At 44.4% G+C, this 57,671-nt stretch carries 47 protein-coding genes (2 of these 47 cut by a window edge); 24 read left to right on the top strand and 23 right to left on the bottom strand.

The features are described from left to right. The 9 genes from GJS45_RS21560 to GJS45_RS21520 all read right to left on the bottom strand — a co-directional run. On the bottom strand, positions 1-3,958 hold part of the coding region annotated (locus tag GJS45_RS21560; RefSeq protein WP_317165117.1) for an MBG domain-containing protein (this coding region is incomplete at its 3' end). 1,545 nt of the annotated region lie to the left of the window's left edge; 3,958 of 5,503 annotated nt are visible. A gap of 593 nt (positions 3,959-4,551) precedes the next feature. Beyond that, the gene (locus GJS45_RS21555; RefSeq protein WP_162343955.1) at positions 4,552-5,688 is read right to left on the bottom strand and encodes a helix-turn-helix domain-containing protein; all 1,137 of its coding nucleotides are present in this window, start codon (positions 5,686-5,688) and stop codon (positions 4,552-4,554) included. Between the two features lie 468 nt (positions 5,689-6,156). Further along, complete coding sequence (locus GJS45_RS21550) at positions 6,157-7,200, bottom strand: App1 family protein (RefSeq protein WP_162343954.1); 1,044 nt, start codon at positions 7,198-7,200, stop codon at positions 6,157-6,159. 2 nt (positions 7,201-7,202) lie between these two features. Next, positions 7,203-8,597 (bottom strand): TolC family protein, encoded by a 1,395-nt coding sequence (locus tag GJS45_RS21545; protein WP_162343953.1) that lies wholly within the window; start codon positions 8,595-8,597, stop codon positions 7,203-7,205. Then, positions 8,594-9,949 (bottom strand): HlyD family secretion protein, encoded by a 1,356-nt coding sequence (locus tag GJS45_RS21540; protein WP_162343952.1) that lies wholly within the window; start codon positions 9,947-9,949, stop codon positions 8,594-8,596. Before GJS45_RS21540 ends, GJS45_RS21545 begins: the two co-directional genes overlap by 4 nt. A gap of 5 nt (positions 9,950-9,954) precedes the next feature. Continuing rightward, positions 9,955-11,667, bottom strand: coding sequence for a peptidase domain-containing ABC transporter (locus GJS45_RS21535; protein ID WP_162343951.1), 1,713 nt, complete (start codon positions 11,665-11,667; stop codon positions 9,955-9,957). Beyond that, positions 11,660-12,337 (bottom strand): TetR/AcrR family transcriptional regulator, encoded by a 678-nt coding sequence (locus GJS45_RS21530; RefSeq protein ID WP_162343950.1) that lies wholly within the window; start codon positions 12,335-12,337, stop codon positions 11,660-11,662. Before GJS45_RS21530 ends, GJS45_RS21535 begins: the two co-directional genes overlap by 8 nt. Positions 12,338-12,478: 141 nt before the next feature. After that, entirely contained in the window at positions 12,479-12,859 is a 381-nt protein-coding gene (locus GJS45_RS21525) for a DUF983 domain-containing protein (protein WP_162343949.1), read from the bottom strand. Between the two features lie 12 nt (positions 12,860-12,871). Further along, complete coding sequence (locus GJS45_RS21520; RefSeq protein ID WP_162343948.1) at positions 12,872-13,075, bottom strand: hypothetical protein; 204 nt, start codon at positions 13,073-13,075, stop codon at positions 12,872-12,874. Positions 13,076-13,339: 264 nt separating this feature from the next. On the opposite strand from GJS45_RS21520, the gene serA reads away from it, so the two are divergent. From serA to GJS45_RS21470, 10 genes are all read left to right on the top strand, one after another. Next, positions 13,340-15,232, top strand: a complete 1,893-nt coding sequence (gene serA, locus GJS45_RS21515) for a phosphoglycerate dehydrogenase (protein WP_162343947.1) — start codon at positions 13,340-13,342, stop codon at positions 15,230-15,232. A gap of 146 nt (positions 15,233-15,378) precedes the next feature. Further along, positions 15,379-15,822 (top strand): DinB family protein, encoded by a 444-nt coding sequence (locus GJS45_RS21510; protein ID WP_162343946.1) that lies wholly within the window; start codon positions 15,379-15,381, stop codon positions 15,820-15,822. 379 nt (positions 15,823-16,201) lie between these two features. After that, entirely contained in the window at positions 16,202-16,591 is a 390-nt protein-coding gene (locus tag GJS45_RS21505) for an RNA polymerase sigma factor (RefSeq protein WP_162343945.1), read from the top strand. 2 nt (positions 16,592-16,593) lie between these two features. Beyond that, positions 16,594-16,956 (top strand): porin family protein, encoded by a 363-nt coding sequence (locus GJS45_RS21500; RefSeq protein WP_162343944.1) that lies wholly within the window; start codon positions 16,594-16,596, stop codon positions 16,954-16,956. 301 nt (positions 16,957-17,257) lie between these two features. Next, on the top strand, positions 17,258-17,470 hold the full coding sequence (locus tag GJS45_RS21495) for a hypothetical protein (protein ID WP_162343943.1): 213 nt from the start codon (positions 17,258-17,260) through the stop codon (positions 17,468-17,470). 688 nt (positions 17,471-18,158) lie between these two features. Then, complete coding sequence (locus tag GJS45_RS21490; RefSeq protein WP_162343942.1) at positions 18,159-19,082, top strand: universal stress protein; 924 nt, start codon at positions 18,159-18,161, stop codon at positions 19,080-19,082. Between the two features lie 84 nt (positions 19,083-19,166). Continuing rightward, positions 19,167-20,129, top strand: coding sequence for a DUF4412 domain-containing protein (locus GJS45_RS21485; RefSeq protein WP_162343941.1), 963 nt, complete (start codon positions 19,167-19,169; stop codon positions 20,127-20,129). 11 nt (positions 20,130-20,140) lie between these two features. After that, on the top strand, positions 20,141-20,644 hold the full coding sequence (locus tag GJS45_RS21480) for a dihydrofolate reductase (RefSeq protein WP_162343940.1): 504 nt from the start codon (positions 20,141-20,143) through the stop codon (positions 20,642-20,644). Between the two features lie 105 nt (positions 20,645-20,749). After that, positions 20,750-22,009, top strand: a complete 1,260-nt coding sequence (locus GJS45_RS21475) for a competence/damage-inducible protein A (protein ID WP_162343939.1) — start codon at positions 20,750-20,752, stop codon at positions 22,007-22,009. An 87-nt stretch (positions 22,010-22,096) separates the two neighbouring features. Next, the gene (locus tag GJS45_RS21470) at positions 22,097-23,401 is read left to right on the top strand and encodes a dihydrolipoamide acetyltransferase family protein (RefSeq protein WP_162343938.1); all 1,305 of its coding nucleotides are present in this window, start codon (positions 22,097-22,099) and stop codon (positions 23,399-23,401) included. Here GJS45_RS21470 and GJS45_RS21465 read toward each other — a convergent pair. The 4 genes from GJS45_RS21465 to GJS45_RS21450 are packed head-to-tail and all read right to left on the bottom strand — an operon-like array spanning position 23,394 to position 27,961. Continuing rightward, the gene (locus GJS45_RS21465; RefSeq protein WP_162343937.1) at positions 23,394-26,288 is read right to left on the bottom strand and encodes a PAS domain-containing hybrid sensor histidine kinase/response regulator; all 2,895 of its coding nucleotides are present in this window, start codon (positions 26,286-26,288) and stop codon (positions 23,394-23,396) included. The two genes, GJS45_RS21470 and GJS45_RS21465, sit on opposite strands and share 8 nt — an antisense overlap. Beyond that, positions 26,281-27,282 carry a PDC sensor domain-containing protein gene (locus GJS45_RS21460; RefSeq protein ID WP_162343936.1) on the bottom strand — a complete coding sequence of 334 codons (1,002 nt, stop codon included), beginning with the start codon at positions 27,280-27,282 and terminating at the stop codon, positions 26,281-26,283. The genes GJS45_RS21465 and GJS45_RS21460 overlap by 8 nt, the downstream gene beginning before the upstream one ends. Positions 27,283-27,308: 26 nt before the next feature. Beyond that, positions 27,309-27,548, bottom strand: a complete 240-nt coding sequence (locus GJS45_RS21455) for a hypothetical protein (RefSeq protein WP_162343935.1) — start codon at positions 27,546-27,548, stop codon at positions 27,309-27,311. Next, a complete protein-coding gene (locus tag GJS45_RS21450) occupies positions 27,545-27,961 on the bottom strand; it encodes an OsmC family protein (RefSeq protein WP_162343934.1) in 417 nt (138 codons plus the stop codon). The genes GJS45_RS21455 and GJS45_RS21450 overlap by 4 nt, the downstream gene beginning before the upstream one ends. Before the next feature lie 485 nt (positions 27,962-28,446). Between GJS45_RS21450 and GJS45_RS21445 the strand changes: the two genes are divergently transcribed. Together GJS45_RS21445 and GJS45_RS21440 are read left to right on the top strand one after the other, a co-directional pair. Further along, complete coding sequence (locus tag GJS45_RS21445) at positions 28,447-29,526, top strand: site-2 protease family protein (protein ID WP_162343933.1); 1,080 nt, start codon at positions 28,447-28,449, stop codon at positions 29,524-29,526. Between the two features lie 242 nt (positions 29,527-29,768). After that, entirely contained in the window at positions 29,769-31,070 is a 1,302-nt protein-coding gene (locus GJS45_RS21440; protein ID WP_162343932.1) for an acetyl-CoA hydrolase/transferase family protein, read from the top strand. A gap of 47 nt (positions 31,071-31,117) precedes the next feature. Here the strand turns inward: GJS45_RS21440 and GJS45_RS21435 are convergent, their stop codons facing one another. The 3 genes from GJS45_RS21435 to GJS45_RS21425 form a co-directional block, all read right to left on the bottom strand. Further along, entirely contained in the window at positions 31,118-33,004 is a 1,887-nt protein-coding gene (locus GJS45_RS21435) for a tetratricopeptide repeat-containing sensor histidine kinase (protein ID WP_162343931.1), read from the bottom strand. A gap of 134 nt (positions 33,005-33,138) precedes the next feature. Continuing rightward, entirely contained in the window at positions 33,139-34,560 is a 1,422-nt protein-coding gene (locus GJS45_RS21430) for a phytoene desaturase family protein (protein ID WP_162343930.1), read from the bottom strand. Next, entirely contained in the window at positions 34,560-35,894 is a 1,335-nt protein-coding gene (locus GJS45_RS21425) for an aminotransferase class V-fold PLP-dependent enzyme (RefSeq protein WP_162343929.1), read from the bottom strand. Before GJS45_RS21425 ends, GJS45_RS21430 begins: the two co-directional genes overlap by 1 nt. A 514-nt stretch (positions 35,895-36,408) precedes the next feature. Here GJS45_RS21425 and rocF point away from each other — a divergent pair. Next, the gene (gene rocF, locus GJS45_RS21420) at positions 36,409-37,359 is read left to right on the top strand and encodes an arginase (protein ID WP_162343928.1); all 951 of its coding nucleotides are present in this window, start codon (positions 36,409-36,411) and stop codon (positions 37,357-37,359) included. 15 nt (positions 37,360-37,374) lie between these two features. Here the strand turns inward: rocF and GJS45_RS21415 are convergent, their stop codons facing one another. From GJS45_RS21415 to GJS45_RS21400, 4 genes are all read right to left on the bottom strand, one after another. Beyond that, on the bottom strand, positions 37,375-37,797 hold the full coding sequence (locus GJS45_RS21415) for an NUDIX domain-containing protein (RefSeq protein WP_235954915.1): 423 nt from the start codon (positions 37,795-37,797) through the stop codon (positions 37,375-37,377). 7 nt (positions 37,798-37,804) lie between these two features. Then, entirely contained in the window at positions 37,805-38,770 is a 966-nt protein-coding gene (locus tag GJS45_RS21410) for a nitrilase family protein (protein WP_162343926.1), read from the bottom strand. A 103-nt stretch (positions 38,771-38,873) separates the two neighbouring features. Next, positions 38,874-39,878 carry a glycoside hydrolase family 43 protein gene (locus GJS45_RS21405; protein WP_162343925.1) on the bottom strand — a complete coding sequence of 335 codons (1,005 nt, stop codon included), beginning with the start codon at positions 39,876-39,878 and terminating at the stop codon, positions 38,874-38,876. Positions 39,879-40,010: 132 nt separating this feature from the next. Further along, positions 40,011-40,808, bottom strand: a complete 798-nt coding sequence (locus GJS45_RS21400) for an endonuclease/exonuclease/phosphatase family protein (RefSeq protein WP_235954913.1) — start codon at positions 40,806-40,808, stop codon at positions 40,011-40,013. Positions 40,809-40,908: 100 nt separating this feature from the next. Between GJS45_RS21400 and GJS45_RS21395 the strand changes: the two genes are divergently transcribed. The 7 genes from GJS45_RS21395 (at position 40,909) to GJS45_RS21365 (ending at position 49,844) form a co-directional block, all read left to right on the top strand. Continuing rightward, positions 40,909-41,247 carry a n-acetylglutamate synthase gene (locus GJS45_RS21395; protein WP_162343924.1) on the top strand — a complete coding sequence of 113 codons (339 nt, stop codon included), beginning with the start codon at positions 40,909-40,911 and terminating at the stop codon, positions 41,245-41,247. A 174-nt stretch (positions 41,248-41,421) separates the two neighbouring features. Next, positions 41,422-45,444 carry a response regulator gene (locus tag GJS45_RS21390; RefSeq protein ID WP_162343923.1) on the top strand — a complete coding sequence of 1,341 codons (4,023 nt, stop codon included), beginning with the start codon at positions 41,422-41,424 and terminating at the stop codon, positions 45,442-45,444. Between the two features lie 119 nt (positions 45,445-45,563). Then, a complete protein-coding gene (locus GJS45_RS21385; protein WP_162343922.1) occupies positions 45,564-46,490 on the top strand; it encodes a ribose-phosphate pyrophosphokinase in 927 nt (308 codons plus the stop codon). Positions 46,491-46,520: 30 nt separating this feature from the next. Further along, the gene (locus tag GJS45_RS21380; RefSeq protein WP_162343921.1) at positions 46,521-47,111 is read left to right on the top strand and encodes a 50S ribosomal protein L25/general stress protein Ctc; all 591 of its coding nucleotides are present in this window, start codon (positions 46,521-46,523) and stop codon (positions 47,109-47,111) included. A 140-nt stretch (positions 47,112-47,251) separates the two neighbouring features. Then, complete coding sequence (pth, locus tag GJS45_RS21375) at positions 47,252-47,812, top strand: aminoacyl-tRNA hydrolase (RefSeq protein ID WP_162343920.1); 561 nt, start codon at positions 47,252-47,254, stop codon at positions 47,810-47,812. 3 nt (positions 47,813-47,815) lie between these two features. Continuing rightward, positions 47,816-48,106: a thiamine-binding protein gene (locus GJS45_RS21370; RefSeq protein WP_162343919.1), complete on the top strand. Its 291-nt coding sequence runs from the start codon at positions 47,816-47,818 to the stop codon at positions 48,104-48,106. Then, positions 48,081-49,844, top strand: coding sequence for a capsule assembly Wzi family protein (locus tag GJS45_RS21365; protein ID WP_162343918.1), 1,764 nt, complete (start codon positions 48,081-48,083; stop codon positions 49,842-49,844). Before GJS45_RS21370 ends, GJS45_RS21365 begins: the two co-directional genes overlap by 26 nt. 10 nt (positions 49,845-49,854) lie before the next feature. On the opposite strand, the gene GJS45_RS21360 is transcribed toward GJS45_RS21365, so the two are convergent. After that, a complete protein-coding gene (locus GJS45_RS21360) occupies positions 49,855-50,277 on the bottom strand; it encodes a Dabb family protein (RefSeq protein WP_162343917.1) in 423 nt (140 codons plus the stop codon). Between the two features lie 313 nt (positions 50,278-50,590). Between GJS45_RS21360 and GJS45_RS21355 the strand changes: the two genes are divergently transcribed. Then, positions 50,591-50,992 (top strand): response regulator, encoded by a 402-nt coding sequence (locus tag GJS45_RS21355; RefSeq protein WP_162343916.1) that lies wholly within the window; start codon positions 50,591-50,593, stop codon positions 50,990-50,992. 22 nt (positions 50,993-51,014) lie between these two features. On the opposite strand, the gene GJS45_RS21350 is transcribed toward GJS45_RS21355, so the two are convergent. Continuing rightward, positions 51,015-54,005, bottom strand: a complete 2,991-nt coding sequence (locus GJS45_RS21350; RefSeq protein ID WP_162343915.1) for a glycoside hydrolase family 3 N-terminal domain-containing protein — start codon at positions 54,003-54,005, stop codon at positions 51,015-51,017. Between the two features lie 130 nt (positions 54,006-54,135). Between GJS45_RS21350 and GJS45_RS21345 the strand changes: the two genes are divergently transcribed. Beyond that, positions 54,136-55,590: a sodium:solute symporter gene (locus GJS45_RS21345; RefSeq protein WP_162343914.1), complete on the top strand. Its 1,455-nt coding sequence runs from the start codon at positions 54,136-54,138 to the stop codon at positions 55,588-55,590. Here the strand turns inward: GJS45_RS21345 and GJS45_RS21340 are convergent. Further along, positions 55,574-55,768, bottom strand: coding sequence for a hypothetical protein (locus tag GJS45_RS21340; RefSeq protein WP_162343913.1), 195 nt, complete (start codon positions 55,766-55,768; stop codon positions 55,574-55,576). The two genes, GJS45_RS21345 and GJS45_RS21340, sit on opposite strands and share 17 nt — an antisense overlap. A gap of 444 nt (positions 55,769-56,212) precedes the next feature. Between GJS45_RS21340 and GJS45_RS21335 the strand changes: the two genes are divergently transcribed. Together GJS45_RS21335 and GJS45_RS21330 are read left to right on the top strand one after the other, a co-directional pair. Then, positions 56,213-56,626: a hypothetical protein gene (locus tag GJS45_RS21335; protein WP_162343912.1), complete on the top strand. Its 414-nt coding sequence runs from the start codon at positions 56,213-56,215 to the stop codon at positions 56,624-56,626. Between the two features lie 654 nt (positions 56,627-57,280). Then, positions 57,281-57,671: the 5' portion of an alpha/beta hydrolase gene (locus GJS45_RS21330; RefSeq protein ID WP_202928151.1), read on the top strand. It continues 482 nt past the right edge of the window; only the first 391 of its 873 coding nucleotides appear in the window; the start codon lies at positions 57,281-57,283; its stop codon lies off the right edge, out of view.

Genomic DNA, 57,671 nt, shown 5'->3' with positions numbered 1-57,671 from the left:
TCTCAAAAGAGATTTCAGATCCATAAGCTGTACCCTCACTATTCGTGGCAAAAGATCTCACATAAAGGGTTGTATTGGGAGGCAGACTACCTACAGTTTGAGAAAATGCTCCCTCTCCGGACCCTATCGGTACTTTGTTGTCTGATGTCAGGGGATTACTGGTTGTATCCCAGACAATCCCTCGTTCGGTAACGGCAGTACCTCCATCATTGGTTACATTTCCACCCAAAGTAGCGGCGTTCGCAGTGATGCTACCGGGAGAATCAGTAGTCACTGATGGAGGATATAAAGGAGCAACCAACGTGATTGAAGCTGGCTGGAAGGCCTCATCAATCGCATGCCCGGATGGATGGGAGGTTCTAATCCAAGTCCAACTATGGGATCCAATATTTTTATTGGTGACATTGTCAATTATAACCTGAACCTGCGCACCCGAGGAAATGCTTGGATCGGTTAAACTTACTTCCATTAATCCTGTACTCCAATTCCGCACTTCGAAAGCCCGGTCAACACCATTTACCTTTACGTTTACATTTTCTTTTTCAACTTCGGTGATATAATAACCATTAGCACTTGATCCCAAAAACGGCAGTTCCCAGCCATTGTTATTAATGGCATAAAGAATTCTGTCAGGGTTGGGAGTTACAATTTCGTAGTTAAATGTATAGGTTACTCCAGTGGCATTGGCAAAATTATTGGATGAATTCCACGAAAAGTTTACAAAATCATATGCTACATTAAAGGTGAAAATCTTCTCGAATGTATCCGTTCCATCACTGGTCTGAACCCTAATACTATTAACTCCTTCAGGAACCAATTCATTACTCACATTAAATCGCAAATAAGAGTCTGCACCAGATGTTACAATTTTGTAAATTTCATTGTTATCATCTCCGTCACCAGCCACTAAGGTATAGGTAAAGGTATCTTCTGAATCCGCATCAGTTGTCGTAAGCTTTGTATACAGGTTACTATTCCTGGAAATACTTCCAATAGGCAAACTGATATTAGTAGGAGGATTGTTTGCCGCAAGGGTGGTAAAACTCTCCTCACTGCCATAACTCGTGCCCACTCCATTAATGGCATAAGCACGAACATAATAGGTAGTGGAAGCCGTAAGCCCTGTGATTTCGTCAGAAAAAATACCATCACCATCGCCGATTTGAACTTTGGTGTCTGATGTAGTAGGTGTACCTGTGGTGTTGTACACAATACCGCGATCGGTTACGGTTACGCCGCCGTTATCGGTTACGTTGCCACCAAGGGTTGCTGTAGTAGCATCAAAAGTGGAAATGGCTGTAGTAGTGACTGTGGGGGAGGCGGAAACGGCAATTCCTGTCACCTGATAATTAATCCTTTGAAGCTGATTCACGTAATTATTACCTGAACCTGTGGCGTAAATTGCGTTGTTGGGATTAGAAAAGTCATTTCCTACTTCAAACCCATCTGTATCTGTTAGTACCCAGTAAGTGGTATTGGCATCCAAATTCAATCCACCACTGAAACCGTAAACACTTCCATTCCAAGTATCACTGATACCCAGAAGGTCCTCTGTGTAGGTTGGAAGGTCTGATGGGGTCAATAGACCACTCGGTGATGAGGTAAAAACATATACTTTACCGGCACCTGTGGGAGTAGAACCAGTGTTATCGAGAAAAGTGAATCCTGTCATACTGTAGGCAGGATCAGTATTGGGCGTAGTAAACTGAACACCAAAGAACCGAGTATCAGGTAAAGTGTTAGTGCCAGAGGAATATTCACTTATCGGATTATTTACTGTACTGAACTGCTCGACCGATCCGTAGCTAGTACCAACGGAATTGATAGCGTAAGCAGCAAAGCTGTATTGGCTAGAAGCCGATAAACCGGAAATAGTTTCATTAAAGACTCCTGTAGTACCGGAAACGATCACTTTAGTCACATCCGAACCTGATGATTCTGCTAGTGTAGGTGTTGGATCATCGGCAGTTAAAGAATAAACAAAACCTCGTTCGGTTACTGTTGCACCACCATCGTCGGTTACGTTGCCGCCGAGGGTGGCTCCGGTGGCTGTTATAGAACTAACCAAAGAAGTGGCCACTGTTGGGAGAGTATTGGCTGGCAGCTCCCAGGGAATACTGAGAGTAGTAGCATAACCGGGATCGGAGATAAATTCTTCACTGCCAGATCCATCCAGGTTACCTCTGTATATGCTCCCGTTAGTCTGATCATACCAATAGACTTTCGAACCACTCACATCAACGCTTATACCTATTGGATCCGTTGCACTGATAACATCTTCTCGTCCGGTTCCATCCAGTTTGATCCGTTCAATTTTCGAACTTTCGTTATTTGGCCAGTACAAATGACTATTTTTTTGATCGATGTAGACGGTAGTAGCATAACCGGGATTGGAGATGAATTCTTCACTGCCAGATCCATCCAGGTTACCTCTATATATGCTCGCGTTCGTCTGATCATACCAGTAAACTTTCGAACCACTCACATCTACGCTGATGCCTATTGGATCTGTTGCACTGATGACATCTTCTCGTCCTGTTCCGTCAAGCTTGATCCTCTCGATCTTAGAACCCTCATAATTGGGCCAATACAGGTATTCATTCACATGGTCCACAAAAATAGTGGTTGCATAACCAGGATTTGACACAAACGCTTCAATACTAGTTCCGTCAAGATTGGATCTATAAATTTTTGAATCAGTTTGATCAAACCAATAGGCTTTTTCATTGACCTGATCAATGTCTATAGCAATAATCGACCCAGCGCTTGCAATGGCTACAATATCTTGACGGCTTGAACCGGTCAAAGAAATCCCTTCTATTTTGTCGATATTTTCGTTTGGCCAGTACAGTGACTGGAGGGGGGCAAGTGCTGGTGCACTCGTCGTAAAACTCTCATCATTCCCATAGCTCGTACCCTCTCCATTAATGGCATATGCACTAATATAGTAAGTGGTTTCTGCGGAAAGGCCGGTTATAGCTTCCGAAAACGAACCCGTACCACTTCCAACCTGTACTTTGGTATCGGAGGTGGTTGGGCTTGCACTTGTGGCATACACAAATCCACGTTCGGTTACAGGATCTCCGCCGTCATCAGTTACGTTGCCGCTGAGGGTGGCCCCAGTAGCGGTGATGGAGGATGCGGCTGAGGTGGTGACAGTAGGTTGAGCAACTGATTGAAAGGCTCCATCCCTGCCGTATAAAATACTACTACTTGTCCCATTTAGGGCTGTTGCATTGGTTTGGCTGTCCGAAACCGTCGTTCCACTGCTTTCATTTAGTTTCCAGTAGCCAATGAGACCTGCTTCATTTCCTGCGATTTCCTTACTACGGTTATTTTGTATCTCTGTTTGGGTTCGAGAAGAACTCCATAAGCGGATGTCATCAATTTTTCCTGCAAAATCATTCACCGCACTATGATTTTGAAATCCAAACACCATATCCGTTACCCCAAAACCCGTATAATTTGGAACCGATGTTACCCCTCCCTGATCAGCTATATTTGTTCCTTTGGCAGCTCCATCTACATAAAAATCCCATGCCCCATTATGAAACACAATAGCGATATGGTACCACTCCCCTGTAGTTATTGAGATAGGGTCACTGTTGGTAAGGCATCCAAAATCACAGGAAATATCAACTGTTAGTTTTCCATCCATAACAATTAGACCTCCTGCATCTGTTCCGCCGGTAAAATCCACCAGGTTTACAATACCAGATGTCGTACTAAAGTTTGCCCAAAATTCCAGACTAAAACTGCTCCTGTTTGATAATTCCGCTGCAGCTCCATTCAACGTAATCTTGCTTCCGGTTGGAAATTCGTATGAAGTATTTCCCTGAGCCATTAGAGCAGGTGCGCCAAAAATCAACAACAGTATTATTCCAACTGTAATCCTGAGCAGTTTGACTTCACCAAGTAAAAGATTTTGAAGGTTTAAAAAGGGTATTGATTTTCTCATTGCTATAGTGTTTACTAAAAAGGATACTATTTTATAAAAAGTCCAAAATCATGTGTTCTACCTGAATGAAAAAGGAAAAACCAATAGAAATTGGAAAGGTATTTTTATGCTAAAATCCAGCTATTGACTGGGCTTGGTAACTGGCTTTTTGGAAAGAGTGCTGTTCATTGCTATCTGGTAAAATTTTTAAAAATTACTTAGGATTCAGGTCGGAAAGATAGAGGGGTTTGGAGAAATATTCTTTGAAAAAGTACGGCAAAAGCAGTTTTCTTAACACCTAGTCAAAAAAGTCCATTTTACAGAACAGGAAATACAAATATCACTTCAGGAAAGTTGTGTGTTAATTTTTTGGAAAAGATAAAGTTTTGTGAAATACTCAAAATTGGGTGATCTTCGTATCAAAAATGGGTAAAATTCCGGCAAGGAATCCTGTTCATTTAATCCCATAGCGGGTGAAAATTTTCATTTACATCCATCCTTCCAGGGTAAATAAATTGAGCTTTCATGTGTTTATAATTGTTTCTTAATGGTCACAGGGAATCTCGCATGTTGGATAATCATTCCTCCGTGTGTCGCCTCCGACATGCTCGATTTCAGGAGTTGTTTTCCCCGGACTGAAAATGGGACCAATATTCACTGGGACTTACGCCCATCTCCTTTTTGAACGCGTTAAAAAAAGTCACCCTGCTGTTGAAGCCGCTATCCCTGCTTAAAGCGTCGAGGGTACGGTTGTCCAGATAGCCCTCCTTCAATTTATCAATGGCATATTCAATCCTATAGTGATTAACCAGTTCCCTGAAGCCTTTCTGATAAACCTTCTGAAGCAAAATACTCAGGTCTCTGCTATTCACACCTGCCATCTCAGCAAATTCCCCCACTTTCAAATCCTGCCTGAGAAATACTTGTTTTTGGGTCAATAAATCCGCTATCCGCTTAATCGTTCCCAGCTGTTCAACTTGAAATTCTCCTTTATCTTCCATTCCGGAACCTGAATGGATTTCCAGGTTTACAAATTTCTCCGAAATCTTTTCTTGCTGCAAATCATGCAACTTTTCCGGATTTAGGTGAAGGTAAATGCTCAAAACGGCAATGGCCGCCAGGGTTACCCAGGTAAAAAAAGCTAACAAACCAGGCAATTGAAATCCTGCCAGGGTCTCAATCATCCAAAAGGTGTGATAAGAAAAGTATCCAAATGTGATCAGGACAAACAAAAAGGCAACAACCGAAAGGGGATGTTTGAGTGTCTTTTCCCGCAATGGGTTTATCCAACTTGGATTACACCGATACAGCAGCCAAAGAGAGTATCCCAAATAGGCTGACATCAAAAAAATCCTGAAACTATCGACTATATAGGTGGGAATAATACCATTGGCATATAGATTGAGTGTTTTGGGATCTTCCACAAACAGTTTTGCCAGTTCCAGTTTGCGCTCATAACTCAGCAAATAAAAGGGCAAAAGATCCAGCACATGAAGGAGTGCAGGAACAAAGTGGAGCGTATCCTTAAGGTTTAAACCCGTCTTGTCAAAAAGGGAATTTCGGATATAAAAATAAAAAAATGGAGCAGTCAAAAACATCAGTGGATTTACGGTCCGTATAAAATGGGGAAACCGTAAAATCCATCCCGCATGAAACCATAAAAAATAAACAAGAAAGAACAAGCTGTAGCAAAGCAAGGACCAGCCTAAAAGATAGGTTTTGGTACCCATTCTGTAACTTATAGCTATCAAAACAATGGCATTTACAGTGGCCAAAAACAGAATATTGATACATAAAAGTAAGCTTGCCTCCATACTTACCTGAAATCTTCCTGAACCAAATTCAATGAATGATAAAAAGACCTTGAGTGTAGTATATTGGACCATATCCCCAAGCAGGAGCCGCTGTATATGGCGAATTGTCCCTTCGTAGAAAGCTCATGAATTGCTGAATTCACGCTACTCCCTTTCCCTTTTAACACCAAAGCCGTCCCTACAGCAATGGAAAAAACAAGCAACTTATTAATCAATACTTCGGACATGGGTTCGTTTCCATTAAAAAAAAACTACTATTCAGAGTCTAGATCTAACCAAATCTCCGATAGCGCAAATTAATTTTTTTTAGTTAGAAACCCAATCCCGATTTATTCAAGCGGAGACTTTAAAACAACAATTATACATGAATAACGACATTTGGAACCCGAAAAATAGCATTTTAACTTATGAAACGGAAAAATACTCCTTTGCATGATCTAGTGCTTCCCGGGTGGTTTTAACCCAGGCCACCTTATTGGGAGGCAGTAAACGGTTCAGCTTTTCTTCTCTGGCGACATCTTCTTTCCTTACCCTGCGGATAACGACCGCCTCGATTCTTCCGGGAAAGTCCCGAATAACCTCTGCATACAGCTCCGGGTCATGCTGTCCACTGTCTCCTATCAACAGGAATTGCTGCTCGGGAAAAAACTCCATTAGAAAACGAATCTTTTCCAATTTATGATCGTGGTTTCCTCCTCCGGATTTCCAGATATTCCGTAGGTTCACATGCCTGTCTTTAAGTAAAATAGGGCCAAGGGGAATGCTTCGGAAGGTTAAAAAATCCCTAATGAGATCAAAAAGGTTCCAATCGCTGCTGGAAACATAAAAGACCGGATATTCCCCATCATGGGTAAGTAACTGGTAGAATTCGCTCACACCGGGAAAGGGTCTTCGGGTATACGCGTTTTTTGATACCGAAAGCCACAGCTTTTCCCCCAGATTGGTCGCCTTGGATATGATCACGGTGTCATCAATATCTGAAATTAAGGCCCTTGGAGAAGGTTTTACGATCTGCTGGATTTTCCTATCCACCCAGGGTTTTTCAGGAACAAGCCCTTCTTCGGGTACCAATGACAAGCGAATGGTCTTAGGATGGGGTTCCTCTAAATCAGACCGATGCAAAAAGGACTCGAATATTCCCTCCGAATCCGCCGTCAATTGCACTCCATAATTCCCCCATTGAACTTTTACGTTGGCATCTGGCACACTGCTACCGGCATACCTGCGGATGGTCGCTAATATATTCTGCAGGGCACTCTTCTTTTCCGAAGGACGACTTTGACGGTAAGCTTCCATCACCCTGCCCTTCAGAAAAACCTGCGATCCATTTCCAATAACGAGAAAGACCTCAAGTCGTAACCGGTCCAGCTTTCCAATCTTTTTTTTGATTTTTGAAAAAGCATACCGGAAAGGAAAGGTTAGCCACCTGAAAACAAACAAATGCTTCATGGCTATAAGCCTTCAAATCCCAGGCCAGCCGAAGTCCTGACCTTGGAGAAGGCAATGTTTTTGTCCACAAAAAGGGAATTATTGACCAAAAGCGCATCAAACAGGCTTGTTTCCCGGGCATTGATCAAGAATAAAGAGCTTTCGCCCAACTCAAATTTGACTCGCTCCCCCTCCACCAGACGCTCCAATCCACTGATATTGTTTCGGAAGGTGGCAATTTGCTGATTTAATACCTGATAATCCGTTATTCCTTGTTCCAGTTTTGCCCGAAGTTGTTGTGATTTCAGTTCTCTTTTGTTTGACACCATGGCAATCTTGGTTTTGGTTAGGCCCAGCCCTCCTCTCTCTTTTCGTAAAAACAAGGGACTGGATACTTGTATACCGAATTTATAGTTATTTTCCATAAAGCCGATTCCTTCAAGCCCTCCAAAATTTTCTGTAAGAAAATTGTACTTAAGTTTCACGACCGGCTTAAGCTGCTCCGCCTTATACCTGCGCTCGATCTCAAGGTGATCCAGATCGTAATCCAACAACTGCAGCTCAGGGTGCCGGGCAATTAACTCCCGGAATGCCTGCTCATCGATCAGTCCCGGAACATACCCTTCCAATTGCTGAGGGACAATTTCCGGATCGATCACCAAGGGATTTTGGTCCATGTCCCACAAATAGACATTCAAGGTCTGGGTACGGTTAAAATAGTCATTTTGGGCTTTTTGAAGCTGTATTTCCCGACTCAGCACCTGAGTGTAGGCTTCCACCGTGTCAATGGCAGGCAGGTCTCCCTGCTCAAAACTGGATTTGATCCCCTCAAACCGTATCGAGGCCAGTCGCAGCCCTTCCTCTCTTACCAACAGGTTGGCATGGGCACCGGCCCACTTCCAGTAGACTTCGACGGCCTGTAAGTACAAGTCATTCAAAACCTGAATGCGTTCCGCTTCGGTGGCCTGTGCATAAATTTTCGCTTGCTGTAAGCTGGCTCTCCGCTGATCAATCAATAAACCCTTACCAAGGTTAACTGCTGCTCCTACAGCAAAAAGCCCATTATCGGGAACCTGGTTTTCTGAACTTAGGAATGTTCCCGTATTTCGTTCCACCAATCCTAACAGTTCTACACCCGCCAGCGTAGGAACGGAGATACCTGCCTCCTGTTTGTTGTAATACTCCGTATTTTTAAATTGCTTTTGGTCCAGATTTCCAAAAACAAAAGGATCAAACCCTCCCCGGGCCATTCTTAGCTCCTGTTCTCCCAAATCAAGCGTAAGTTCTGCTTGTCTCGCTACCGGGTGGTAATCCTGAACCCATGCCATGAAGTCATTATAGGTGAGTACTTCCTGAGCATGTCCTATACCGCAGCCCGCAACGAAGAAACAACTGAAAAATAGCGATAGAAGTCTCATTTCTTCTGATTTTTCATTTCTCTAACTTCTTTAAGCGTATAATAATCTGGTGGGAACCCGTTCATCTGACGCCAGATCTCATACCAAATCGGGACATCATTCAAGAGGGCGATGCCATCCGCCCCCGAGCCGATACGCAATGCATCCGGCCATGGTTCCTCATCCGGGTCCGGTACAATCAATAGCCGGTATTGATTATTGGAACTGGTGAAGTTATCGATGGCATATACCCTGCCTCCAAAGGTTCCGTTAGATAACTGCGGCCAGCCGGAGAAAACGATGGCTGGCCAGCCATCAAAAATAAAACGAATCTTATCGCCCACATCTACCAGAGGTAAATCAATGGGGTCAATGTACATTTCTACCGCAAGCGAATAATTTTGAGGCATGATACTGACTATTTCAGCGCCTTCTTTAATGGTTTCCCCGAGTCCAACCTGGATCGCCTTGGTCACATATCCCGATTGTGGTGCCAGCACGTAATACATTCCCGATCGTACCGTATAATTGGATAGTTCGTTTTGCAATTTGGTGACGGTAGCCTCCGCATCAAACTGACTGGACATAGCGGTAAATTTTTCCGAATTCACTTTCGCCAGTTTGTCGCTAAAATCATTATCGATGGCATTGAGCTCCAGGGTGGCTGAAATTACTCCATTCCTACTGCTCAGCAGTTTGTTTTCCGCACTGATCTTTTTCGCTTGTGATTCCTGCAGCTTAATCCTACGGGTCTCCAGGTCGGTCAGGGATTTCAGCCCTTCCTCGTAGAGTTTTTCCATTCGTAAATACTGCCGCTCAGCCACGGTCAGATTTACCTTTTCCGCCTCCAGCATGATACTATCAGATTGCACACTCAGACGGGCTTGTTGCAGTTTATTTTGCGCCTGCTCTTTTCTCAAAACGTTATTTTTTTCCAACGCCCGTAACTGCTGTTCCTGGGCTTTAATCTTCTCTTCATAGGATTGGACAGAAAGCTCTTTGGCACTCACCTGCATACGAGTTCTCTCCAATAGGGCGGGATCCATGTACTGATCCTTTATTTCTGATAAATACATGATTGTATCTCCTTTTTGCACAAAATCTCCTTCCTGCACATACCATTTCTCAATTCGCCCCGGGATGACTGAATGCACCGTCTGCGGTCGATGTTCCGGCTTAAGTGCTGTTACCATTCCCTGGGACCGGAAATTCTGCGTCCAGGGCAGGAATAAAAACACAAAAACCGCTAACAACATGTACAAGAGAATTCTAACCCGCTTTCTACTTTGATCACTGGGTATAGTCATGCGATAACTATCAAATAGAAAGGGGTTTATATACCCTTTTACCGAGTTTTTTGAAATATTAAGCATGGCTGTTAGTTTTTAATATTCTTTTTATATTGTTGAAAGGCTTCAAAACTTCCATCAAATGCTACTTTTCCTGCATCAAGTACTACAATTCTTTCTGCTCTTCGCAGCATTCTATCCTCCGTTGAAACTGCCACCAAGGTCCAGGGTCCCGAAAAGATGTAATCCAGAAGGGTATTGGACTCCAGCCCGTTCAGATAATTCAACTCTTCCTCCAACAACAGAAGTTTCGGCTCGAAACATAAACTTCGGGCAAGGATGATCTTACTGATGTTGGCATTACTCAAATGCTTCCCTTCGGGTAACAAATGGGTTTCCAAATCATCTTTAAGGCCATAAATGTAATCACTCAAACCCACCAGTTGAAGGACTTCTCGAAGTTTGGATTCCGGAATGGTTTCATTTCCTACCGTAATATTTTCCCGAATCGTTCCATGAAAAATGGACTGTCTGGAAAGGCTATCCCCTATCATGGACCGAAGCTTTTCAAGTGCCAAGGTTTCCATTGGTAATTTATTAACAATGATATTGCCCTGGTAATCCTCAATCAAGCCTGCCATCAATTGAAGAAAAGTGCTTTTGCCTGCTCCGCTTTCGCCAGTAACGACGATTTTCTCTCCGGAACCAATTTTCAAATTAACATCCTGAATATTGGGAAATTTTTTGTCCCTAGGATGATAAGTCAACTCTCTAAACTCGTAGGCTAACCCGGACTTTGTCAGATCAAAACCCTTATCAATACCTTCCGAACGCTCCAGATCCATGTCCATGACCAATCCCAGCTTTTCGGTAGCGGTGAGGGTATCGTATACGGTTTCCAGACTTAAAATCAATTTCTCTACGGAATTGATAATCAAAACAATGATAATCTCTGCTGCTACAAACTGGCCGATACTAATTTCATTGTTCATCAGTAATAAACTGCCCGCAACCAGCAGGGTAACCACGATCAAGGTCTTGAAAGCGATCATGATTTTGTATTGAAAAATCAGTACGGAGAAATGCGTGTTCCTAAATTCCAGGTACTTCCCCACCAATTTGTCTACCCGCTTAAACGGCAAGGGTGAAAAACCGGAAAGTTTAAATGTTCCCAACGTTCGGGCTATCTCCTCCAGCCAAAAAGCTACTTCATATTTAGCAGATGATTCTTTCAGACTGGTGGCCATTCCCTTTGGGCTGGTATACTTAAAAATCAAGTACAATATCAACACCAGCATCACGGAAAATAGGATGAAGAACGGATGGTAGATGGCCAATAGAATCAAGCCAAAAAACACCTGAAGCGAAGCGGTACTGAAATCAATTAATATTTTAGAAAGTCCCTTTTGTAAATTAATCGTATCAAAAAAGCGGTTTACCAGTTCCGGAGCGTATTTCCCTCTAAACGCTTCCGTTTTTATCCGGGGCAGCCGATAGGAAAACTCCATCGCTGATTTACCAAAAACCCGCTGCTGAAGTTTTTCCGTCAAATACAGCTGACTGATCTGCAGATACCCCCCAAAAATCACCCCGAGCGCTACAATAATGACCAACAAGACCCAGGAAGTAGTAAGCCTCCCTCCCAGAATGAAATTTAAAATTGCCTGAATCCCAAGAGGCAGAGAGAGGGAGACCAATCCATTCAACACCGCATAAAAATAAATGGCGTAAATTTCCTTTTTCTCATCCCTAAGAAGGCTGATAAACCTCTTTAAAGGGGTATTAATCAGATTTTCATTCATCTTTTAACGTTTTAAATACCATATCAACATAAAATCCCATTTTCTGATCCCCCTTAAGCCCGGCCTCTGTCATTTTAGGCATGTGCCGCAGAAAAAAAGCATGTAATAAGGTTGATTCCACCAGGGTGCTAACCAGTGTTTTGGGGTAGGCATAATTTGGGTTGATCTCGCTAATAATGGTGGCTATTCTTTCCGTAAACCGATAAAATTGAGTAAATAACCCATTGCTGTTTTCCGTGTCTATTTCCTTGGTTAAAAAAGCTTTGTAAGACTCTTCCGTAACCAGGACCCGTAACTTCTGGATGTCAAGATACAAGTTATTCTGATATACTGGCCCCTCCACCAACAAGCGAATCGCCATTTTCATCTTATCCATCGGATCGTGCAAATTGGCGGTGGCAAACACAAGGTAATGCTCCAACCAACCCCAATACCAACTGGTAAGGTAAAGTAGGAGTTTGTGTTTATTCTCAAAATACCGGTAGATAGCCGCTTCGGTACTCCCTACCTTTTCGGACAGTTTTTTGAAATTAAAGCCTTCCATACCCAGCGTTTCAATTAGCTCCGGACTCTCTCGTAGAATCCGTTTCCCCAAATCCGAACTTAAGGGGTCTTTCAGGTAAATATCCTGATTGACAGGAACAACAATACGCGTTAAAATCTGCTCCATATTAAATTGTAAAGTAAAGCTATACTTGTCCTTATACGAACCAACAAAAAGTAAGTTTTACTTACTAGAATAAAAAGTAAAAAAATTTAAGTGTAAAAATTTGAAGGAGGATATTGAATTTAGTAATGAATATCCAACTGGTTAGGCCTCCGGTTCATAACTTATTTTACCCAAACCATAGAGGTATAGTACTTTAGAAAACCGAAGCATCAACGGCAATAACAAGATATTGAAAAAAACCACCGATACGATATACACCGTCAGTGCGGGATCATCAAAGAAGAAATTGAGCACGATCATGATGGTAACAAACAGCGCCACGGATAAGGCGTAACTGATGTACATTGCTCCATAAAAAAAATCGGGTTCTGGCACCAGGTCTACTCCACAATGTGGGCAGGTTTGATGGACCTCGGTCAGCTTATTGAAACTGAAAAGAGATACCGGAAAAATGCCACCCGTTCGGCATTTAGGACATCTGGCGGTTAAAATCGCCTCCGTAAGGCTTGTTTGCTTTTTCATCGGTCAATTGAATTATCGGATTTCATCCAAATCGTAATCTTTCCCCTTTCCCCATCGTAATAGTTCCTCCAATTCATAATACTCGAGCGTGTCCAGGTCTTTAACCCGGAAATTTTCTCTACCTGTTCGTTCCATAATCTCCAAAAAACGAATTTCCCCGTAATTTACAAGCCGGTAGACCCGACCCACTCTGATATTATCAATTGCTAGTGGCATGTTTACTGGATTTTATCACCTCATTGTGTTGGTCATTTCATTCGTCCGCTTTAAGCATCTTAAGACCAACTTCTTCGAAGGGAATTTGTTTTTTCCCCTCCGAAAAGGCACCCTCCCTGCCTGGGAAAGTATCCTATGAGGTGCAAAGGTATAATCATTCCCGAATTTTTACCATCAAGGTTTCCCGAAAGTTATTTTGGAACATAACCTTCAATTTCCCTGATAATCTATTAATTTTGCAACTCATTAAAAATTCGCTGGAAAATGACCGTCACAAAAAAATTCATCATTGATTTTGACAGTACTTTTACAAAGGTAGAAGCCCTGGATATTTTGGGGGAGATCAGCCTAAAAGAAGACCCTGAAAAAGCAAAAAAACTCCAGGCTATCAAAGACATTACCGATCAGGGCATGGAAGGCAAGCTCACTTTTCGCGAAAGCCTGGTGCAACGGTTAGACATTTTAAACGCCAACAAAGACCAAATAAAGGACCTGGTGATCGCGTTGAAAAAAAAGGTCTCCGATTCTTTTCAAAGAAATAAGGAGTTTTTACAGGAAAATGCGGCCGATATTTATATAATTTCCAATGGATTTAAGGACTTTGTGGTTCCCATCGTGACCGACTATGGTATCAAGCCCGAAAATGTATTTGCCAACGAATTTGTTTACGATGAATCGGGAAAAATTTCCGGCTTTAATAAAGATAACCCGCTTTCCAAAAACAATGGAAAGCCCGAAACCATACGCAAACTTAATCTGGAAGGAGATATATATGTAATTGGAGACGGCTATACCGACTACGAAATAAAAGCCTCCGGAGTAGCTAATAAATTTTATGCCTTCACCGAGAATGTCCACCGTCCGGCGGTATCTTCGAAGGCGGATCATATAGCCCCAAGTCTGGATGAAATCCTCTATGTAAACAAAATGAATAAAAAATTCTCTTACCCTAAAAGCAGGATCAATGTATTGCTATTGGAAAATGTGCACCCCATAGGGGTGGAACTTATGAAAGCGGAGGGCTATAATGTGGAAGTAATAAGCTCTGCCCTTTCGGAGGAGGAACTGGCCGAAAAGATAAAGAAAGTTTCTGTTTTAGGGATCCGGTCCAAAACCCAGGTTACGTCCAAGGTGCTGGAAAATGCGAACCGGCTGATCGCTATCGGAGCTTTTTGTATTGGCACCAATCAGATAGATCTGGAAACCTGTCAGGAAAAAGGCATCGCCGTATTCAACGCCCCCTTTAGCAACACCCGGTCGGTGGTGGAATTAGCCATTGCTGAAATCATCTTTTTAATGCGTGGCCTGACCGATAAGACCCGCAGCATGCATGTGGGAAAATGGGATAAGAGTGCCACCGGAAGTTTCGAAATCCGGGGTAAAAAGCTCGGCATCATCGGCTATGGAAATATTGGTTCTCAACTATCGGTATTGGCTGAAAATATGGGGCTTGATGTCTATTATTACGATGTGGTCGAAAGGCTGGCCCTTGGTAATGCCACCAAAATCGAATCACTGGATGAACTGTTAAGCACCTGTGATGTGATCAGTTTACATGTAGATGGCAGGAAAGAAAACGAAATGCTTATCAATCAGGAAAAGCTCGCCTTGATGAAAAAGGGAGCTTACCTTATAAACCTGAGCCGCGGACATGTGGTGGACGTGCCTGCATTGAAAGATGCGCTGGAAAGTGGACATCTGGCAGGAGCAAGTATCGATGTGTTTCCAAGCGAGCCCAAAAACAATTCCGAACCGTTTGTCTCGGAATTAATAGGCCTTCCAAATACCATTCTGACCCCCCATATAGGTGGCAGTACCCTGGAAGCACAGCAAAACATCGCCCGGTTTGTACCTGGTAAAATCATTGAATATATCAATACAGGCAACACCTACAATAGCGTCAACTTTCCTAATATTCAACTGCCCTTTCTACAGGATGCCCACCGTCTGATTCACATTCATCTTAATGAACCGGGGATCATGGCCCGAATTAATCGTGTCCTTGCTGACTTTTCGATTAATATCGTGGGACAGTACCTAAAAACCAATGAAAAGATAGGATACGTGATTACAGATATAGACAAGGCTTACAGCTCAAAAGTAATTGATGAATTAAAGGCAATAGAAGGTACGATACGGTTTCGGGTTTTGTACTGATACAACCGACTCGTCAAAGATGGGAGGCTGCTCAGCGGTTTCCCTTTTTTTTGTGTTTTTTCCAAAAAATAGGCTATTTTAGTCGGTAACCCTACTTTCCTCATTGAAGGGAAGAACCAAAAGCCAGAAACCAAAACCAGTGTACCATGAAAGCGTTTTTTGAGGAACTATTTGCATACGGGCATGACTGTAATCAACGATTGTGGGAAGCGATGATGGCCGACCGGGAAAAAATCCCGGAAAAATCCATTAAACTGTATCATCACATTCTCAATGCCCATCAAATATGGAACAACCGGATTGATCCCAAAGCGCCTCCCGTTGGGGTATGGGACGAACGGCAGCTTCAGGATGAGAGGGAAGTTGACCAATCTAATCACAGACATACCCTCAGCATTTTGGATACCTATTCCTTAGATGCCACCATTAATTATGGTAATTCAAAAGGCCAGGTTTTCGCTAACAGCGTAAAGAATATTCTTTTTCACCTGATCAACCACTCCACCTATCATCGGGGACAGATCGCCGCCGACTTCCGGCAGAATGGTCTGAAACCACTGGTTTCCGATTACATTTGGTACAAGCGGTAAGGGATACTATTTTGATGACAATTCGCTTGTTTTTCGATGAGTAGGTAGATCGCCATCAAACTTGCCAATCGGAGTAAGATCTCCTAAAGGATCATCCCCCGTTTCACAAGGAAAAGTGGGATTTTGGTTCTATCCGGATGAAAATCCGAGCCTTCTGTCAGCATGGTATTTTTCCCTTACTCCAAATTATCAATGGTAAAAAAACGTAACTTAAAATAAAAGCAATTTGGGAAAAAAATATTACTCTTATATTTCTGTAATTTTCTAAGCGATGCAGAAGTATACTTTTTAACATTTTACCCTAGAGGAATTGCTGGAGGGGGTAAAGAATAATGATAGCAAAATCCTGCGTTGGATTTATCAGGATCAGTTTCCAAAATTGGAAAAATACGTTCTTGCCAATAATGGAGATGAACAGCAAGCTAAAGATGTTTTCCAGGAGGCCTTTGTCTCTCTCTGTAAAAATGCCAAAACTGGTAAATTCAAACCTGAAAACGGAACCGCCATTCAGGGATATCTCTACCAAATCGCCAAGAACAAATGGCTCGATACGCTTCGATCTTCGAAAAACAAAAAAACAGTACCCCTCGAAAATATTCCTGAAAGCTGGAACGAAGAAACAGAGAACAAGGAGTCTAATTTTGAACAAATGGAAATTTCTTTCAAAAATCTTGGTGGCAATTGTAAAGAACTCCTTACTCGGTTTTATTATAAAAAAGAAAGCATGGCCATCATCGCCCGAGCTTTTGACTGGACAGAAGCCACCTAACCTTGGATGGAATAGACAATGCATTTTATAACCCGGAAAGTATAGGCCTCACCAACGCAAAAATTACCACTCACCTTAATTATGCGAATGGGGGGCAGGTTTACCCTAATTCCCATTACCCTTTTTTGGGAATTACCTACCGGATCAATGACCGATTAAATCTGGGAATCAGTGGATTTAAATGGGTAGACCGTAATACCGTATGGACAACCGATATAGCCGGAGAATCCTTTTCCGTAGACAAAAATGAACAAAGCGTGGTTTCATTGGCTGCCGTATACGAGGTAATAGGCGATCTCTATGTAGGAGCATCCGGAGTTTACCTCTATGGAGAGGGCGAGGGCATCCCGGGACATATCACCTAAAGGGATTTTATTAACAACGCTGGTGCGCTGTATGAAAAGGAAGTGGACTGGGTTAAAATTGGAAACCTGAACAACCAAAAATTCAGGGCTGCTGCCAGCCTGATAAACTCCGGAATGGATAATCGAACAGAACAGACGCATGAGGACTTGCAAAATTACCGTTCTATGATTATATTCTTATCGGCCGGTGCTTCCTATCATTTTTCCATTCCCCTACAAATGAACTCGTAGGGGGAAAGTAATTTTTGATCAAAATGCTCAAAAGGTAGATCTCGATGTACACCTACAGTTCAGGGATGAATTGCCAGGTAAGGACCCTTACGATGACCAAGGATACAACAGTGCCTTCGGTGCTGGGGCTGAAGCCTGCTTTTTCAATACCATCGCCTTGAGAATGGGATACTATTTTGAAAAAAGACCAAAGGATATCCGGCCCGAGGGAGGGGCTTGGGTAACCACCGATAAATCCGGTTTTACCTGGGGCTATGGTGCCAGGTTTCCCTTACACCAGTGAACGGAAGGTCAGTTTCCATTTAATGCAGAAGTTAATTTTGTAACCGGAAGAATCCTGTATGAAATCAGAAAAGACTTTACCCACCGTTCTCCTATTGGCGAAAACAATTTTCTTTTCTCCGCCGGAGTGAACTTACAATGGGTGAAATAACGTCTTACAAAGAATATAAAAAGAGGCGTTTCACATTTTTTGAGCCCACAAAAAATCAAAAGGGAGGCTGCAAAGCAGTCTCCCTTTAAAGTAGGTCCGATCCCTGGAGTGTTACAAACCTCCGATATAACAGGATTTGAGCTGCACCCTCATCGCAACCTTCCACTGTTATCCTGCACCCTGTAAAGGGTACGAGGTCTTTCACAGGGAAAGATGAGGCCTGGTTTTGAAGCGGTGCTTCACTCGGTATTTTAATTAACTTGTGAAGTTTGAACATGTCGCAGAACCGAACCTTAAAACAAATATACAACCTATTCCATCAAACCTCAAATAGTGGGGCCAAGACAATTTTCAGCAAACTGCCCATCGCAGCCGAAAAAAAAGAATAGCTTGGTATTTTCTGTTTTTAGGTTTTAAAAACAGAAAATATTCACTTGCATTAACGGAATAATTAACTAATTTAAATTTTTATGTTTTAATAAATAACAGCCAGACCAAAGATAGCTCTCAGGAATCCACTTATTTATAACATTTTACAATGTATCAAATCAAAAAAATCATTGTTTGTCTGGATCAAACAGAGATGGACAAAACGCTGGTGAAATTTGCCGCATTTATAGCGAAGGCTAATCAATCAAAAAAAATCTATTTCACGAATGTTATTCGTAACCTGGCTATTCCAAAGGATATACTGGCGGAGTTCCCTAACCTGATCAGTAATATGGTTGAGGAGAGAAAGAACCAAATGAAGCGGGTAGTGGAGGGAAACTTTGACTTGGATTTAAAAATCAATTATACATTTGTGGTCAAAGAGGGTCAGCTATCCAAGAAAGTATTGAAGCTGGCCACTGAAAAGTCTGCCGACATGATTTTAGTGGGGAGAAAGACATCCATTCCCGGATCCGGGGTGGTATCTCAGCGGCTTGCCAGGCGCGCCTCCTGCTCCCTGCTGATTGTTCCCGAAAATTCGAAACCAAAAATCAAAAAAATGCTGGTTCCCAGTGACTTTTCGGATTACTCAAAGGATGCCCTGGAGGTGGCCATTGAAATCACCGAAAAAAACGAGGGCAAATCGGAAATCTTTTGTCAAAATGTATATGCGGTGCCTTCAGGCTATCACTTTACCGGAAAGTCCTATGAAGAGTTTAGCCAGATCATGCTGGAAAATGCAGAACAAAACTATAAGAAGTTTATTCGAAAAATCGATACCAAATCAATCAAGGTCAAACCCCTGTACACCAAAGATGAGGACGACGATCCGGTTGTGGACATCATCCAGAAAGCCCAGGAAATCAAAGCCGACATCATCATCATTGGAGCCAAAGGAAGAACGGCAGCGACCGCTCTTTTTATTGGCAGCATGGCGGAAAGGCTCATACAGATGAATGATAAAGTACCCCTGCTTGTCACACGGCCCAAAGGAAAAAATGCAGGCATCATCGAGTATATCTTGGAAATATAGCTGTTTTACATACAAAAAAACATGGTTTAGGTCTTTAAAAATATATTTCATAACTTTAAGTTTGAATTCAAAACCAATGATGCCATGAAAATTAAATCCACCTTTTTATTTATACTTTCCCTTTCATTTTTAAGTTGGGATTCGGAGGCTCAGCTATTAAAAAGGTTAAAAAATGCAGCCTCAGAGGGAGTAACTCGTGCCGTAGAAAAGACCGTAGAGAAGGAAGTGGCAAAAGCCACCCAAAGGCAGTTGGAAAAGGCTTTCAGTAATCTTTATGGAGATATGGAAGCCGGTGAAAATGATGAAGGAGGAAGTTCAGGAGGCGGTTCTTACGATTACAGCAAAATCATGCGTTCCGTGAATATGGATGTAGAAACGGAAAGTGCCTACCGCTTTTCCGGAATTGCCGTCATGGAAATTGAAAGTACAGATGAAAAAGGAAAAGCGTCAGAGCGCATTACCTTTCATTCGTTTTTATCCGATAACCCGGATTATTTCGGAATGGAATTTATAGATCCTGATGATAAAAACTCAAAGGAAAAGTCGGTGATTATCATGGACCATAAAAATGAGGCAACGGTAATGCTGATGGAAAATGACGAAGAAAAATCAAGCATGGCTTTTTCTATCGACTGGGGAGGCATGATGGAGGCTGCTGAAACGGCAGATACTGCCGAAGATTCCCCAGCGGTTTCAGAAGATTTTCAATTTGAAAAAACAGGAAATACCAAAGATATATTGGGGTATACCTGTGAAGAATACCTCGTGGTAAGTGATGATGCCGAAGGAAGCTACTGGATCAGTAAGGAACCCATAGAAGGGCTGGAGTCCTTCTGGAGTAAAAATAGCCCATTCATTACGAAAAAAATGAAAGAAGAAAACAGAGCGTATTTTAAAAATTTGCCTGAAGGTCATATTATGGAAATGAATTTTGCGAGCAAAGAAGACGAGAGTAGTTCAAAAATGAGGATGATTGAAATTGATACCAATCGCTCCACTAATTTCGATTTGTCGGAATATCCAAACGCAATGAAAGCAGCAAAATAAGTATCGTATACATGACCGTTTCGATTATAGTGGCTAAAGCCACCAATAATGCCATAGGGAAAAATGGGGAATTGCCCTGGCATCTCCCTTCAGATCTTAGCCATTTCAAAAAGACGACATCCGGCCACCATGTCATTATAGGAAGAAAAACATTTACTTCACTCGGCAAGCCTTTGCCTGGGAGAACGCATATTGTGGTCACCCGAAACCGGGACTTCAAGGTTCCTGAGGGTCATTTCGTGGCCCACCATCTGGAAGAAGCACTGCACATTGGAAAATCCAGAAATCTGGAAAAAATTTTTATTTTAGGCGGTGCCAATATTTATAAGGAAGCACTGCCATTTACGCATGAAATGATTATTACCGAGATTGAAGCTTCACCTGATGCAGATACTTTTTTTCCGGAGTTCAATCGAAACGAATGGGAAGTGGTGGATAAGGTAATGGTAGAAAAAGATGACAAAAACCCCTATAAGCACGCATTTGTAACCTACCGCAGAAAAGAAATGGGTTAATTCTATGCGAAGAAATGCCTTCAGTTGGTAATTTAAACTTGCAAATCCCCGCCACTGTCTGGAAACTTTTTAATTTTGCACCATAAAAAACCAATACCCTGTTTCATGCATCAATCGGTTACAGCAGAAATCATCTCAATAGGCGACGAACTCCTTTACGGCCAGATTATGGACACGAACAGCAAGTGGCTGAGTGAGGAGATGGATAAAATCGGTGTTCGTGTTGTCAGAAAGACAACAATTGGCGATGACCGCGAATCGATGCTGGATGCCTTTGAGGCTGCTGCAGTGAAGGCCGACATTATTTTAATGACAGGAGGCCTGGGTCCCACCAAAGATGATTTGACCAAATCGGTACTGGCAGCATACTTTGGCTCCAAGCTTGAGTTGTTTCCAGATGCTTTGGAGGATGTTAGCAACCTTTTTCATAGCCGGGGAAAGGAATTGACGGCTACTAATCGAGGTCAGGCATACCTTCCTTCCAATTGCACCTATATTCGAAATGGCGTAGGAACCGCTCCGGGCATGTGGTTTGAAGAAAAGGAGAAAATTTGGATGTCCATGCCCGGGGTACCGCATGAAATGAAATATTTAATGCAGCAGGAGGTCATTCCCCGCCTAAAGAAAAAGTACCAATTGCCGGTCATTTACCACAAACTGATTCGTACGGTTGGCATTGGCGAAAGTTGGCTTTCGGATTTGATTACTGACTGGGAGGAAAAGCTACCTTCTCATATTCGCCTGGCCTACTTGCCATCCCTGGGAGAAGTTAAGCTCCGCCTCACTGGCTTTGGCACTGACCAGGAATCACTGGCTTCAGAGGTGGAAGCCCAGATCGAACCGTTACTGCCCCTGATTTCTAAGTATGTTTATGGGTTCAATGACGATATCCTTCCCGTTGCCATCGGCCATATGCTAGTAAACCGGGGAAAAACAGTGGCACTCGCAGAAAGTTGTACGGGAGGGTATGTCTCGCACCTGATTACCAGTATTCCGGGATCCAGTGACTATTTTAACGGAGGCGTGATCCCTTATCACAATGAATTTAAAAAAGCAGTTTTAGGTGTTTCAGCCGAGGTATTAACCAGTGAAGGGGCTGTCAGTGAAGGTACCGTGCGAGACATGGCCAGGCAAGTGCGTAATAAATTCAAAGCTGATTTTGGCTTGTCTTCAAGTGGTATTGCGGGGCCAGGAGGTGGGTCAGAAGAAAAGCCGGTCGGGTTGGTTTGGATTGCCTGCGACGATGGGCAGGTGTGCCATACCCGAAAATTACAGCTTACAAAAGACCGGACGGTTAACATTCACCTGACAGCAATTGCTGCATTAAATTTATTGAGAGAGACCATTTTACAGACGAGCACATAAAATTTAAAAGGTTTCCTTTTGCAAACCAGTTCCTAAATTTTAGATTTATACCTGGAGGCAAATTCAATACGACTTTACAGTAGGACTATGGCAACAGTAGAAATGGTGATGCCCAAAATGGGAGAAAGCATAATGGAGGGCACAATCCTTTCCTGGCTAAAAAAAGAAGGGGACCTCATCGAGCAGGATGAGTCTGTTCTGGAGGTTGCCACCGACAAGGTGGATACGGAAGTACCCGCCACCCATGCTGGCACTTTAAAATCCATTCTGGCCAAAGAAGGAGAGGTAGTGGAAGTGGGCAAGCCGATTGCACTGATTGAAACGGTAGAAAAAGAAATGGATGAAGGACAGCCAATCCCTGCTACCGCCGAGGATCGCCAAGAAAATTCTGCTTCTCCAAAGACCGAAACCCCTCTGGAAGTGCCTGAATATACCTCACTGATCCTGGGAGCCGTTTCAAAAAAGGAAAGAAGAAAAATTGACGAAAGAAAATTCTACTCTCCCCTGGTCCTTAGTATCGCAAAAGCAGAAGACATAAATGAAACGGAACTAGCTGCCATACCTGGGACGGGCAAGGGTGGCCGAATCACTAAACATGACATCCTCTCCTACCTAAAGAAAAAGAAAGAGTCATCGCCCCAATTCACCCCTCCACTCGATGAACCCACACCACAAAGGGATAGCCAGGATGAAATCATAGAGATGGACCGGATGCGAAAGATGATCGCCCAACGCATGTTGGACTCTAAAAACATTTCTGCACACGTCACTTCATTTGTGGAAGCGGATCTCACGGAAATCGTCCTGTTCCGAAACAAAATAAAAGAAGCATTCCGAAAAAAAGAAGGCGAATCCATCACCTTTACTCCCTTTTTTGTAATGGCCATAGCGAAGGCATTGAAGGATTTTCCGATGATTAATATTTCAGTAGATGGGGATAAAATCATTAAGAAAAAAGATATCAATATAGGTATAGCCGTAGCACTGGCCAACGGTAATCTAATTGTGCCCGTGATTCGGCAGGCGGACCAATACAACCTCCCCGGCTTATCTAAGAAAATCAATGATCTGGCCAGGCGGGCAAGGGAAAACAAATTGAACGCAGAAGAACTAAAAGGGGGCACCTATACCCTTTCTAATATCGGCTCCTTCGGAAATATTATGGGTACCCCCATCATCGTTCAGCCTCAGGTAGCCATATTGGCGGTAGGAACCATTACTAAAAAGCCGGCAGTCATAGAAACGTCCACTGGAGATATGATTGCTATTCGCCATAAATTAATATTATCGCATTCCTACGACCACCGGGTGGTGGACGGCGCATTGGGTGGTATGTTTGTCAAAAAAGTGGCTGACTATTTGGAAAATTTCGAATTGGAAACGGTCATTTAGTTGCGTCAATGATGGCTCGGCTACATTTCTTTATGGAATCAATGATTTGTTGGATTTTTACCGGCTTGGTTAGGTAATCGTTCATGCCATTGGAAAGGGCAAGCTCCACATCCTCTTTAAATACACTGGCGGATAATCCGACGATCACCACGGCTTTTCCATTTGCAAGGGATCGGATTACTTTGGTAGCATCCATTCCGTTCATTCCCGGCATTTGATTGTCCATAAATATCAAATGGTATTGCTCCTCCTCGACACATTTGATCGCATCCACGCCATTCATGGCTACATCCGGCTCATAACCTAATTGTACCAGCAGCATAACCATGAATTTTAGGTTGATGTCGTTATCCTCTACTATCAGAATCTTAAGTGGAAAATCTTCGGCAACTCTCTCAAAATCAACTACTTCCTTTTCAGATTGAATGGGTCCATTCGATTCATTTTCTTCCCCTTCCATATTTGTGATGAGCGTAAAAGAAAAGGTGGAGCCTTCTCCCAATTCACTTTCAATCTGCAAAACGCCTCCCATCAATTCGATCAATTTATTGGCGATGGCCAATCCTAATCCGGTACCCTTGTATTCACCGTTTGAGGCCGCGCTTGCCTGTGTGAAAGGCTTCACCAATTCGGGTAATTTCTCCCGATCAATTCCTACACCGTTATCCTTTACTGCACAGTGCAGGATTAGGTTACTGGAAAATAACTTTTCGCCTTTTAGGAATACCGTGATTTCCCCTCCCTTAAGGGAATACTTCACCGCATTTCCAATGATGTTAAAATATATTTGCGCCAATTTTTCCTTATCCAGTACGATGGCATCTGGAAGCGAGTCGTCTATGGACAGGTTGATATGGAGGGATTTTTCCTGTGCCATGCCGGTAAAAATATTGATAATTCGTTCCATCTCCGGTCTCAGTTTAAAACGCACCGGATTTAATTCCATTTTACCAGCCTCAATTTTGGAATAATCCAGAATATCATTTACAATATGAAGCAATGATTCTCCAGAATCGCCAACAATCGACAGCAACTCCTGTTGTTCCTTGGAAAGGGAAGTCTTGTACAGCAGGCCGGTGATTCCTAACAATCCGTTTAACGGCGTCCTAATTTCATGACTCATATTGGCTAAAAAATTCGATTTTTCCCGATTCGCCAGTTCGGCTGCTTCCTTAGCTTCCCGAAGCCCCCTCTCCCAGAGTTTATGTCCGGTGATGTCCCTTGCAACGGAAATCATCCGCTTCTCGTCCAGCTTAAAAAATCGTATTTCAAAATATCTCCTGCCAATATCAAGTAAAATATCCAATTCCTCGGTCTGCATCTTTCCGGTAACCACCGCCTTGTTGAACGCGCGCATGGCCCGTTCACCGGCTTCTCCTGAAAATAATTCACTCATATTTTTTCCCAGGGTTTTTTGTGGCGGCTGCGCCAAAAGCTCTTCTTGCTGGACGTAGTAATCTAAAAAATCCCCCTTGTTATTATATATAAATATGATATCCGGCAAACTATTTAACACGGACCGCAATCGGTTTTCACTTCGAATCAGCTCCTGATCGGCGATGTATTTATCATTAATATCTGTACAGATGCCCACCGCACCCGCAAACTTGCCATCATATTCAAAAATGAGTTTTTCGAAAATTTTAACTCGTATCGGCACTCCCTGCTTCCGGTTAGAATGGGCCTCGAAATAGTAAAAATCATCTTTCCTTTCGATGGCCTCTTTCTTGGTCAGTATAAATGAATCTGACTCATCGCTCACCCAATCTTCTAAAGCAAAGGTTTGGAATTCCTTTGGACTATATCCGAGGACCTCTTTAATATTATCGCTCACCTGGTATAACCTCAGGTCTTTATCCTGATAATAGATAAAACCCCTGGACTGTTGCAAGAGCATGGTTTGTTGCCGTAGCAACTGGTCCAGGTCCCTGGATTTTTTTTCTAATAAGTGATTGCTTTCACTTGTTATCTTAAAGAATCTTGACAAGAAAAACGCGACCAGTAGCAGCAATGCCAGGAGTGAGAGAAAAAGATAAAAATAGTTTCCAAAAACCCCCGAAACAACGGACGATTTATTTTGAGTAAATACAAATGAAATTGGCTTCTCTAACTCCAGTCGAAATAAATTAAAAGGATATTGAATCAGTAGAGACTCCTGCCCCGCTGACGGTCCACTCTCCGACAGGGCACCTTCGTATTCGCCTCTCAATCCACCCTCAATTTCTCTCATCATGGCTTCTTTTAGCCCCTTTTCCAGTAGCACAGGGTCTTGCAGGGAATCATCGACCAACTGGTAAAAGCCTCCCTCCAAAAATACCAATTTATTAGTATTGGGTCCCAGATAATAATTGACCAGCTGCCTGGAAAAGTACTTACCCAAATTAAGTTTTACCAACAGCGTCACCGTTCCTTTATCGGATTTGACCCTAAAACAATAACGGCAATTCCGCTCTCCTATCGCGGTCGCGGTCTCTGTTACGGTAAAATAATTGGCATCCGAGACCTGGTATATTTTCCGTAGGTCTCCCTTTTCAATAAACAGGGTATCTATCAGATTAATGTAATTATTCAACAAACGCCTTACCCTTGTTTCATCCACTGTGGATTTCGGGGGATTTCCTCCGGAAGGAAGTAATCTCTCCTGATTGTTTGCATAAAAAATCAGGTCTTCATTCAGGTTGTTAAAAGTCCTCTGAACCTCATTAGCAGCCAGTTCCACTTGCTTATTTAGAAACACTTTCCGGTTCTCTATCAGGTTATTGGATAAAGATCGGTAAAAGAAAAAAGCCAAGGTCACCGTGAACAAAATGGCACCAATACTAAGCCACCAAAACTTTTTTGCCTCTCTCCGGTAGCTTTCCGTCCTGTTTTTCTTCCTGTTAGTCATGGATATCCAATAAGTACCAGTCCATTAAATTCATTCGCTTGCAATAGGCTTCAAACAGCCTCCCCCCCAATTCAAAACTATGGTAGTTTTCTTTTTCCAACAGAAATTTGGAAGCCATTTGCCTTACTTCCTTGCTTTTGCTTTTATACAGATTAAAATTCTCCTTCCGGAAATTGTCTGATTGAATGGTTTGAATATAGGCGTGATTTTTTAATGGTGGCATACTCAATGCTTCGATCGCCTCTGCTTTGCCCGCAACGATAGTACCCTGGCTGTCTACGAGCATCAGTTTTTTGTCTGACTTTTCCAGAAAGGCATTCATCAAGTCAAAAAGTGTAATATCAAAACCCAGTACCCCTTTTAACTCATTTTCATGATAAACCGGATGAATCAGCGATAAAATCCATCCTCTCCCAACCGGATCAATGTAGACCTCCTCCACCCAAACAGCCTTCCTGTTGGGGTTTCGGGTTTCGTCTGCCAGGTAATAAAAATTAAAGGCCGTTATATCTATTTCCGGGTCAAGTGAATTTAAAAGGTCATAGGGAGGGTATAATCGATTGAAATGGCTGGCCGCATTGAAATAAACCTGACATACTATTTTCCGTTTTTCCAAAACTTCTATAAAAGCACTATCCAATAACGCGGTGGTGTGAATTTCACGAAGAGCAAGGGGCTTATTTTCGGCCAGGATAGAAACAAAAACCGTACTTTCCTCTCCTGATTCATTCTTATTATAAATAAAGCCCTTTTCGTCAGAAATAAACTTGCTGTCGTCTCCAAGGGGAACCAGACTATCAGCTTTTTGGAATAAAAACGATGAATAATCAGCTAAAGCTGAAATGTCTGCTTCCAAAGGAGTTAAATCCGCTTCCACCTTTTTTATCACAGTGTCCAGCAATTGAAAATGCTGTTGATGCGCCTGATTAGGATCTGATTGGCAGGCGGAAGAAAACAATAAAATGGAAATTAGTGTGAAAAATAAATATTTCATCTTTGAATATTTAAATATAAACAAAGTTAAAAATTTTTCATAGCATTTTGAAGGGATTGATGCATTTCGTTAAACCTTTCTTTTACCTGTTCAAAAAATTCGCCTTCTAGCAACAATTCCAATGACGCTTCCTCCAAGACATCCATTGCCGAAACTTTGAAAGTCTGCTCCATGCCCCCGTCCTCAAATTTGATCAGGTATTTATTGTTCCAATCAAAAATGGTAATTCTAACCCCCTCTTTATTCTTTTCGTTGACTACCCTCATTCCGGCCTGACTACTTCGGTGGTGTAAGTGATTTCAGATTTTAAAGAGGATGCCACCGAACAGTATTTATCTACTGCCAATTTGACTACTTTTTCAAATTCCTTTTCGGTTGCATCCGGGGATGTTAAAACAAAATGCAACTGGATGGTCTTATAAAAAGAGGGAGTGCCATCATTCCGCAAGCCCTCGGCCTCGATTTTAAAATCCTGCACTTTTCGGCGCTTCTTTTTCATCATCAATACCGTATCCACTGCCGAGCAGCCCGCCAGTCCGGATAATAGCAATTCCATGGGTGATTGGTGCTGTTTTTCCGCGCCAGCGTACATATCGATCTGAACTTTATTTCCAGTTGCGTTTACTGATTCGTATTCATGATCAGTAATCATGCGAAGGGTGATCTGTTTTTTATTCATTTCGAGTTCGAAAATAACAAATTTTGGTCAATTGTCCATAACTTACCAACGGAGGATAAGCACTGCAAAGGTATAAAAAGGAAATCAAAATCTACATTTGCCTAAATGAAAGGCTCTCCAGGAAACAATATCGGCACTTCCAATTTCATTGTTTCGGACTACTTGTAAATTAGAATCTAAGCCCTATTTTTACATTAAGTATTACTACCAACACCCCATTCTATTAGTACCCGGTCCAAAGCACTACCATAAATCGAGCCTGCTAGCGGAAGCCAAGCATGACGCAAGTGAGGCACAAAGGGTCTCCCGATAGCTATTGGGAGAAAGTATGCGAAATTCTCTTCATTAAGGTTCTGAACGGGCATAGAACCTATTAAAAGCAAATAATAAATACATGAAATCGAGCATGATGGAGGCGACACACAGAGGGATGATTATAAAGCATGCGAGATTCCATATGGCCACTTAAAGACAATTATAAACATATGAAATTTTCATTATACCTGGGAAAATACAGCGGCATAAAAGTGTTCATTCATTGGACTTTCTCGCTGCTCTTATTATGGATTGTCATTTCTAACGTTAGATCCGGTACTCCCTGGATAGACACGGGGTGGACCCTCATTTTTGTCCTTTTGATTTTTGTATGTGTAATTTTGCATGAATTCGGACATGCTCTTACCGCGCAGCGGTATGGCATACAGACAAGGGATATCATTCTCTTACCCATTGGAGGACTGGCAAGACTGGAAAAACTTCCCGAAGATCCCAAGCAGGAACTTAAAGTAGCATTGGCCGGTCCTTTGGTGAATGTCGTGTTATTTTTGGTCCTATCCCTATTGGTTTCCCTAACCGGTTTTGACCTGGAGTTATTAGAGGAAGGCACCCTTAACGGTAAAAGTATCTGGCTTTTCCTGGCATCAGCCAATCTTTTTTTAGCGTTATTCAATTTAATACCAGCCTTTCCCATGGATGGAGGCCGGGTGTTACGAGCCCTGCTATCCACTGGAATGTCCAGAATCAAGGCCACTGAAATTGCGGGAGGAACCGGGCAACTGATAGCGATTGCGTTTGTATTTTTCGGGTTATTTAATAACCCGGTCCTGGTACTGATCGGTATTTTTATATTTCTGGGTGCTCAGGCAGAAGTAAACCAAACGAAACAATCCTCTTTTCTGGAAGGGTATCAGGTGGGAGATGTGTTGATGCGTAAATTTCCCATCCTTGCCTTTGACGCGCCCTTGCAAAAGGCTGTCGATAAGCTTTTGGAAGGGCAGGCAATCCATTTCGTGGTAGTAAAGGAAGACAGCCCTATTGGCATTCTCAGCAGGGAGGGTATCGTACTCGGGCTACAGCAAGGGGATCCCCAAACCCCTGTAGAAAACGTCGCCGATCAAAGTCCCTTAAAACTGGAAATTTCACTTCCCTTGCAGGAGGCTTTTAAGAAAATGGCCGCAGGAAATAAAAAAGTAGCATTGGTCTATGAAGCAAATCATTTTTTAGGAATTTTAGACCAGGAAAACATATCGGAGTTTATAATGGTCAAAAATGCCCTGACCCGCTGAATCCGTCTCCCGGTATTTCCTTTCGATTTCGCCACATTAAACTCAATAGAAGGTTCTGCTTTCAAAGTTGGTCTGTAAAGAAATTAATGGGTAAATTTACATACACGCCATTGACATCCAGGATATGTATAATGAAATTGGCTTCTTTGTCCAATTTTCTGCTGGGTGTTGCCGAATTGGGATGTCTTTTTCCTAGCGGTAGGGTGGCCTTATGAGTGAAACACTTTGATTGAAATTGAACTATGAATACAGAATTGAATGCGGTAAGTCCTGAGGAAGCGGTGAAACTGGTAAAAAGTCATCAACGGGTTTTTGTTCATGGCAGTGCGGCAACGCCGACCATTTTGCTACAAGCCCTCTCAAAACGAAAAGAGGAGTTGGAAAATGTGGAAATCGTGTCCATCACCACCCTGGGTGACATGCCTCTGGCCGATGAATCCTGCAAAGGCAGCTTTTACATCAATTCGCTATTTGTTTCCGAAAATGTCCGAAAAGCAGTAAATAGTGAAAGAGGAGGCTATGTACCTATTTTTTTAAGTGAAATAGGAAGGCTTTTCAGAAAAAACATCCTTCCAATAGATATTGCCATGATTCAGGTTTCGCCTCCCGACAGGCATGGATATTGTTCCCTGGGCACCTCTGTGGATGTGGCCCGTCCGGCAGTCGAAACGGCAACGTTTATTATTGCGCAAATCAATCAACAAATGCCCCGAACCATGGGAGATGGTCAGGTCCACGTTAGTAAATTTGACCGGATCATTGAAGTAGACGAGCCCCTGCCACAGGTAGATTATTCCGCCAAGCTGGACGAGGCCGATTACAAAATCGGTAAATTTGTCGCAGAAATGGTCGACGACGGTGCCACCCTTCAACTTGGAATCGGAGGTATCCCCGATGCGGTGCTTCAATCGTTACACAACCACAAAGATTTGGGTATCCATACGGAGATGTTTTCAGACGGTGTCATAGATTTGATGGACAAAGGTGTTATCACCAATAAGTTTAAGAAAAAACACCCCGGCAAAGTAGTATCCTCTTTTGTGATCGGTACCAAAAAGGTGTATGATAGTATCCATGATAATCCGGCCTATTCCTTTCACGAAGCTGCCTATGTCAACGATACCGCCGTCATCCGCAAAAACCCGAAAGTAATTTCCATCAATTCATGCGTGGAAATAGACCTGACCGGTCAGGTTTGCGCCGATTCCATCGGCAGTTATCACTATTCCGGTGTCGGTGGTCAAATGGATTTTATGCGAGGTGCTGCCCTGTCCGAAGACGGGAAGCCAATCATGGCACTCCGGGCGGGTACCAAAAAAGGTAAATCCAAAATCGTCCCTTTCCTTAAAGAAGGGGCAGGAGTAGTAACCACCCGAGCACATGTGCACTATGTGGTCACGGAATACGGTGCTGCCTATCTGTACGGAAAAAACCTTCGGCAGCGCGCCTATGAACTTAAAAAAATTGCCGCACCAGAACACCAGGAGGAATTGGATAGGGCCATTCACGAACGATTTGGCGATTTTGTTTACCCCTTCAGGTAAAGTGGTTGTAGCCACTCCTCTTGTTTGATCTTCTGCCATAGGCGAATTTAGATTTTCCTCCTCTTAAAATAGAGTATGAAACGGGTTCCAGCACCGGGGACGCTCGTTACATCCATTTTTCCGCCATTCAACGCCAGAAACTGCTTCACCAGCAGCAAGCCAAGACCGGTTCCCTTTTCATCGTGGGTGCCTACCTTGGAGGGAATCCGAACGTCTACGCCTCCATTTATCAAATCCTGGTGGGCTTCATCTATTCCTACCCCTGAATCTTTGATATGGATGGAAATGTTTTGATCGCTAACGGTATAGAAGATCTCAATTTTCCCGTATTCGGGAGTGAATTTGATGGCATTCCCCAATAAATTCTGGATGATAATTTTAAAATGATTTTTATCTACCAAGGCTACAGGCTGGATTTCCTGATCCCGATGGTGGTCAATGACCAAAAACTTTGCTCTTGTCTGAAACTCCAGTTGTTGCATTATCCTTTCTATCATCTTTGCAACATTCACTTCGACAGGTTCGGCAACCATCCCGTCCATTTGGGTATTGGCCCATTGTAGCAAATCATTCAGTAAATTCTCAGTGGTTTGAATTTGATCCGAAAGGAGGCATAAAACCTCTTGTTCCTCCGTTTCCGATAAAAGATTTTTAGTTCGGACATCCAGCAGCTGCTTAATACCATTTATTGGTGATCGCAAATCATGCGAAATAATTGATAAAAGCCTTGTCCGGGTACTATTCAACTCCTTTAAGGCAAGGTTTTGTTGTGTGATTCGTTCTTTCTGTTCGCCTATCGCTTTGTTTTTATTTGATAAGGAGCGGTTAAATTTATCTTTGAGGCGCAAATGCTTGCTAAAGAAATAGAGTATGCTCCCCATTAAAAAAAGTAAGAGCACCAAAAAGCCCATTAATTTGTATTGCTGCTGGATCATGGTCTGGTCCCGCTCCATTTCGGCTCTTAGGCGCTGGTTGTCGGCTTGGGTAAGTTTCAGCTCCAAACGAGCCATTTGCCTGGCTTTTGCCGCATCGTAAAGGCTATCACTATGACTTTTATGGGCTTTCAAATGATAATACGCCTGATCAAACATCCCCAGCTCCTGATAAATACGACTCAAAAGCCCTGTTATTTGCTGCAAATCCCAATGGGCTCCGTGGATTTCTGCTATTTCCAGTGCTTGCTCCCCATCGTTCAATGCTTCCTCCAATTCCCCCCTTTCCAGTTTTATGGCCGCCAATCCTGACAATGCAAACGACTTCTCCCAGTTGGTCAAGATGGATTCCGCTGCCAACACCTCCCGGAATAGATCTTCAGCCCGTCCCCCTTTTCCCAATTGGTGGAAAACCTTACCCATTCTGTTTTTCACCATAAGCGTAAGCACCGACAGGCTATCCGCCTTGAGGTAGGCCAGTGCCTGAGTTAAATTATCCAGGGATTGATCATATTGACTCATTTCGTCGTAGGCAATTCCCCTATTAAAATGATTTTTTGCCAGCGAGATGCTATCCCTCATTTCTTGATTGATGGCAATGCATTCTTCCAATAGTTGCAGCGCTTTGGGGTATTCCTTGTCCACCATTTGGATCAATGCCCTTCCATTGATCGCGTATACAATTTCCTTTTTGGAATCTGCCCTTTCTCCAAATTCTTTGGCCAAGGCAAAATAATACTGTGCCCGATTATAATTTCCAGAGATATAGTGGAGCGTGGCCTCCCGATTGTTTAACCTGGCCAGTGGTAGTGGCTCCTGATTACCCGCTAACAACTCTCTCGCCTGTTGGGTCAGCGAGAAAGCCATATCCGTATTATCATACTGCAACGAACTGGCCTGTTGCAGCAATGAGTCCAACGAATCTGAATAAGAGCTACCGGAGGACCTGGCTGGCAAAAAAATAACCCATCCCAGAAAAAATAAACCCATCGTAAAACGCATACGTTACCTCGTTCCAAGTACTACACTTCAATCTAAACACCAATCAAAAATAGCTAAAAATCAATTTTAAACAATTTAAATTTCTTTTTTTTATTTTATCAAAATAAATGTATTTTAAAATCGAAAAATTGCATTTAAAATAAGTCCTTTAAAACACTTTTGGCCGCATGAAATCCGCACATACCGTGAACCCCACCACCGGGGGGAGTAGAGGAGGAACATAGGTAGATCCCTTTTGCCGAGCTGCGATACGGAGAAATCCTTAGTGCCGGCCTCGAAAATAATTGGTAAATATCTTGTACTCCGGAATTGATATCCCCACCGATGTAATTGGGATTATACGCTTCGTAATCCCGGGCATTTAAGACCGATTTCGCCAGTATTAGCTTGCGAAAACCGGGAGCAGCTTCTTCAATTTGACGGGTTACCAATTCGCTGATATCCTTATCGCTTCCGGGAGGTACGTGGCAATAGGCCCACAAGGTGTGTTTCCCCACCGGTGCCCGACTGGCATCTACCAGCGATTGCTGCGCCACCAGCACATAGGGATTTTTCGGATAGGTGCCTTCCCAAACCGCCGCTTCAGAACGGGCTATTTCGGAAAAACTGCCTCCCAGATGGACCGTTCCAGCCTCTCTTGCCGCTTTTGAACGCCAGGGAACCGGCCCATCCAATGCAAAATCAACTTTGAAGACCCCCATTCCATACCTAAACCGGTTCAGCTGCCATTTATAAAACCGGGAAAAGGATTTTCCGGCAATTTGTACAAAATGCCGGGGACTGGTATCAAATAATACCGCCTTTGATTTTGGCAGCTCTCGCAGATCGGTCACCATCCAACCCGCTTTAAAGGTTCCTCCTTTGTCTAAAAAATAAGCCAGCAAGGCATCCGCCAGTGCTTGCGAGCCTCCCCGGACCACCGGCCAACCGCCTACATGCCCGGCAGCCATCAGCACCAAAGCAATGGCCGAGGTGGCCCAGTTACTCAAGGGCTGAATGCCATGTGCAGCCATTCCTGCAAATAAGGCGCGCATTTTCTCCGTTTTAAACGACCTGGCCATCCAGGTCGCCGGTTGAAGTGCCCTTAAACCAAACCCAGCCAGATCTACCGGTTTACTCGGAATTCGCAATGGCCCCAAAAAATCTGCTGTCAACGATTCCCAATTGCGAACGATGGGTTCCATTAATGCCAGGTAGCGATCCCCATCTTCTTCAAGCTCTTCGGCGGTTTGCGCAAGGGAACGATGCAAACAAACCGAAGTTCCGTCCGATAATGGATGTGCCGCCAGAACCTGTGGATGAAGTAGGCGAAGTCCATACTCCTCCAGGGGTAGGCTCTTAAAAAAAGGGGCAGATGCGGCAAGTGGATGGATGGCAGAACAGATATCGTGCTTGTACCCGGGAAGCGTAAGCTCATGGGTACGCATTCCGCCACCCACCTGCTCTTTTCCTTCGATCAGCAATACCCTTAAACCTCGTTCAATCAAGGTAATGGCTGCCGCTAGACCATTGGGGCCGGACCCCACTACTACCGCATCATAGCTATCACCTGCCATTAGGCTCCTTTCTGTTCCAATCGCTGACTCCCATAAGTAGTCGCCAATTCTTCCAGTGCCACCACCAGGCGATCCAAATCAGAGATTCGAGTGTAAACGTGCGGGGAGACCCGGACACATTGAATGTTTTCATAACTGATGGGGGTTGTATGTATTTTATATTTTCCCAGAAGCTCTTGCTCCAGCTTACCCGGTGAAAGCCCTTCCACCGAAACCCCGGCAATTGCACAACTATAAGCAGGAAGTAAGGATGTATGAATATGCACACCAGGAATTCCCATTGCTTTTTCTGCCCAGTAATTCTTTAGGTACCGCACCCGCTCTTCTTTGCGTTTGGCCCCTATGCCATTGTGAAAGTTAAGTGCCTCTCCGATTCCCTGCTCCAGTGGAAAGCTTCTTGTCCCCAGCGATTCAAACTTTCTGATATTCTCACTTTTCGGGTTACCGTTACAGAGTAAGGGCCACACTTTTGATATCTTTTCTTTGCTCACCCACATCATACCGGTACCAATCGGGGCAGAGAGGTATTTGTGAAGGCTAGTTCCAAAATAGTCTGCTTCCAGGTCCGGGATATTAAAATCCAACAGGCCAAACGAATGGGCTCCATCTACAATCACTTCCAGGCCATTAGCATGCGCCATCTGGCTGATTTTTTTGACAGGCATGATCTGGCCTACCCAGTTGATGACATGTGTTACGTGAATCATTTTGGTTTTTGGGGTAATGGCTTCCCGGTAAGCGTTGACAATTCTTTCATCGTCTTCAATTGGGAAATCAAAAGAAAGCTGCTTATAAACGATGCCTTCCCGCTCTGCTCGCTGTTTCCAGGCATGCATCATATTGGGATAATCTTGTTTGCAACCGATCACTTCATCTCCTTTTTGCAGATCCAACCCGTAAATAATGGTATTTAAGGCTTCAGTTGCATTTCGATTGATCGCCAGCTCTTCCGGATCACAGCCTCCCAATTGCGCAAGCTTCTGACGCAACGGCTCCCGCCCCTGATCTAATATCCGCCACATATAGTAGGAAGGTGCCTGGTTGGACATTTGGCTGTAACGCGCTACCGCCTCCACAACCAGCTGCGGACTGGGAGAAACGCCCCCATTATTGAGATTCAATACCGGAGAGGAACTGGACGGATACCCCTGCTGGATGGTGGTCCAAAAATCCTCGTTCGCGGCCATTTTTTGGGGAGAAAGGCCTGCAAACTGCCTGTTTTTTGCTGCTATATCGGCCGCATGTAGCTGCTCAAAAAGGCTATTGGAAGAGAAAGCTCCTGCCAGTACGGCCGCTTTTTTGAAAAAGCTCCTTCTGTTTGTAGTTGATTTCATTGAGATAATATTTAGTTAGTGGTCATTCGTTTCCGTTCAGGCATTCCCACAGGTTTTCATTTCTCCCGAGACAAATGATCCCGAAGGCAGCCAAGTACGCAAAATAATCAAAATATTTTTTGTTTCATACGTACCTTTCCATAAGCGGGAGGCGGCTTCCTGAAAAAGAAAAATGGACCAAGGTATTTTTTAAGGTAGAGAAGCAGCAGGCTGTTATCAGACTAATCTGGCCAGCAACAGGCGGATATCCCCTCTCGGTTGTTCACTAAGAGGTTCTTTAGTGAGCCATTGCAAATGGCATGTAATGGATTACGACTTTAAAGGAGGTTAGGAAGAATAGGGTGTAGAGGAGCACTGTCCGTTATGCTTAGATCCGCATTGCAGCCCATCAGGATCAGGGCCATAACCAACCTTGCCCTTCCAAATCAAATAATTGACACGAGCCCTATTCAAAAAATAATTTGTATTCATCTTTATTTTATGGGAATTTTGCATCTAATCTAATACGACAGGAATGAGAGACATAAAATTGGTAGAAGTACGATCCGAACTGGCAGCCGGGACAAGGGGAGCAAGCATGGGGATAGACGCGCTGAAAGTAGCCAGCCTGGTCAAGCCTTCCGATTTTTTTAGCCGATTTGATCCCATACATGTAGAAGATGCGAACGATTACCTTTGGAGAGGAAACCAACACCCCTATGCCAACTACATTGACGGCGTATATGAGGTACTCCAGAATGTGTACACTACTGTAAAATCCCTTCGCAGCACTAGAAAATTTCCCATTATCCTTGCCGGAGACCACTCCACCGCCGCAGGGACCATCATGGGAATCAAGGCCGCCCACCCGGAAAAAAGACTGGGGGTGATTTGGATTGATGCCCATGCCGACTTGCACACGCCCTTCACCACGCCCTCCGGAAACATGCACGGCATGCCCCTGGCCATGTGCCTGGGGATTGATAACCTGGATCAGAAAATAAACGAGCCCTTGCCTGGGACCATCGCCTATTGGGAAAAGATAAAGAAAATAGGTGGACCCAGTCCGAAGATCCGCCCGGAAGACCTTGTTTTTATCGGGGTAAGGGACACGGAAGAAGCAGAAAATGATTTGATCAGGAAGCACAAAATTCCCTCCATCTCCATTAGTGATTTACGAATCGCCGGCATCCCTAAAACAGCCGAGAAAGCACTTGCTTCATTAAAAGACTGCGAACAAATTTACATTTCTTTCGATGTGGACAGCCTGGACACCTCCCTGTCAAAAGGCACCGGAACGCCTGTTCCCGATGGCTTAACCCTGGAAGAAGCCATCCAGTTAAACGAAGCCCTTATCAGAGATAAACGGGTTTGCGCCTGGGAGATTGTGGAGGTAAATCCTACCCTTGACACTGAAAATGCCATGGCTAAAAATGCGTTTGATGTGCTGGAATCCACTACCCACTCTCTGGTTTCTCATTTTTAGTTCACCCGATGCGGTTTACCGCAAGGGTTGCCGTTCATAAAGGGATGCAAAGGCAATCACATTGGGATACATTTTTTCTGCTGCCATTACCTGCCGGGCCGTAAAAAAACGGATCGCCACGCATTCCGGGGAAGGAACGAAATCCAGGTGAGCCAATTTGGTTTCGTACAACACATTGGCAATAAAAACCTCCTTATGGTTCTTGACGGTGAAAAAATAGGCGGGTTGGTCAGCGACAAAGGTGGTTTTCAGCTTCATCTCTTCCCATATTTCCCGATCTATTCCTTGCCGGGGACGCTCTCCAAAATCCAGGCCGCCACCAGGCAATTCCCACCAGCCATTGTCCTCCTGCACCAGCAAAAACCGATGGGAATCATCCAGCACCAGGGCCTTCACGCTCACCCGGTAAAAATTCTCCGGAACGGTTGGTATCTCCACGCTGCCTCTAATTTTTTTCTTGGTTAAGCCAGGCCACTTTTTGGCTGGGTGTATGCTCCTGACCGAGTATGTCCCGGTAAAGATCCGGCCTTCTGGCATTTTTGTACCGAAACCCACCTGCCTGCTGTAGCTTTTCGGCATGAATGCTGGCCAGGCAGAAGTCATCATCCAGCTTTCGGCATTCGGCAATGACATCCCCGAAAGGGTCCAGGATCATGGAACAGCCGTTTTTCAACTGGTCATCATCCATCCCTATGGGGTTGGAAAATACCGCATAAATGGCATTATCATAGGCCCTGGCGGGCAGCCATTTCATCAACCATTGACGCCCCTTCATACCGTCAAATTCTAACCTAAGTGAGGTAGGATCGTTGTGGCGATTATCCCACAAAGCAGGATCTACAAATCCTGCCCCCGGTCGGGAGGAAGGCGTACACATGGTGACATGAGGCATGAAAATCACCTCTGCCCCCAACAGACTGGTCGCCCGAACATTTTCCAAGATGTTATTGTCGTAACATATCAATATCCCACATTTCCATCCGTGTAAATCAAACACACAATACGCAGACCCGGGAGTAAGGTGAGGATTGATAAAGGGATGAAGCTTATGGTGTTTGGCCTGGAGTCCGTCCGCATCCACGCAGACATAGCATTTAAAGATGCGATCCTCTGCATCTTTTTCAAATAGGCCCGCCAAAATGGTGATCCCATATTTCGCAGCGATTTTTCTGAGCCTTTCCGTGCTCGGACCCTCCGGGACAAACTCAGCCAGGTCAAGCAATTGTTCTTTGTTTAATTTCCGGGCAAAGGTATATCCCGTAATGGAACATTCATGAAAAGCAACCACCTGAGCACCGGCTGCTGCTGCCTTTTCACATAACGATTCGATGGTGTCCAGGTTTTTGGTTTTATCACCACTCGCATGTTCGAATTGAACCGATGCTATTTTTAAATCTTGTTTTTTGTCCATGTAAGTACTATAAAGTTTCCAAAAGCCAGATTCTTTCGAGTTATCATCTCTTATTCCATCCCTTTTTTAACGGCCTCCAATAGAAAACAAAAACGAATCATTCCTAGATCGGGTTTTGGGGGGTTATCCATTTTTCTTCTACTCCCTGGAAGGTCAGGGTGACGGGCAGGATTTCACCATTCGGACCAAACTCCATTTTGTCGATGCAGGTAACCCGATGATTTGCGTCCGTTTCAGCTAGTGGTCTCCGGTGATAGACGATGTAATATTCCTCCTCCCCCGGTATTTTGAGAACAGAATGGTGCCCTGCTCCCCTTCCAACCGTTTCATCCTGCTCCAGGATCACCCCTTTTTTTTCAAAGGGTCCGAACGGACTGTCTGAAATTGCGTAGGCCACCCGGTAATCCGGACCGGTCCAACCTCCCTCCGACCACATGAAATAATACTTGCCGTCTCGGATAAACATAAATGGCCCTTCCACATATCCTTCCGGGGTGACCTCTTTATACAATTCCCCATCCTCAAACGGAAGCAATCCCGTAAAATCATCATTCAATCGGACCATATTACAACGTCCCCAGCCCCCATAATACATGTAATAAGTACCGTCCGTATCCTGAAAAATATATTGGTCAATGGGTTGGGCCTCGTTGACAATTTCATTAATGAGGGGTTTGCCGAGCAAATCACGAAAGGGGCCCTCGGGCTGATCCGCTACTCCCACGCCGATCCCCCCGACCTCACCTTCGTGCACATCGTTAGCCGCAAAAAAAAGATAATACTGATCGTCTTTGCTAATCACCCCTGGTGCCCACATCGCTCTTCTGGCCCAGGTTACCGCAGCCGTATCTATGATCCGCTCGTGTTTGGTCCAGTTTACCAGATCCGGTGAAGAAAAGGCATCCATAAAAACCTGCCGGTCAAAATCGTCCGAATACGTCGGGTAAATCCAATACCTGTCATCATAAACAATCACTTCCGGATCGGCATACCAGCCGTCTAAAACGGGGTTTCCGGCGTAAACGGTTTTTTCAGAATCCGATGTGGAACAGGAAAGAAGACCCAGAAAACAAAAAAAAGTACAAAAACCCGGAAAAACGTTTCTCATTATTTCTTTTTTGTTAGAGTTGGCTTATGGCTTCGGTTTACTAAAATAAAAGGGGTGGTCCCAGAAGATGAATTTACCAGGAAAAAACCACTTGCACAACAGAACCGGTACTTTAATACGGTTAGGAAACCCTTACCAGGTAAAGGTGCCCAGCACAGGTAAGTGATCGGAGGCATAGGTTTCGGATATCACCTGATGTCCGCTGACTGCCAGACTACCGACCGGTCTGTAAAAGATAAAATCGATGGTCTTTTCCGGATTGATGACTGGAATCGTCGGCGGGCAATTTTCGCAACTCCTTTTGAAAAACGCATCCAATGTATTGATGGCCTCGGATCCCGGAACGGCATTAAAATCGCCAGCCAAAATAACCGGCAAGCTGGTCTTCTCAAAATGACGGGTGATATCTGCGGCCTGCCGGGCGGTGTTGCTTGCACTGCTAAAGTCCAGATGGGTAGCGGCAAACAGGATCACCTTTCCTTCGGGAAGCCTCACCTGAACAGACAACAAGGTCCGAGGCTCCGTACCCTCCTCCGAAGACAGCGTAATCTTTTCAGATGATTCTATCGGGTATCGGGAAAGAATGGCATTCCCGTATTCGCCTCCCTGATGGGTAATGGATTTCGAAAAATAATAATTCATGCCTGTTAATTTGGCTAAAACAGCGGCTTGGTGAATCTCTTTTCCGGAACGTTGGGTATGAACATCTACTTCCTGCAAAGCCACCAAATCCGCATTGCTTTCGCGAATAACGCGAGCTATCGCGGGCAAGTCGATGGAATCCGGAATGGAGGGGGGATTGGCATGGTGAATATTATAGGCCAGTACCCGAATTTGAGTCTGCTCCTGACCGTACACCTGGCTTGGAAAAAATCCAAAAAGGGATAGCGCGATCAGCAAAAAAGAGTTAAAGGGGGAACAAATTTTCATCTTGCGGGGTATTTGTTTAAAATCGTTTTTTCAAAGATATAAATTCCAATTTATTTTAGTTGCCTGGTTGGTGCGCTTAAACCGATAACTATCTGTAATCATGATCCAATACCACAACAAACTATTCAGGCTGGTCCACAATTCTTCAAACGGCGCCCTGGATGGAAACATGCATTTTCACTACCTACAACAAGGTCATGTAATATGGTCCGAGTATAAAAGCGAATCCATACTCAAGGGTCATCTAATGGGAATCGTCGCCGAAGATGGAATCATCAACATGAGCTACCACCAGGTAACGTATTCGCATGAGATCATGACCGGAACCTGCAGGTCCGTTCCAGAAATCCTTCCCAATGGGAAAATCAGGTTACACGAAAAATGGCAGTGGACATCCGGAGACCGAACTTCAGGAGAATCTACCCTGGAAGAAATCTGAAGTGACAAACTCCGAAAATACCTTTTTTATCATCCTTAAAATGTTGTATAGATATTATATTTTGTTTTTTATATAATTTAATGGATTTTTCAAAGTCTGGAGAGGGAAATTTGCACGGGTAATCTTAGGATATCCTTGGATTTTTAAGTAAAATCACCCCTTAATAAAGATAGCATGTCCGCAATGAAACAAGTCGATGCGCCGTTACCGGAAAACGAACCCGATAGATTGGAAGCATTATTTGCCACCCAACTATTGGACACCTTACCGGAGGCTTCCTTTGATAACCTGACCGAACTTGCAGCGGAAATTTGCCAAACGCCGATCGCCCTGGTTACGTTGCTAGATCGGGACCGGCAATGGTTTAAGTCAAAGGTCGGGCTTGATTTTCACGAAACCCAGCGGGAAGACTCATTTTGTCAATATACCATCCTTAAAGACGGGATGCTGGAAGTACCCGATGCTAGCAGGGACGCACGGTTTAGCTCCAATCGCTATGTGACCGGTAAAGAAAGCGTACGGTTTTATGCCGGCTTTCCGATCAAAACCGAACAGGGATACCCGTTGGGCACCTTATGTGTGTTGGATAATAAACCCGGAAAACTAAGCCCCAAACAAGTGCGGGCACTGGAGATCCTTTCCAAGGAGGTAGAAAAACTGATCCAACTCCGGGTGGAGAAATTAAAGCTCGATGCGTTGAATCAAAAATTGGAAAGGTTTCTGGGTAAGGTTGGGGATCTGGTATTTTTGGTCAACAGCAATTTAGAAATTTCTGATTTTTTCACTTCCAAAGAAGAGTTATTGATGGTCCCGGATCAGGATTTCCTGAACAAAAAAATAGCTGAGATTGGTTTTCCCAAAGAACAGGCGAGACTTTTCGAGGACCTGATTCGGAATGTTTTAAAAACCGGCCAAAAACAACGTCTGGAATATTTCCTTACCATCAAGGGGAAAAAAGAATGGTTTGAATTAATAGGTGAAAAAATGACCTCGGCTAATTCGGAGGTGGTATGCATTATCAATCACACCAGTCAGCAAAAGAAAAAAGAACTAAAATTAAAAGAGCAGGAAAAGGAATTTAGCGATTTCTTTGAGCATGTTCATGGATTGATGTTTAAGCACGATCTGAACGGTAAAATCATTCACATTAACCGGGATGGTGCTGAAATCCTCGGTTACACGCAGGAAGAACTTATCGGGGTAAACATGAAAAGCATGGCCCTGGACAAAACGCTTTTTACCGACTACCTGGAAACCATCAAAAAGGAGAAAACCTTTAATGGTAAAGGCAGATTGGTTTCCCGCGCAGGCAGGACGGTCACCTTCCATTTTAACAACGTGTTTTTTGAGTCGCAGCTGGGTGATTCCTTCATTTTGGGAAACGGTATGGACATGACCGAATCCCTCCGCTCCCTTCAGGAATTGGAAACTGCCGCTGCTTCCATCAACAAAGAGCGGGTATTGCTAAAAACGATCATTGACAACATCCCCATCAACATCTACGCAAAAAACAGCCGTTTTGAAAAAACGCTCGTGAACCGTGCGGAACTTAACTACCTGGAAATCGACGATGAGCAGGAAGTGTTGGGGAAAACTGACGAGCTGCTTTTTGATACGGAAACAGCCAACGAAGCGCTTGAAGAAGATAAATCGGTTATCTTAGATGGGGAAATCATCATCAATAAGGAAGTCATCCAGGAGCAGAAAAATGGTAGAAAGCGCTATTGTCTGATATCCAAAATACCTCTGAAAGATGCCTCGGGCAAAATCACGGGCATGGTGGGCATTACCAATGATATCACGGAGCGGAAAAAAGCAGAGCTGGCCCTGCTGGAGAAAGGCAAAAGACTCGATTCCATTATCCGGGGAACCAATACAGGAACCTGGGAATGGAATATTTCCAGCGGAAGGATTCTTATCAACGAACGTTTTGCCGAGATCCTGGGATATACAGCGGATGAAATGAGCGACTTTTCTTCCCAAAAGTGGAATGCCCTTTGTCATCCCGAAGACCTGCTTCACCGAAATCACGTACTGCAAAAGCATTTTGACAAAAAAACGGACTTTTACCAATACGAAATTAGATTAAAACATAAGGAGGGACATTTTGTATGGATCCAGGACCGCGGAAAAGTGTTTTCAAGAGATAAATCCGGCAAGCCTGAGATCATGTACGGCACCCATCAGGATATTAGCCGGCGAAAGGAAATAGAGCATCAGCTTAAGGAAGCCAAGGAGAGTGCAGAAAACGCCAACAAAGCCAAATCCGAATTTTTAGCCAACATGAGCCATGAGATTCGAACCCCACTCAATGGCGTGATCGGTTTCACGGATTTGCTGATGAAAACACCCCTTTCAGATACGCAACTTCAATACATGAAGACCGTGTACCAATCGGCGCATTCCCTTTTGGATTTGATAAACGACATACTGGATTTCTCTAAAATTGAAGCGGGAAAGATGGATTTATCCGTAGAGAAAGCAGATATTTTCGAATTGGGAACCCAGGTTGCAGACATCACCAAATACCAGGCACATTCCAAGGGCTTGGAATTATTGGTTAACCTTTCTCCCAGCCTGCCCCGCTTTATTTATGCGGATGATGTGCGGCTACGACAGATTCTGGTAAACCTGCTGACCAACGCGATTAAGTTTACCGAAAAAGGGGAAGTAGAATTGAAAGTAGAGAAGTTGGACAAGGGTATCCAAAAGGACCTTCCTGTACTATTTCGCTTTTCCGTAAAGGACACGGGAAAGGGCATATCCCAAGCCAAACAGCAGAAAATCTTTGAAGCCTTCTCCCAGGAAGATGCCAGTACTACCCGGAAATTCGGCGGTACCGGATTGGGTTTAACTATTTCCAATAAGCTGCTGGGATTAATGGGAAGCCGGCTTCAACTCGAAAGTGAGCCTGGAAATGGCAGCCTCTTTTATTTCGATATACAACTGATGGCTGAGCAGGGAGAGGTGGAAGAATGGCCTGAAGATCATGGCATGGAGCAAGTTTTGGTGGTGGATGATAATGAAACCAACCGGAACCTAATCCGGGAGATTATGAATGCCCGAAACATCACCTGCTTTCAGGCAGCCAATGGCATGGAAGCCCTTCAGATATTAGAAGAAAAGCGAAAAATTCAATTGGTTTTTATGGATCTGCGCATGCCCTTTCTGGACGGCCTGGAAACCACCGAAAAAATCCGAAAACTTGGAGATCCGGAAATTGCCCAGGTCCCGGTGGTATTGTTAAGTAGCTCAAGTGACGATGCGCTGGATCGGGGCAAAATGGACCTGCTGAAAATTCATCATCGAATTTTGAAACCTGTAAAAATAAATCAGGTCGCCCAAATCATCCGGAAAATCACTAAACCCGGAGAACCGGACGAGTCTTCCACGCAACAGGGCATTTCTTTCAGCCAAAATGTCCTGGCCAATGCCACCTATACGGTGCTAATTGCGGAAGATAATCCGATCAATATGAAACTATCGAAAATTATTCTGTCAAAAATAAGCCCTACCATTCAGATTGTTGAGGCTGACAATGGATTAAAAGCCTATGAGTACGTGCTTAGGAAAAAACCGGACTTAATTTTAATGGACGTACAAATGCCCATCATGAATGGCTATGAAACCTCCAAGGCCATTCGATCTATTGAAAACGGAAACGACTTGCCCATCATCGCATTGACTGCAGGTACGGTAAAGGGGGAACGAGAACGCTGTCTGGAGGCCGGCATGAACGACTACATGAGCAAGCCCCTCGTACAGGAAAGCCTTACCCAAATGATTATCAAATGGCTAATCCCTACCCAACAGCAGGCTGGAATACCGCTTCCGGAAACGGTAGCGAAAAAGGATTCAGGAAAACAACATTTTGACAGGATTCATTTGTTAAGCCTTTTTGATGGGGACAAGGCCATCGGCAAAGAGTTGTTGAAAATTGCCAGGACCACCCTCCAGGAATGCCGGAGCAAACTTAAGGTGGTACTTGAAGAGCGCAATAAAGCCTCCCTTATTGAGTTGGGGCACAAACTGAAAGGATCTGCCGCCACTGCTGGTTTTTTTGTATTACTCCCCCTGACAGATCAGCTGGAAAGAAAGGCCGAAAACAATAATGACAGCCAACTTTTCGAAATTGGGAAGAAAATTCAACAGGAATTGGATTACCTGTTAACGAACTTTGACCAATTCAAATTATAATTCTTTTCAAGGGCAGGTCTTAGAAAAAAACCGCTCACTCATTTTTTGAGAAAAACAAAACCGCTAAAATTTACTACATTTGTTTTTCTTTTGAATTCATACCACCTAAAAAACCAACCATGCCAGAGACCAAGATTTTCTCAGGTTCGAATACACCCTTCTTGGCAGAAAGTATCGCAAAAGCATATGGTCAATCGCTCGGAGACCTGACCCTTGCCAAATTTAGTGATGGCGAATTATCTCCGAGTTATAACGAATCCATTCGGGGATGTAATGTATTTCTTATCCAATCCACCAATCCTTCGGCTGATAACCTGCTGGAGCTCTGTCTGATGATCGATGCTGCCAAACGGGCAAGTGCCTATAAAGTTTGCGCGGTAATTCCCTATTTCGGATATGCCAGGCAGGACCGAAAAGACCGGCCACGAGTGAGCATTGCCGCCAAATTGATTGCCAATATGCTCACCTCCGCAGGGGCAGACCGAATCATGACTTGCGACCTGCATGCCGGACAGATCCAGGGATTTTTCGATATTCCTTTGGATCATTTAAACGGTTCAGCTATCTTTGTGCCCTATTTAAAAAGCCTGGACTTAGGAAACCTGATATTTGCTTCCCCGGATGTGGGTGGAGTGGGTAGAACAAGGGCCTATGCCAAGCATTTTGAAGTAGACATGGTGGTCTGTGATAAGCATAGAAAAAGAGCTAATGAAGTAGCATCTATGCAGTTGATTGGAGATGTAGAAGGAAAAGATGTGGTGATGATAGATGACCTGGTCGACACGGCCGGGACCATTTGCAAAGCAGCGAACATTATTTTAGATAAAGGGGCAGCCTCAGTAAGAGCCATTTCGACGCATGGCGTGCTTTCTGGAAAAGCTTATGAGAACATCGAAAATTCGAGTCTGTCTGAACTGGTGATCACAGATACCATTCCCATCAAACAGGAATCATCCAAAATAAAGGTATTAACCGTGGCCGACTTGTTTGCGAAAGCAATTCATGCCGTGGAGGGGAATACATCTATAAGCTCCCTATTCATTTAAAGAATTTTAATTTAAACAAATATAATAGTTATGAAATCAATTGAGATTATAGGGTTTAAAAGAGCAAATCTCGACAAAAAATCCCTTGATGCGCTTCGTGAGGAAGGTAACGTACCCAGTGTGGTATACGGTCCGGGTATTAAAGAGCAGATTCATTTTTATGCCCCTGCCATTTTGTTTCGGGACCTGATCTATACCCCTGAAGTACACATGGTAGACCTGAACATTGAAGGCACCAAAATCAAAGCCATCTTGCGGGAAGGTCAGTTTCACCCGGTGAGTGAGGTCTTATTACACGCTGACTTTTTGGCTTTCAGCGAAACGAAAGCAATTAAAATGGAAATCCCCGTGAGGCCATTCGGATCTTCCCCTGGTATTATCAAAGGTGGTAAACTGGAAATCAAGACCAGAACCTTGCTGGTTAAAGGCTTAGCACAGAACCTTCCGGATGAAATTCCAGTCGATATATCCAGTCTGGAATTGGGAAAATCTGTCAAAGTGGGGGATTTGAATGTGGAAAATTTTGAATTACTTAACAGCCCCCAAGTAACCATCGCTACTGTGGGTATTCCAAGAGCCTTGAGAGGTAAAAAAGCGGGCGAGGAAGAGGAAGAAATATAATCTGCATCCCTTAATGCATCGTCATTCAAATCCTGTTCTGTATCTTTACGGAGCAGGATTTTTTTATGCCAACTCAATTTACCTTATTCCCGCATTGGTCCAAAAAATATGATGACACATAAAACCGCATAAGGAAAAACATGAAATACCTAATTGTAGGCCTGGGTAATATCGGGATGGAATATGAACTGACCCGACATAACGTAGGCTTCTTGATTTTAGACAGGCTGGCAGACAAAGAAAACCTCTCCTGGAGTAGTGACCGGCTTGCCTTTACCTGCCTTTTCCAGTACAAGGGAAGGCAAATTCATCTGATCAAACCCACCACCTACATGAATTTAAGTGGAAAAGCCGTTAATTACTGGATGAATACCTTGAAAATCCCAAAAGAAAGGGTTTTGGTTGTGGTGGATGATATCGCGCTTCCATTCGGAAAATTACGTCTAAAAGCAAAGGGCTCATCTGCCGGTCATAACGGGCTGAAAAATATAGAAGAGCTCACAGGCGGCCAGAATTACGCCCGACTTCGATTTGGCATCGGCGATGATTTTTCAAAGGGCAGGCAGATCGACTATGTGTTGGGTAGGTGGACACCAAAAGAAATAGAGGATTTGCCAGGCCCTATGGATCATGCGGGGGAGATGATCACCTCCTTTTGCACCCTGGGGCTGGAGCGAACCATGAATCAATATAACCGATAAAACATGCCAAACATCAACCTTGGAATTCAGATCATTCCCAAAAGCAACACCCTGGACAGCTATCAGCTGGTCGACCAGGCCATCGCCGTTATCTCCGCTTCGGGGGTAAAATACGAAGTAAACCCCTTCGAAACCGTGATGGAGGGGCCGGAGGACCAGTTAATGGCCATTGCTAAAAAAGCACAGGAAGCCGTGCTTGCGGCTGGAGCAGAAGAAATCCTGGTCTACTACCGGATGCAGATCCGGCCCGATCAAGACGTAAGCATGGATGCCAAAACCAATCCTCACCGATAGCCGTCAACGCATGAATTGGCAGGGTCAAAAACGCTTTAAAATTTCCCCTCCCGGATTGTTAGGGGGCTGGGCGATTTTTCTGATGTTACTCGTTACGGTTCCTGTTTTTGCCCAACATATTCCGGTGACATTCCCGCTTCTACAGGACCATTTACGAAGGAAACAACTGGATGGAAGCCTGCCGCTTCAATACAGCTTGCTACAGCTACCCCTATCCTGGGAAACCATTCAGGAAAGCTACCAGGGCAATGACAGCCTGTCGCAGTTTACCTTTGGCAGACCGCTGTTGAAGGTAAACAAGCACTTTCAATTTCACGTGTTGCCGATTCAGGTTAGTCAAAACTTCAACTCCTCCCACCCCTACGGCTGGGGAGAAGGGCCATTTTTGCCCGCGAGAGGCTTTCAACATCTCCTGGAGGGTGGCTTTCAGGTTTCCCTTGGACCGGTGAGCCTTCAGCTGTACCCACAGGTATTTCATGCCCGGAATTTGCCCTTCCAGGAATACAACCCGGAACTTCCCGCGCTATTTTTTCAACGAATCAGTAACTTCATTGGCAGGCTGGACATACCGGTGAGGCATGGTACCGATAAGATTCAACGCGTTTTGCCTGGTAATTCACATTTCAAGGTGAATTTTGGGGCATTTTCTGCAGGGATTTCCACCGAAAACCTCTGGTGGGGACCTGGAAAACAACAGGCCTTACTGATCAGCGATAATGCAGAAGGTTTTTTGCACGGAACGGTGCATACCCGGAAGCCAGCCAAAACGGCCATCGGATACTTTGGCGGGCAGTATTTTATGGGAAAACTGGAAAATTCCAATCTCCCCTATTACAGCGATGGCAGTTTCGATCGGTACCGTGAATACCCCGATGACTGGCGCTATTTTACTGGGATTACGCTCAACTATTCCCCAAAGTGGATTGAAGGCTTGTCGGTAGGCTTTGCCCGTACCTTCCTGATGTACCAAAGAAAATTGGAAGAAGACGGCTGGAGGGCCTGGTTTCCAATTTTTGAGGGCTTGCAAAAAGAACGGGTAGGCCTGACTACTTCCAGATTCCGAGAGACCGACCAACATTTATCGGTATTCTATCGATGGGTATGGCCTCAGGCGCAAATGGAACTATACGGGGAATACATCCGTACCGACCATGCGCTGAACTGGAGGGAACTAATCCTAAACCCTGAACATGCCCGCGGGTATACCCTCGGGTTGAGCAAACTAGTCCCTCTGGCCAAAGGTGGCCATGTGTACCTGCAGTTGGAAATGACCCAAACGGAGAATAGCATCAACAATCTCGTGAAGTACGAAGGGAGCATCACCAACCAGAACCACGGAGGTCTCGGCTTGTACGAAAATTTTCAGGTATTGCACGGGCTCAGCCATCGGGGACAGGTGCTGGGTTCCGGGCTTGGCCACAGCGGCAACAGTGCAAGGATAACGATTAGCAGGGTAAAAGAACTCAACCAATTTGGCTTCTCCCTCGAACGAATCAAACGAGATGCCAACTTTTATAATTTCAACCTTGCCAATGGATTAGACCTGTTGCAGTGGGTGGACCTAAGCCTTGGTACCCACTGGGACCATCGATTTGATCGCCTGTTAGTTTCTGCCACAGCACGTCTGGTCCAATCACATAATTACAATTATGCCATCCGTCAAACCAACAGCCTCGGAAATAGTGGCTACAAAAAAGCTAATTTTCATAGCCGGCTAAAACTTGCCTACCTTTTCTAGGGTTTGCAATCTATTTTGCCCAGTAATCGATTACCGTAACGTCCTCCATATGCGGGCTTAAAACCTCCACAAACGCCTGATGGTCCGGATGAGGCAAGTAAATCTCCCTATCTTCTTCACTTTCAAAAGTAACCAAAAAGCAATGTGTCAGGCCCTTGTTCAAACCTTCGGGGCTATTGTTGGTACCCCATTCAAAATCTCGTATTTGGGGAATTTTGTCCTGGAGGGCGATAAATGCATCCTCTACTTTTTTTATGTCTTCGGGACTGGAATCTTCCTTAAAAGATAATAAAACCACGTGACGCAGGAGGGCTTTTTCAGTAGGTGCTTCTTCCATTTGTACTATTTTTTCTTCGGTTTCGGTAGATGATTCATTGGGTTGACAGGCAAATGCAATCAGCGCTATTGCAAGATAAGTAAACAGTCCTTTCATTTTGTCTGGGATTTTAGGGTTGGCTTTGTGATAAATTTACCGGTAAATTAAGCGAAAATTAATCAATTGATTGCTTTCAACCGGCATTTATTACCGTTTCTTGCTTTAAAAGACCGAATGGATGCCAAGTTATAGCCGAACCTCCCGAAATAAATGGGTTTAAATAGGCGGACTTGCTTTTTAAAACTTACTTTTAAAAAAAATTTATTAATCGGCCCTCTAGAAAATGATAAAAATCAGTTACTTTTATGACTTGTTGCCATACTTTCACCCCAACAGAGAATAAAAACAGCAATGAAGAACAGCAATTTTTATGGATAAAATTGGATTTACCTATATTGTGGATGACGACCCGCTCTATAATTTTGGAATAAAAAAAATATTTGAGTTCACCTCCTTTTCTGAAACCGTTTCTTATTTCCAAAACGGGGAGACTGCCTGGAAGGATTTTGAAAAAAAGATGGTGGAAAAAGAACCCCTCCCGGATGTTATTCTATTGGATATCAACATGCCCATCATGAATGGATGGGAGTTTCTGGATCAGATATCGGCGGCTAATTTTGACCATCCGGTCAAAATTTTTATGGTTTCTTCCTCCATCAACAAGGACGAAATGGATCGGGCAAATAGTTATCCACTGGTGGCGGAATACATCGTCAAACCCCTCACCCTGGAAAAAGTGAAAGCCCTAAAATCCAGAATACTGGGGCAGTAAGGCCTTTCAAAAATCCTTCCGATTACTTTGCGGTCTTTTCCATTGCCTGGTATACTTCCTCCATGATATTCGTACGGACATTCAGTTGATAAATGGTTCGGTTTTCTCTGGTAGGGTATACCCGATTGGATAAAAACACATATACCAATTCGCTTTCCGGATCTATCCAGGTGTAAATCCCCGTAAATCCCGAGTGCCCAAAACTGCTGACCGGCGCGCTAGCGGCTGCATTTCCATTGGGGTCTCCGGGTCGATTAGGGCGGTCAAATCCCATGCCCCGGTAATTACCGTCCTCGCAGAACACACATTTGGAATACGCATGCACCACGCCAGGGGCAATCAGTTGCTGCTTCGCATAGCTACCGTCATATAGGTACAAATGCATTAATTTCGCTACGTCGTTTGAAGTCCCAAAAAGCCCCGCATGCCCACTGATGCCTCCCAACATGGCAGCTCCTTCGTCATGCACGGTGCCATGCAGCAATTGCTTCCGGAATGCCGTGTCCACTTCGGTGGGAACAATCCGGTCCAGGGGGTACTCTTTGTACGGGTTAAAGGTGAGCGTACCTGCACCCAATGGCTTGTATAGGTTTCGCTCCAGGTAGCTATAAAAATCTTCTCCCGTAATGGCCTCTATTACCCGGGGTGCCAGAATAAAGGATAGGTCGCTGTACACATACCCGGGCTCTTCATTCAACGGGGAAGTTAATATCTCTTTATAAATCTTACGGTTGTAATTGCGGTGGATGTACAGGTTATCGGCCACTCTTATGGGAAATCTTCTGGAAGAATCCGACTTCATGGTAAACCATTTGAAACGTCCGTTTTTTCGCACGGTACTCATCCAGAACGGGATCCATGCACGAAGTCTGGCCTGATGGGTAAGAATATCCCGGTACTTCAGCTGCTCCTTATTTGTCCCTCTAGCGGCAGGCAGGTACGTTCCCAAGGTCTCGTTTTCATCAAATTTATTCAGCCCTTTCAGATGCATAAACGCTGCCAGTGAAGTGCTGATTTTGGTTACGGAAGCCAGGTCGTACAAGTCATCCAGCCGGACTTCCTGTAGGGAATCGTAGGTGTGGAATCCAAACGCTTTGTGATAAAAAACCTTGCCTTCTTTGGCGATCAGCACCTGCCCTCCGGGAATGGCCTTTTCCCGAATCGCCAGGTCCATCAAAGAGTCAATACCATTCAAATAAGCGGCATTGATTCCTACCCCTTCCGGTTGGGTGTAGGCCATCCTGAACCCAGCCCGGGTTTGCAGCCCATCTCCCAATCTGAAGTGTGAATTAACAGCTACCGGCAATTTCCCCTTGGCTCCAATCCCTCCAAAAATCATTTGGCTGGCGAGGTCTTGTGTCAATGGAGTTTCCTGATAGGCCGCAATCAACCCGTCTGCCTTTTCCAGGCCGGTTATTTTGCCCAGGCTGTAGACGTTTCCAAATACACTGATCACCACTGCGTGATCCTCCATTAATGTCCGAATCAAAACGACCATCTCCGGGCTGATTCCAAATTGATTGCTTCCTTCCCGGATACCCAATCCATGTAGCCCAATAAATAGCAAGGGGTAGTCCGACAGCTCCCGCTTCAACCGCTCCAGGGAGTCCAGATTACCCGATTTGGGAAAAGTGAAATGCGGCATGGGATTGTACCGCTCTAAGCCCCGTTGAAAGTCCGTGATTTCGGAAGTTCCCAGGGACAAGGAGGCCATTTTCACATTTTCCAGCCCTTTGATGGGCAAGAGGTTATCGCGATTCCGAAGCAAGGTAAGGGAGCTTTCAGTCAATTTTCGACTTAGAAATTCCGCTTCGGAATTGGTAAGATCTGGCATCAGGTGTTCCGTTTCCACAGGTTGATACTCATCCAGCCCAAGCCAGGCTTTGGCCATCAGTACTTTAAGCACCCGTCGGTCAATTTCTTCCGCGCTGATTTCTCCGTTTTCCAATACCTTTTTCACTTCCCGTATGGTGGCAGGCACATCCATGGTATTGAGCATCATGTCATTCCCTGCCATCAGGGCCTTGGCATCCACCACTCCGGGCGGGTAATACTTTGCCACTCCTTGCATGTTTAACGCATCGGTAAAGATCAGGCCTTCAAATCCCATTTCCTCTTTCAAAAGATCCGTTACAATGGGTTTGGAAAGTGTGGACGCCAAATTAGGTGTATCGTCCAAAACCGGAATCTGCATGTGGGCCACCATCACACTCCCCAGCCCCTGATCCATCAATTTCCGGAACGGATACAATTCGATCTCCTCCAACCGCTGTTTGGAGAAATGAAGTACCGGCAGGCCGTAGTGGGAATCCACATCGGTATCGCCATGTCCTGGAAAATGCTTGGCCGAAGCCAGAATGCCCTGATCCTGCATACCTTTCATGTAGGCTAGCGATTTGCGAGCTACATTTTCCTTGTCTTCTCCAAAGGAGCGGAAACCGATGACCGGATTTCCGGGATTGTTGTTGATGTCCACCACCGGGGCAAAATTGACATGGATACCGGCTCTCTTGGCCTGCCGGGCCACTTCCACTCCCATTTCATACAGCAGTTCCTCCTCTTCAATACCCCCCAGGGCCATTTGATAGGGATACCTCACCGTGCTGTCCAGACGCATGCGCAAGCCCCACTCCCCGTCCAGGCTGATCATAAGGGGGATTTTTGATTCCTGCTGAAATCGGTTGATCATGTGGGCTTGTCGTACCGGCCCACCCTGAAAAAAGATGATCCCTCCTACCCCATATTTTTTGACCAGATTGGATATCGAATCCACATGGACCTGATCTTTATTGGAGTACGCCGGAATCATGATCAATTGGGCGATCTTTTCTTCCTGGCTCATGGTAGCCAGTACCGAATCCGCCCAGGGGCTAAAGCGCTCATCCAAAAAAGGTGGACCTTGCTTCTGCCCATAAAGGGGCATAAAGCTACCTAAAAAGCAAATTAAACCAATCAATATATGAATCCCCGGATAGACAATCCGGCTTTTGGTAACAACCCTACCTTTTTGCATTCGATCTCTTTTGAATTGTTGCATTCCTTTATTTATTCGGAAAGATACCCATTTTGTGGCTTCTGATTGAACAGGATTTAAAGAAAATAGCTATCATTGGGGATATTAATTTCAATTCAACCTCCATGCCATGAGTCCACTACTCGTATTTGGCGTAATTGCCGGTTACTTTGCCCTACTACTTCTGATCAGTTACCTGACTTCCCTGAAGTCCGATAGTCTGACTTTTTATACTGGCAACAGGGAATCTCCCTGGTTTTTGGTGGCATTCGGAATGGTGGGTGCTTCGCTTTCGGGAGTAACCTTTATTTCCGTTCCCGGCGAAGTGGGCAATACCCAGTGGGCATACTTGCAGTTTGTGATGGGAAACATGGTTGGCTATGCGGTCATTGCCCTGGTATTGATTCCGCTATTTTATCGGCTCAATCTGATTTCCATTTACGAATACCTGAAAAGCCGCTTTGGTCGAAACACCTACCTTACGGGTGCTACTATATTTCTGATTTCCCAGACCATCGGTGCTTCCTTTCGTCTCTTCTTGGCGGCTACTGTTCTTCAAATTGCATTTTTTGATGCTTTTGGTGTCCCTTTTTATGCTTCTGTCTTTGTCACTATGATTCTGATCTGGCTGTATACCTACAAAAGCGGTATCAAAACCATTGTGTGGACGGATACTTTGCAGACCAGTTTTCTGCTTTTAGCTGTCATTATTACCATCGCCGTGATCGCCGGGCAATTGGGTGAAAGTGCCGGGGACATGCTGGCGATTGTCGGAGACAGTGAGCTATCCAATATCTTTGTCTGGGAGGGCAATACCAGTCAGAACTTCTTCAAGATGTTTGCCGGCGGGGTATTCATTACGATCGCCATGAATGGACTGGACCAAAACGTGATGCAGAAAAACCTCACCTGCCGCAACCAAAAGGATGCCCAGAAAAACATCTTCTGGTTTGCCATTACTTTCTTTTTCTCCAATCTCCTGTTTCTGGCCTTGGGGGTGCTGCTATACCATTATGCGGCGGTCAACGGATTGGACTTACCCGGCGCTACGGACGAACTCTTTCCCAGTCTGGCCCTAAACCATTTTGGCACGCTGGCAGGAGTGGTATTCCTGTTGGGAATCACGGCTGCTGCTTTTTCCAGTGCGGATTCTGCGCTCACCGCTCTGACCACTTCCTTTTGCATCGATATCATTGACCTGCCAGCCAAAAAGGACAGCAATCAGGACCTGACGCGAAGGTGGATCCATATCGGTTTTACCTTTTTGGTTTTTTTGACCATTGTCGTTTTCAACGAAGTGAACGATCGCAGTGTAGTAAGTGCGGTGTTTAAGGCCGCCGGATTTACCTATGGTCCCCTGCTGGGGCTGTTTGCCTTTGGGCTAACGAACCCGCTTGCGGTCCGCGACCGCCTGGTGCCGTATATCTGTCTGCTGAGCCCGGCCCTTTCTTTCGTTTTGGACTGGAATTCCGCCCGGTGGTTTGATGGTTTTCAGTTCGGTTTTGAAATCCTGCTGGTCAATGCTGCCATCACCTATATGGGCTTGCTATTGACTGCTCAGAAGCAGCCTAGCGCATCAGACTAAAGGGCAGCATAAACAGGGCGAATATCATGGATAAGGTCAGGGTGACCCCCAAACCCAAAAGCCGAAAGGGCAACAGGATCAGCCAGATCAAGGGATAAAGCAAAAGCAGCAGCAAGGCAATAGGCCAGCAAAGCACAAAAAGAATGGCCCACAGGACCAGACCGGTAAATAGTCTCATGTTCGTAATTTTCAATGGTGGTTGAATACCCGTTCCAATGGCGTGCCTATTTATAAAACAGGCAAATCGCTACCTTCAAGGGGGTTTTCGGTCTTTGATACTCCGCTGCCTGTTCACTTTCGAACAAAAGGTTGTCCGAAAAGAAACGGTTGGGAGTCATTTTACCACCGCCTCCAGAAAGGCTTTACTTCGGATCCTATTTGGATAGAATGATGCAAATTTACAAATGACGGCTACTGAAGAATCCCAAAACCGGATAAAAGAACCTTTTTCAGCCAATGGTAGCTATTCCTATGGATTATAATTTAATGCTTTAAACAAATATTAAGCCGAGAAAAGAAGGCGACGGATCCAGTCAGAGCAGTAAAAATAAAAAAAATTCCATCCCCCTCAACAGTTTTTTGCCGATCTTCGTCTAGGAATCAAAACCAAAAACGACATCCCATGAAAACAACCGTATTTACTTTTGTATTTGGCTTGCTACTTTTTTCCTGCATGGAAGAGGAAAGCCTCTCGGCCCTGCAAAACGGTCCCGTTCCGGTAGGCAACTGGAGTAATCTCGAGTACCAGGAAAATGGCATCGCCATGGAAAAGGTGGACGAACTACAGGAAAACACCTATGGTTACCGCTTTTTTAATAATGGAAAATTGATCCATCGAGCCAATAGCGGATGGTGCGGCACCCCTCCCATCGTGACCAATGACTACGAAGGAACCTGGGAAAGAAACGGGGAGATAATCCGGCTAGAAGCAGGATTTTGGGGAGGAACACAGATTCAGGAACTAAAGATTATCAACGAAACCACCTCTTCGCTACTTCTGGAGGAAATAAGTAGCGAATGGATTACGGAGGAATAAACACCCTGTTTATGAAAATCATGTCCCGGGCTAAAAAAATTGGTTCCGGGCATTTTTTTACTGGCAGGCACTTCTCGCCAGGAGCGCACTTCCAAGTGACGGTAACAGGCAGCCTACTGAGGAGCAACGCAAATGGCTGAATAGCTTCTCATAAGGAAGTCCATCCTTTAAAAGCGATAAAGTGTCACCAATCCAGGCAGTCCACAAGATTTGCTAGTTGTTTGCCCCATTTTTATCAACGATTCAATCGATGATAATGGGGCGAATGAAAGTCGAAGAAATTTCACCAATAAAAGTCGCTCCGCTTACCTTTGTAAGGTTAAGAACAGCAAATAATCGATTTTCATACCGGGCAAGGTTAGAAATAATACCTCAACACAAGACTCGGTTGGTTGAGGAAGCCCTCCACTTCAAAACCCCATCCATGGTATTGCTGCGTGTCGACACTATTATACGGCCTTCTTCTATTGTAAACCCTAAATAACTCAGCGTCTAAAAAAACCAATTCAAAACTGAATTTTTCATGGGGGAAATAAGCCAGACCTAAATTCCAAGTAGAATCTGCCAGATTTCAAGTAAAACTCCTAACTTAACGTACTCTATACATCCGATGAAAAAAAACCTTGTTCTACCAAGTATCAAAACCCATACTCAATGAAAACCTGTTTCACCTGTATCATTTTATTTATCTTTTCAGCCATGAGCAACGCACAAGGTACCGACACCCTTTACGTTTGGCCAGGCACGGTCCCCGGCGAAACGGAGGCCAAACATCCCCCCGTTCAAACCGCCAATACCAGCGGAAATGTCACCCGACTGACCGATGTAACGGACCCGGCACTCGTCGTATTTGAGCCGAAAGGACCGTCCAACGGTGCCAGTGTCATCGTCTGTCCGGGTGGGGGCTATAATATCCTGGCCATTGACAAAGAAGGGTACGAGGTAGCGGAGTGGTTTAACCAACTGGGATTTACGGCGTTTGTGCTCCAATATCGAGTTCCGGACAAACGGGAACCTGCCCTCTACGACCTGCAGCGGGCCATCC

Origin of the sequence: Cyclobacterium salsum (genome assembly GCF_010119245.1) — a bacterium.
Classification (GTDB): domain Bacteria; phylum Bacteroidota; class Bacteroidia; order Cytophagales; family Cyclobacteriaceae; genus Cyclobacterium; species Cyclobacterium salsum.
This window is presented reverse-complemented; position numbering and strand designations above follow the sequence as displayed.

Bases quoted from the DNA above. Each gene is read 5' to 3' on its own strand.
- GJS45_RS21345 (WP_162343914.1), top strand. From the start codon at position 54,136: ATGAGTCCACTACTCGTATTTGGCGTAATTGCCGGTTACTTTGCCCTA.
- serA (WP_162343947.1), top strand. From the start codon at position 13,340: ATGACCGTCACAAAAAAATTCATCATTGATTTTGACAGTACTTTTACA.
- pth (WP_162343920.1), top strand. From the start codon at position 47,252: ATGAAATACCTAATTGTAGGCCTGGGTAATATCGGGATGGAATATGAA.
- GJS45_RS21430 (WP_162343930.1), bottom strand. From the start codon at position 34,560: ATGGCAGGTGATAGCTATGATGCGGTAGTAGTGGGGTCCGGCCCCAAT.
- GJS45_RS21405 (WP_162343925.1), bottom strand. From the start codon at position 39,878: ATGAGAAACGTTTTTCCGGGTTTTTGTACTTTTTTTTGTTTTCTGGGT.
- GJS45_RS21445 (WP_162343933.1), top strand. From the start codon at position 28,447: ATGAAATTTTCATTATACCTGGGAAAATACAGCGGCATAAAAGTGTTC.
- GJS45_RS21510 (WP_162343946.1), top strand. From the start codon at position 15,379: ATGAAAGCGTTTTTTGAGGAACTATTTGCATACGGGCATGACTGTAAT.
- GJS45_RS21475 (WP_162343939.1), top strand. From the start codon at position 20,750: ATGCATCAATCGGTTACAGCAGAAATCATCTCAATAGGCGACGAACTC.
- GJS45_RS21520 (WP_162343948.1), bottom strand. From the start codon at position 13,075: ATGCCACTAGCAATTGATAATATCAGAGTGGGTCGGGTCTACCGGCTT.
- GJS45_RS21490 (WP_162343942.1), top strand. From the start codon at position 18,159: ATGTATCAAATCAAAAAAATCATTGTTTGTCTGGATCAAACAGAGATG.
- GJS45_RS21525 (WP_162343949.1), bottom strand. From the start codon at position 12,859: ATGAAAAAGCAAACAAGCCTTACGGAGGCGATTTTAACCGCCAGATGT.
- GJS45_RS21470 (WP_162343938.1), top strand. From the start codon at position 22,097: ATGGCAACAGTAGAAATGGTGATGCCCAAAATGGGAGAAAGCATAATG.
- rocF (WP_162343928.1), top strand. From the start codon at position 36,409: ATGAGAGACATAAAATTGGTAGAAGTACGATCCGAACTGGCAGCCGGG.
- GJS45_RS21550 (WP_162343954.1), bottom strand. From the start codon at position 7,200: ATGAAGCATTTGTTTGTTTTCAGGTGGCTAACCTTTCCTTTCCGGTAT.
- GJS45_RS21350 (WP_162343915.1), bottom strand. From the start codon at position 54,005: ATGCAAAAAGGTAGGGTTGTTACCAAAAGCCGGATTGTCTATCCGGGG.
- GJS45_RS21395 (WP_162343924.1), top strand. From the start codon at position 40,909: ATGATCCAATACCACAACAAACTATTCAGGCTGGTCCACAATTCTTCA.
- GJS45_RS21485 (WP_162343941.1), top strand. From the start codon at position 19,167: ATGAAAATTAAATCCACCTTTTTATTTATACTTTCCCTTTCATTTTTA.
- GJS45_RS21480 (WP_162343940.1), top strand. From the start codon at position 20,141: ATGACCGTTTCGATTATAGTGGCTAAAGCCACCAATAATGCCATAGGG.
- GJS45_RS21400 (WP_235954913.1), bottom strand. From the start codon at position 40,808: ATGAAAATTTGTTCCCCCTTTAACTCTTTTTTGCTGATCGCGCTATCC.
- GJS45_RS21460 (WP_162343936.1), bottom strand. From the start codon at position 27,282: ATGAAATATTTATTTTTCACACTAATTTCCATTTTATTGTTTTCTTCC.
- GJS45_RS21390 (WP_162343923.1), top strand. From the start codon at position 41,422: ATGTCCGCAATGAAACAAGTCGATGCGCCGTTACCGGAAAACGAACCC.
- GJS45_RS21450 (WP_162343934.1), bottom strand. From the start codon at position 27,961: ATGAATAAAAAACAGATCACCCTTCGCATGATTACTGATCATGAATAC.
- GJS45_RS21340 (WP_162343913.1), bottom strand. From the start codon at position 55,768: ATGAGACTATTTACCGGTCTGGTCCTGTGGGCCATTCTTTTTGTGCTT.
- GJS45_RS21440 (WP_162343932.1), top strand. From the start codon at position 29,769: ATGAATACAGAATTGAATGCGGTAAGTCCTGAGGAAGCGGTGAAACTG.
- GJS45_RS21540 (WP_162343952.1), bottom strand. From the start codon at position 9,949: ATGCTTAATATTTCAAAAAACTCGGTAAAAGGGTATATAAACCCCTTT.
- GJS45_RS21410 (WP_162343926.1), bottom strand. From the start codon at position 38,770: ATGGACAAAAAACAAGATTTAAAAATAGCATCGGTTCAATTCGAACAT.
- GJS45_RS21380 (WP_162343921.1), top strand. From the start codon at position 46,521: ATGAAATCAATTGAGATTATAGGGTTTAAAAGAGCAAATCTCGACAAA.
- GJS45_RS21530 (WP_162343950.1), bottom strand. From the start codon at position 12,337: ATGGAGCAGATTTTAACGCGTATTGTTGTTCCTGTCAATCAGGATATT.
- GJS45_RS21355 (WP_162343916.1), top strand. From the start codon at position 50,591: ATGGATAAAATTGGATTTACCTATATTGTGGATGACGACCCGCTCTAT.
- GJS45_RS21545 (WP_162343953.1), bottom strand. From the start codon at position 8,597: ATGAGACTTCTATCGCTATTTTTCAGTTGTTTCTTCGTTGCGGGCTGC.
- GJS45_RS21535 (WP_162343951.1), bottom strand. From the start codon at position 11,667: ATGAATGAAAATCTGATTAATACCCCTTTAAAGAGGTTTATCAGCCTT.
- GJS45_RS21365 (WP_162343918.1), top strand. From the start codon at position 48,081: ATGCCAAAACCAATCCTCACCGATAGCCGTCAACGCATGAATTGGCAG.
- GJS45_RS21465 (WP_162343937.1), bottom strand. From the start codon at position 26,288: ATGACTAACAGGAAGAAAAACAGGACGGAAAGCTACCGGAGAGAGGCA.
- GJS45_RS21435 (WP_162343931.1), bottom strand. From the start codon at position 33,004: ATGCGTTTTACGATGGGTTTATTTTTTCTGGGATGGGTTATTTTTTTG.
- GJS45_RS21360 (WP_162343917.1), bottom strand. From the start codon at position 50,277: ATGAAAGGACTGTTTACTTATCTTGCAATAGCGCTGATTGCATTTGCC.
- GJS45_RS21370 (WP_162343919.1), top strand. From the start codon at position 47,816: ATGCCAAACATCAACCTTGGAATTCAGATCATTCCCAAAAGCAACACC.
- GJS45_RS21385 (WP_162343922.1), top strand. From the start codon at position 45,564: ATGCCAGAGACCAAGATTTTCTCAGGTTCGAATACACCCTTCTTGGCA.
- GJS45_RS21335 (WP_162343912.1), top strand. From the start codon at position 56,213: ATGAAAACAACCGTATTTACTTTTGTATTTGGCTTGCTACTTTTTTCC.
- GJS45_RS21455 (WP_162343935.1), bottom strand. From the start codon at position 27,548: ATGAGGGTAGTCAACGAAAAGAATAAAGAGGGGGTTAGAATTACCATT.
- GJS45_RS21425 (WP_162343929.1), bottom strand. From the start codon at position 35,894: ATGAAATCAACTACAAACAGAAGGAGCTTTTTCAAAAAAGCGGCCGTA.